The organism is Enterocloster citroniae, from assembly GCF_040545455.1.
Lineage (GTDB): Bacteria > Bacillota > Clostridia > Lachnospirales > Lachnospiraceae > Enterocloster > Enterocloster citroniae.
The window spans coordinates 57672-115342 of the sequence record NZ_JBEPLZ010000008.1 but is presented as its reverse complement, the minus strand read 5'-3'; the positions used below and the strand labels follow the sequence as shown (position 1 = coordinate 115342).

Below are 57671 nucleotides of genomic sequence, written 5' to 3'. Positions count from 1 at the left end.
ATCCGGCAGGTTCTTGCCCATTACGGGATCGATATCAAGGATGCGGCCGCCATTGGGGACGGTAACAATGACGTGTCCATGCTCTCCTATGCGGGGATCGGCATTGCCATGGGCAATGGGACAGCCAAGGCCAGGGCGGCGGCGGACTATGTGACCGGGGATGTGGCCCGGGACGGACTGATGCAGGCCGTGGACTACCTGCTGTCCCGTACCTCCTAGCGCGTGTATGGACCATGTTCTCCGAAACACTTTTACGGAAGCGGTTTCCTCTTATGAAACAGGAGCAAAAGCCCCATGTAGCAGATACTTAAGAATACAATGTGGACCGAGGTTTCAATAAACAGGGGAAGGCGGTCCAGGGATGTCATCACATGGGAGAATGCCAGGTATATGCCGATGGAGATGAGAAGCAGTACAACAGGCTTTATGATCATGTTGGCAGTATCCCACTGAAAGGGCACCTGCCTTTTCACGGCCAGAAAACACATGACAGCAAGGGCCAGCTCGCTGGCCAGCATACCCCACAGATACCCCAGGATCCCAAAACGGGGAATGGCAAAGAGCACAAAGGCCAGCCGTATGACCATGGCCCACACGTTTTGGAAAAATGTGACAGAGGTCTTTCCCAGCCCGTTCAGGATGCTGCCCATGGTGGTGGCCAGGTACATAAAAGGACACAGCCAGGACAGGATGGTGATGAACGTGCCTGCGTTCTGGTCATGGAACACGCTGACGCCCAGCTGGTTGCCGAAGATGGTAAAGATGCCGATGCACAGGATCCCCATATAACAGCTGTAGCGCAGGGACATGGATATCATGGAGGAGATCCGGGCTTCATTGCCGTCCGCCTGGGCTTCAGCCACGGTGGGGAGGAGGAGCACGGCCATGGAATTGGTGATGGCTGACGGAAATAGGATAAAGGGCAGGGCCATACTGGTGAGCACACCGTAGATGGACAGGGCCTCGGAGTTGGTGAGGCCGGAACTCATCAGCCTATTGGGAATCCATATGGCTTCTGCGCTTCCCAGTACATTAAGGATCAGCCGGTTGCCCATAAGGGGCAGTGCCAGAGCCATGAGGGGAGCTGCCGATGCACCAAAGGAGAGAGGGATGACCTTGCGTATGTTCCTCTCTTCTTTGCGTCCCGAGGGAGGAAAAAAGCCTAGGCAGAACAGGGTAAATGCCGCTGAGGCCATTTCCCCGATCAGATGCCCGTACACAGCCAGGCTCACCGTGATCTCACGTCCGGAATCCAGCCAGATACCGGCGATCAGGAACACGGCGCCCATGCGGATGACCTGCTCAGCCACCTGGGAAAATGCAGGCACTCTGGCTTTCTGCATTCCGTAATAATAACCGTTAATGCAGGCGTGGAGGGCTGCAAAGGGAACAGATACGGCCATAACAGGAAGATAGGGCGCGCATCTGGGTTCCAGCAAAAGCTTTTCAGCCAGGAAATGGTTGTTGGTGTAAATGACCCAGGCAAGAATAAAAGACATGCCCATGGCAATCACAAGGCCTGTCTTGAACACGGCCTTGCCCCGGGCCTGGTTGGCGGCCACATACTGGGACAGGGCGGTTTGGATGGAACCTGCACAGACGGCAAAACAGATGCTGAATATGGGATGGACCATATTGTAAATGCCCAGGCCCTCGGCTCCGATGGTCCTGGACATGTAAATACGGTAGAAAAAGCCCAGGATCCTGCATATGAACCCTGTGGAGGTAAGGAGCAGCGTACCTGTTATAAACGCCATTTTCCGTGGGGAAAGGCGTTTGGAAATGGATGAAGATGCGATGATTGACTCCTTCATGGATACTCCGGGAAATGGGAATTATTACAAGTATATTGGATGGAGGAGGATTTTATGACTGGGGAGGGGGATGGGAGGCATGATATAAAGAAAACATAAATGAAATGCTGCATTTGCGTTAAAAAGTTGTTAAAATTAGCCTGTTAAGATTTCTTAACAGGCTATATTTTTGTGCATAAGTTATAAAAAAGTTAAAAAAATACTAAAATTCGCAAAAACTTACCGTATTCCTGGACACCCGAATCCTTTATAATATCTTTATAGTGACCAAGTCAGTCAGAGCTCGCTGCGGTCAGGTCTCTTAATGCCATTCATAATAGAAGGGAGAGTACCATGTCATCTCTGTTTCAAACAATTGACAAGATCAAACCTGTGTATGATAAGACCTATGAGTTTGTTTTGTTCCTGTGCAAAATGCTGCTGACGGTGGATATATTGATTACCTGTATGGCGGTGGCTGGCCGTTATGTGCCCTTTATTCCGGATCCGGCCTGGAGCGAGGAGGTTGTCCTGACCTGTATGGCCTATATGGCAGTGCTTTCAGCCGCCCTGGCGATCCGCAGGAACGCCCATATCCGAATGACAGCCTTTGACATCTATCTGCCAAAGACAGTGGTGAGGGCGCTTGACATCCTGTCCGATGTGGCGGTCCTTGCCCTTGCAGTCATCATGATCACCGTGGGCTGGAAATATGCCAATGGCATTGGCTCCAAGGGGACCTATGTGAGCATGCCCTGGCTTTCACGGTTCTGGATGTATTTTCCGGTTCCCCTTGCCGGGGTGGCGATGGTGATCTTTGAACTGGAAGCGCTGTACAATCACGTAAAAGCAATCTGTATGGGAGAGGAGGAGTGAGTATATGAGCGGAGAAAACGCTGCGATCCTGATTTTGCTGGCCAGTTTTTTTGCTATGATTATTTTAAGGTTTCCCATTGCGTACGCAGTGGCCCTGTCCTCTGTATTCTGTCTGCTGTATCAGGGGCTTCCCCTGGCCACCATCTGCCAGCAGATGGTAAAGGGCATCAGCACCTTCAGCCTGATGGCCGTGCCTTTCTTCATTGTCATGGGCTGCCTGATGGGCTCCGGAGGAATATCGGAAAAGCTGATTGCACTGGCCAATGCCTGCGTGGGATGGATGCGGGGCGGCATGGCCATGGTCAATATTGTGGCATCCTATTTTTTCGGAGGGATCTCCGGTTCCGCTGCTGCGGACACGGCCTCCATCGGCTCCATTTTGATCCCAATGATGGTGGAACAGGGCTATGATGACGATTTTTCAACCGCGGTAACCATCACCTCCTCCTGTGAAGGCCTGTTGGTCCCGCCAAGCCACAACATGGTGATCTATGCCACCACGGCGGGAGGCATTTCCGTGGGAAGTCTGTTCCTGGCCGGCTATATACCGGGGGCCCTGCTGGCAGTATCGCTGATGGTGGGCTCCTATATCATCTCTGTGAAGCGCAACTATCCGAAGGGCGATAAGTTCAGCATTGCCAACCTGTTAAAGCAGCTTAGCGTATCATTCTGGGCCCTGGCAGCGGTGCTGATCGTGGTTGTGGGCGTTGTGGGCGGTGCATTTACAGCAACGGAGTCAGCGGCCATTGCGGTCATCTACAGCCTGATCGTCAGCGTGTTCATCTACAAAGGCCTTGACTGGAAAGGCGTGTGGAGAGTTATGGGGGAATGTGTGGAGACCCTGTCCATTGTATTGATCCTCATTTCCACTTCCAGCATATTCGGTTACTGCCTGACCCGCCTGCATGTGCCTATAATGGCAGCCAACGCCATCACAGGTCTGACAAACAATCCCGTCATCCTGGCGCTGCTGTTGAACCTGATCCTTCTGGTACTGGGCTGTATCATGGATATGGCGCCCATTATCCTGATCGCCACCCCCATTCTGATGCCCATTGCAACATCCATTGGGATCGACCCCATTCAGTTCGGCATCATGGTGGTGTTAAACTGCGGCATCGGCCTTTTGACTCCTCCGGTGGGAGCGGTGCTTTTTATAGGATCCGCTGTTTCCAAGGTTCCCATAGAGCGGGTAGTCAAGGCGACCCTGCCGTTTTACCTGTGCATGATCATTACGCTTCTGCTGATCACCTTTATTCCTGCCATCAGCCTCTGGCTTCCCCAGGTTTTATCATAAGTCAGGACCGGACGCCCTGGAAGCCCTGAATATCGCGGACTTCCTGGGGCTCCTGGGGAAAACTCTGAAAGATCCCGTGTATAATAAAGGCCGTGAGTACCAGGGTACATACATCGGCAATGGGCTGGGCGGCCTGGATTCCCAGAAGTCCAAGGAAATGGGCGGCCAGCAGCAGGATCGGTATAAGGAAGAGCCCCTGCCGGGAAATGGACAGCAGGGTGGCTCTGAAACCGTATCCAATGGACTGGGACATCATGTTGCTCATGGTGAGGAACCCATTGAACCACATGGTGATGAGCTGAAGCCGCAGGGCCAGGGTGCCGATGGCAATGACCGCCGGGTCATCCCTGCGGAACAGGCTGATGACATGTCCCGAGATAAGAAAGACTCCGGCGCAGATTACGATCAGGATACAGGTGGTAAATTTAACACAGAATATATATGCCTGGCGGACCCGGGCATATTTTTTTGCCCCATAGGAAAAAGCGCATACGGGCTGGAAGCCCTGGCCAAACCCGATCACGGCTGAATTGATGAAATAGACCAGGCGGTTTACAATGGCCATGGCGGCAATGGCAGCGTCCCCAAAGGGATGGGCCGTGGTGTTAAGGACAATGGTGGCAATGCTTGCCATGCCCTGGCGGGTCAGGGAAGGCATCCCGCCGTAGATGATCTTTCCGTACAGGGAAAGGGAAGGGCGGAAATTCCGGAGCCGTATGGGAATGCATCCTTTCCTCCTGTTGCACTGGGCCAGCAGGATGCAGAAGCTTATGAACTGGGAGAGCCCGGTGGCAATGGCAGCGCCTGAGGTCCCCAGGTTCAGGCCGAATATGAACAGGGGGTCCAGGGCAATGTTCAGGATCCCTCCCGCGGTGATGCCGATCATGGCAAATGCGGCCAGGCCCTGGAGGCGCAGAAGATTGTTCATGATAAAGGAGCACATCATAAACGGGGTGGCTATAAAGATATAGCGCGCATACTCCACCGCATAGGGCTTGATGGTCTCGGTGGCCCCTAAAAGCATGACGATCTGGTCAATGTGCAGCAGGCACACAAAGCCCAGGCAGGTGCCCAGTATCATGCCCGTAAAAAAGGCTACGGACACAGCTGTCTCACCTTCCTTTGTCCTGCCGGCGCCCAGACAGCGCGCCATGTGGTTGCCGGTGCCCATGCCGATGGTAAAGGACAGAGCCTGGATAATGGCCATGGCGGAAAAGATGATCCCCACTGCTCCCGATGCGCTTGTGCCCAGCTGGCTTACAAAAAATGTGTCCGCCATATTATAAATGGAACTGACCATCATGCTTATGATGGTGGGCACGGCAAGCCTTGGCACCACCTTTCTGATATCCCCGTTTACCAGCATGTCGTACCGTTCATTTTCCCCTTCATTCATCCCCATAGTATCTTCCTTCTTTCTATATCGTTAACTTCCATTATAATGACGAAGGGGCGGAAATGTCAATGCAGTGCATGATTCTAATAGGGCCGGATGCAAAAGACAGAGCCTGGAGGGCGGGGGATCCCTGTGAACTGAGGGGTGTGGATGACATATAATAAAGTATCAGCCTTCATGTTTGCTTTGGACAAAATACAAGTATTCCTATTGAAATTGTAGGAATACTATGGTATAGTAAGAGGCGTAGATGAAGCTTTTAACTTTAGGACTACAGAAAGGCGGATTTTTAGTATGAAACAGTTGATTTATCTTGATAATGCGGCCACCACCAAGACGAGGCCGGAGGTAGTGGAAGCCATGCTTCCATATTTTACGGAATTTTATGGAAATCCATCATCCGTATATGATTTTTCCACCAACAGCAAAAAAGCAGTCAGCCATGCAAGGGAAACCATTGCTCAGTCATTGGGGGCCAAGACCAATGAAATATATTTCACGGCAGGAGGCAGCGAGTCTGATAACTGGGCTCTGGTTGCAACCGCGGAAGCCTATGCCGGGAAGGGAAAACATATCATTACCAGCAAGATTGAGCACCATGCCATCCTTCACACCTGCCAGTATCTGGAAAAGAGAGGATACGATGTCACCTATCTGGATGTGGATGAGAACGGCGTGGTCAAGCTGGACGAACTGAAAAAGGCGATCAGGCCGGACACCATCCTGATCTCCGTCATGTTTGCAAACAATGAGATCGGAACCATTGAACCCATAAAGGAGATCGGCGCAATTGCAAAAGAACACGGTATCCTGTTCCACACAGACGCGGTACAGGCCTACGCCCACGTGCCCATCAATGTGGATGATTACAACATCGACATGCTCAGCTCCAGCGGGCATAAGCTGAACGGGCCAAAGGGGATCGGTTTCCTCTATATCCGTACAGGCGTTAAGATCCGTTCCTTTATCCATGGGGGAGCCCAGGAGCGCAAACGCCGTGCAGGCACGGAAAATGTTCCCGGCATTGTGGGCTACGGCAAGGCAGTGGAGATTGCCATGGCCAACATGAAAGAGCGCACACAGAAAGAGACGGAGCTTCGTGATTACCTGATGGAGCGGGTGGTCAGCGAGGTGCCCTTTACCAGGATCAACGGTTCCCGTTCCAGCCGCCTTCCCAACAATGCGAACTTTGCTTTCCAGTTCATTGAAGGGGAATCCCTTCTCATCAAACTGGACATGGCAGGGATCTGCGGTTCCAGCGGCTCCGCCTGTACCTCCGGATCCCTGGACCCATCCCATGTGCTCCTGGCCATCGGGCTGCCCCATGAGATCGCCCATGGTTCCCTGCGTCTGACGCTCAGCGAGGAGAACACCAGGGAAGAGATCGACTACGTGGTAGAGCAGATCAAGGAAGTGGTGGCTTACCTGCGCAGCATGTCACCGTTATACGAAGATTATATGAAGCACAACAAACAGTAAAAGCGGAGCGCCTGTGGTTTGGCGCCCATGACCAGGAGGAATATAGATGTACACCGAGAAAGTAATGGACCATTTTGAGCACCCAAGAAATGTGGGTGAAATAGAGAACCCCAGCGGCCTGGGAACCGTGGGAAATCCCAAATGCGGCGATATCATGAGGATCTATCTGGATATTGACGATAACCAGATCATAAGGGATGTGAAGTTTAAAACCTTTGGCTGCGGCGCGGCCGTGGCTACCAGCAGCATGGCTACCGAACTGGTAAAAGGAAAATCCGTCCAGGAGGCCATGAAAATCACCAACAAAGCTGTCATGGAAGCTCTTGACGGATTGCCCCCGGTTAAGGTACACTGTTCATTGTTAGCAGAGGAAGCCATTCACGCCGCCCTCTGGGATTATGCACAGAAACAGGGTATTACCATTGAAGGGTTGGAAAAACCCAAGGATAATATCGAAGAAGAGGAAGAGGAAGAAGACTATTGAGCAGGAAAGTTGTAGTAGGCATGTCAGGAGGAGTTGACTCCTCCGTGGCTGCCTGGCTGTTAAAGCAGCAGGGTTATGACGTTATCGGCGTCACCATGCAGATATGGCAGGATGAGGATACGGATGTCCAGGAGGCAGAAGGGGGATGCTGCGGCTTAAGCGCCGTGGATGATGCCCGCAGGGTTGCCATGGATCTCGGTATCCCTTATTATGTCATGAATTTCAGGGAAGAGTTCCGGAAAAACGTAATGGACTATTTTGTGGGCGAGTATGTGGAGGGGAAAACACCTAACCCCTGTATTGCCTGCAACCGCTATGTGAAGTGGGAGTCCCTTTTAAGGCGCAGCATGGCGATCGGGGCGGATTATATTGCCACCGGCCATTATGCACAGATCGAGCAGCTGCCAAACGGCAGATATGCCCTCAAAACCTCGGTTACAGTGGAGAAGGACCAGACCTATGCCCTTTACAACCTGACCCAGGATCAGCTGGCCCATACCCTGATGCCTGTGGGCAGCTTTTGTAAGGATGAGATACGCAGGATGGCCCGGGACATCGGACTTCAGGTGGCCCATAAGCCTGACAGCCAGGAGATCTGTTTTATACCGGACCATGATTATGCCAATTTTATTGAAGAGTACACAGGAAAGCAGATGCCAAAGGGCAATTTTGTGGATCTGCAGGGAAATGTCCTGGGCAGGCACGAAGGAATCTCCCATTATACCATTGGCCAGCGCAAGGGCCTGAACCTTTCAATGGGGCGTCCCGTGTTTGTGGTAGAGATACGTCCCGAGACCAATGAGGTGGTGATCGGAGAGGGCAAGGATGTATTTACAAATGTCCTTTGCTGCAGCAAGTTGAACTGGATGGCGGTGGACGGCCTTCATGGACAGGCGATGGAGGTCATTGCCAAGATCAGATACAGCCACAGGGGCGCGCCCTGCACCATACGGGAGATTGGTCCGGACCTGGTGGAGTGCGTGTTCCACGAGCCGGTACGGGCGGCTACGCCGGGCCAGGCCGTTGTGTTCTACCAGGGGGATCATGTGGCAGGCGGAGGTACTATTGTATGAAAATGAAGGCGTGGGAAAGACAGGGATCAAAGGTTTCTTTTGTGCTGGCAGGAATACTGGCCTGCAGCCTTGGAGCTGCGGGCTGCAGCCAGTATGCCACCAGTGAGGAACTTAAGTCCCAGGCAGAGGTATCCCAGGCAGAGGCGGCCATGGATGGTCTGGGAGGAAAAGGCGGTTCTGCTTCTGAAGGCCAGAATGGCAAGGATGATCAGGGCCGGGATAACCAGGGCCGGGATGATCAAAGCCAGGGAGACATCCGGATCAGCGCCACTGCGGAAACCACCCGTCTGGAGACAGAGCTGACCACAGCGCCCTTGCCGGTATTTGAGAGTGTGGACGATTCGGTTTATGTAAAGACCTCTGACGGAGGCAGTGTGCGTATCCGGTCATCCTGTGACACGGGAAGCGATTCCAACATAGTCACCTATGCAAGCCATGGGACAAAACTGAAACGCACGGGTAAGAGCAGCGAGTGGACCAGGATCGATTACAACGGTACATCCTGCTATCTCTCATCCGCTTATGTAACCACCGATGTTGTAGAGACAAGTGGGGCAGCCGGGGTGTCCGGGGCATCATGCGCGGACAGCGGGGAGGTTACCCTGAACCCTTCCTGGAAGTATGCTGATTTTTCAAAGATCAACTCCGGTTCTGCCGTGCTTTACCGTTCGGATGCATCCGGCAGGAAAAATATCACGGTCTGCGTCAATGCGGGACACGGCACAAAAGGCGGTTCTTCGGTGAAGACCCTGTGCCATCCGGATGGTACGCCCAAGGTCACCGGGGGCACAACCGGCGCGGGCGCAACCTCGGCCGTGGCTGTTTCAGGCGGGATGACATTTGCGGACGGTACGGCGGAGAGTAAGGTGACCCTTGCCATGGCAAAGATCCTAAAGGATAAACTTCTGGCATCCGGGTATGATGTGCTGATGATAAGGGAAAGTGATGATGTGCAGTTGGATAATATAGCCAGGACAGTGATCGCCAACAATACCAGCGACTGCCATATTGCGCTCCACTGGGATTCCACCACCAACAACAAGGGGGCGTTTTATATGAGTGTGCCCAATGTGGATTCCTATCGGAACATGGAGCCGGTGAGAAGCCACTGGCAGTCCCACAATGCTCTTGGAGAGAGTCTGGTGGCAGGCCTGAAAGGCGTTGGGGTAAAGATATTCTCCAATGGAGCCATGGCCATGGACCTGACCCAGACCTCCTTTTCCACCATACCTTCCGTGGACATAGAGTTGGGTGACAAGGCATCAGACCACTCCCAGGCAACTCTGAATACATTGGCTGACGGCCTTCTGGCAGGGATCAACCAATATTTTGGCCGGTGATTATTAACATTTTCTTACAGTACCCTTCTTGAGATAGACAAAAACTGAAAACTGTTTTACAATAAGCATAACAGTTTGATTTTTGTCAAAACAAGGAGGGACTTTTTATGAAACTTATGAAACGCCTGCTGGCCATCGCCCTTGGAGCCGCCCTGCTGTGCCCCATGACCGCATATGCCGGACAGACAGAGGAAGCTTTGGCGCTGTATAACCAGGTACAGGAGAAGAGCAGATCCATTACGGACATGAATGCCTACTATGATTTTAAGATAAAAGTGGGCGGCACCATGCTGCAGAATGAAGGCCTGTCCCCCATGGACATGCGGCTTGAGATGAACATAAAGATGAACCATCTCACAGACCCCGGCCAGATGCGTTATATGGCTTACAGCCGTATGACGGGACCGGACAATGAGCAGATTACATTTTCCATGTATTATCTGGACGGATACTGCTACATGGATATGCTGGGTCAGAAAGTCAAGTACCCCATGGCAATGGCCGACATGATGGAGCAGTCCATGGCATCCGCCAATGCCTTTGATGTTTCCACAGACATTATGCGGGACCTGAACCTGTGGGATGAGGGTGAGAATAAGGTGATCGGTTTTACCATTGATGATACTAAGATGAATGAGTACCTTCAGACTGTTTTAAGTTCTACGGGCCTCACCGGCATGATGGATGGAACCGGCATGAACCTTCGCAACATGAGAGGTGAATATGTTGTAAATCCAAACGGTGACATGATCAAGATGCGTCTTAAGATGGATATGGATATGACCATGGAAGGCCAGACCGTTACCGTAAATCTGGACGGAGATGTGGGAATCGCAGATCCGGGCCAGCCTGTGGATGTTCCTGTTCCCAATGTTGCCGAGTATACGGATATGACGGCAGCTGCAGCTGCTAATTAAGGCTTGGCAGCGGTATCAGGCTAAGATTTGACAGCATGGATATAAGACAACAGAATTGAAAGTAAAAAAATTAATGCCAACTACTACACAAAACACGAAATTTAGTGTATAATGCAGTAGTTGGTATTTTCTTGGAGGAGTACCCAAGCGGCTGAAGGGTCTGGCTTCGAACACCAGTAGGTCGGTAGCACCGGCGCGAGGGTTCAAATCCCTCCTCCTCCGTTTCATAGGCTGTCAGCGATATTGCTGGCGGCTTTTTTGTGATGAATGGGTTTGTTAAATGTACCGGCAGCCGGATGGTCTGTATATGGGGAATGAAGAAGCAGGAATATGGAGGGGCCTGTCCCCGTGGGTTAGACGTATAAAGCCATTATAAGAACAGAATATACATGCTATAGTGAGGCGAATTGTTCAAAGACTCTGTTAACATCCAGTTCTCCATATCCCCAAATGTTATTAGGAAATAAAATTTCCGGATCATGTCTCGCTCCCCGTGTTAATAGCCTGCTGATATCATTTCCTGTAATCGAGGTATAGTTCCCACGGGAAACACACCATTCTAAAATGATCGCGATGGCTCCGCCGGCAAAAGCGGCAGCAGCTCCGCTGCCGGAGGCATTACCGTAACGGTTTTGGGGCAAGGCGCAGGGAATCTGATAACCTGGTGCTGCCAGATCCGGTTTTATGTGTCCGTTTCGGGTAAATCCTCTTCCTGACTCTTGGATTATCCGGTTATCAAGCTGATTGTAGGCGGTCACTGTCAGCGGATGGTAGCTGTTGCCTGGAGAAGTGATGGTTGTATCGGGATCCGGCCGTATAAAATATGTGTTATCCGACAGAATCGATTCGGTTGGCAGCCAGGCATGGAAAGTAAATGCCTCATTTTCTAAATTGCGTATTCGGATCGTCCATGTACCGGGAAGCGCGTTATGAAAACGGACAAGGATTAATTGGTCCCCTGTATCCTGCTCAAACATCATATTATTGACCCATAAAATGCAATCATGAAAAATAAACTGAAATCTTCTGCAGTCAAACAGGGAAGGGAAGACCTGCTGTGTGGTTTCACGATTGGGTGCAAAAATCTCCACGGATAATCTTGAATAGGAGGACCATATCTCAAATGAAAATTCATGATCGCCATCTCCAACCAACAGCTCAAAATCATTTTGGAATGGCGCTGTCATTGTGGTATGAAAATAATGTCTTCCCGCTACGCCTTCATTTCCGGCCGATATGGATATTCCTATCCATGGGAGCTGGGAAAGATAATCCAAATAGCTGCTGAGAGCACCGTTTCCGTCATGCCCTCCTTGATTGCTGCCCAATGCAAGGCATATAACAATAGGGCGCCTCAGGGCTTGTGAAACAGTGTATAAATATCTGACTCCAAGCATGATGTCCGATTCCATATAGCAAGTAACATCATTGGGGACACAAAATATATCTTTGATATTTTTCTTTGCTTCCTTTAACTTTACAATGACCAACTCAGATTTTGGTGCGACACCGGAAAAGTTAACCGTATCGTTTGGGCTGCCGGCAATGATACTGGCAAGGGATGTACCGTGTCCGGTGGGATCAGATACAGGTACTATAGAATGAGGGATATCTGAGGATAAAGCATGATTGATCTCCTCGGTCTGATATTCCGTGCCGAAGGTAAATCGTTCCGGCGGCGTACCATTTTGATTGGTCTGGTCCCAAATAGAGATGATTCGGGAAGTACTGTCAGGATTGCGGAATGCAGGATGGGTGTAATCAATTCCGGTGTCAATAATACCGACCAGTACCCCCAGGCCCTGTAAATCCAGATGGGGATTCTCCTGTATGGAGATAATTCCGGAGGCTCCCAGGCTGATAGGAGAAGTAGCTTCAAATAAGCTAGGGAATATGTGATATGGCATTGTGCCGAGAGAACAGATATTATCAGCGGCAGGAAGATGGATCAAGGCATGCCGTTCATTAATATAAGTAATGTTATCATCGTTTGCATAAATCGGAGCTATTGCATTATTTATTATTAAGTCATAATAATTCTCATCTAATATTTTCATCCAGCGCATTCCTAAGTTTCCAATTTATTTCAATATATGAGAGTGGACCTTGAAATAGTCATTCATGGGCATAAGGTTAAAAATATGTTAAACTTACTTCCACCCTCTTGTGTTATTACATTTAAACCCATATAATAAGCCATAAACAGATCACACAAAAGGAGAAAACCGTTTTTATGGAGGACGCTGATCGTAATGCTGCCCTGAACTATAATTTTACACAGAAATCAGAACAATGAGGCATGTCCTGCGCCCTTTTTGGCGTTGGCCGTGCCATTTTATTTTATGCTTTCCGGCTGAGGAAGGAAACAGAAAGGAACCGATGTGATGAAAACAGAAGAAAGAAAGGTATTTATAATCAATTGCATGTATTTTGCCATCCTGTTGGCGGCCGCTTTTGCTATTTTAAAATACGGCCTGCCCATGGTAACCCCTTTTGTCACGGCATTTGTGATCGCATACCTGTTAAAGGGACCCATTTGCTTTTTGTCAGGAAGGCTTCATCTGAACCAAAAGGTCACGGCCATTCTGCTGGTACTCCTGTTTTACAGCACAGCGGGGCTTTTGATAGCCCTGCTCTGTATTAAGATGTTTTCCCAGGGAAAAGCGCTCATAGTAAATCTGCCGGCAATCTATACTAACCGGGCGGAACCGGTACTTGCAGGGATATTCAGCAGCATTGAGCAGTCCATTCTGCGCATGGACCCATCCCTTGTGGGTGCTCTGGAGGAACTGGAGGGACATTTTGTACAGTCGGCAGGCCAGATGGTTTCCGGGCTTTCCATAAGCGCCATGGGGTGGATATCCGGTTTTGCCTCCTCCCTTCCCGGCCTTTTTATCAATCTGCTGCTTATGGTCATAGCCACCTTTTTCACAGCAATGGATTATGACCGGCTCACAAGCTTCTGCCTGCTTCAGATGGGGGAAAAGTCAAGGGGGATCTTTCTGAAGATCCAGGCTTATGTGGTAGGCACGCTGTTTGTATGCATCCGTTCCTATGCCCTTATCATGTCCATAACCTTTGTGGAACTTGCCCTGGGACTTACACTGATCGGCGTGGAGCACTCCCTTCTGATCGCATTTTTGATCGCTGTTTTTGATATCCTTCCTGTGCTGGGAACAGGGGGCATTATGATACCGTGGACGATCATCACAGCCATTACGGGAGATCACAAACTGGCTCTGGGACTTCTGATCGTTTATCTGGCCATCACGGTCATCCGCAATATCATAGAGCCCAAGATCGTAGGCAGCCAGATCGGCCTTCACCCCGTGGTGACGCTGGTCAGCATGTTTGTGGGGGCGCAGCTTTTTGGGGTGCTTGGACTTTTCGGTTTTCCCATCGGTCTCTCGCTGCTGCGCCATCTCAATGACACAGGCACGGTCAGGCTGTTCAGAACAGCGTAATGGCAGAAAACTATTAGGGGTGCGGGGATGAAACGGACATTAAAGATATATTATACTTCTGATACCCATGGACATATATTTCCAGTGGATTATCTGGCAGGTGTACCTGAAACATGCGGTATCCTGAACTTGGCCGCACAGATGAAAAAGGATGAAAACACCCTGATCCTGGACGGCGGAGATACGCTTCAGGGCACGCCTTTTTCCCAGTATTATCTGGAACATCCGGATAAAGCGCCATGCCATCCCATGGCTGCGGCGTTTAACGCGGCAGGATACGACTATATCACTCTTGGAAACCATGATTTTAATTTTGGGTACAAGGCCCTGAGGGATTACCTCCAGGCGCTGGATGCACAGTGCCTGTGTGCCAATGTGCAGGATCTGAGGGGAGAATTGGGAATCCTGCCGGAGGTCGTGCATACCCTGGAAAACGGGCTTAGGATTGGGATTTCGGGAATTGTAACAGATTATGTAAATGTGTGGGAACAGCCTGAAACATTGGCAGGACTGCGGATTACAGATGCCTTTACCGCAGCATCCCATGCATATGAGCGCCTCCGGCCGCAGTGTGATATCTGTATCTGTATTTACCATGGAGGATTTGAGCGTGATCTGCAGGACGGCAGGATCTTATCCTACACAGGAGAAAATATTGGCTGGAAGCTTTGCGAAGAATTGGGTTATGACCTGGTACTGACCGGTCACCAGCATGCGGCAATAGAAGGAACAGATATAAATAAAACTTATGCGGTCCAATGTCCTGGGGGAGCAGAGCGGTATGTTTTTCTGGAGGTTGAGGAGGAAGACAAAAAGGTGGACATAGGATCCCGGATCCTGCCTGTGGAAAAAGAGCACGAGAGGGAACCCTATGACACGCTGCTGCCCTTTGAATGCATGGTGGAGCAATGGCTGAACCAGCCTGTGGGATGGATGGCGAATGATATATTGCCTGAGGAAAAATTGAAGGCGGCCCTGGGGGGCAGCCGTATGGCTGCCTTGTTTAATCAGGTACAGCTTGCAGTAACCGGTGCGGAATTATCCTGTACCAGTTTGGGAAATACTCCTGTGGGCCTGTACAGCCCTGTGACCATGAAAGGGATATATAGGGCATATCCCTTTGACAACACGCTAGTGGTCCTGGAGGCAGATGAGACAGTGCTCAGGGCCTCCCTGGAGCGGTGCGCAGCTTACTTTACGCTAAAGGATGGAAAACCGGCAATATCGGAAGTGTTCCTGGAACCAAAGCTGGGACATTTTAATTACGATTTTTATGCAGGAATCTCCTATGTCTTTGACATAGGACGTCCTGTGGGACAAAGAGTAACCAAGCTGACCAGGACAGACGGCACTCCTCTGGGAAAGGGAAAATTGCGGCTGTGTACCAGCAATTACCGCGCCACGGGCATAGGGGGATATGAGCTGTTGGGCCGCTGCCCTGTATTGTGGAAAGGCACTGTGCAGGTGCCGGAGCTGATCGCCCGTTATATCCGCTCCAACAGTCCCGTAAAACTGCCGAATAGGGAAAGCTGCCAGGTGATCTGGCAGCCTCAGACGTGATACGGTCTAATATGTAGGTATTCCGGGATCTGAACATATTTGGACAAAGCTGCTCTCTGTACGGGAACGTCCGAGGGGGCAGGCCCCCCGGACTGTTTTAATTCCGTTTCCATGCTGGGTCCTGACCGGTCAGGATCAGGACTCCATGCCTCTTCCCGGGCATTCCTCCGGGATGGAAGGGGTGGCGTCAGCGGTTCCGGGCAGGTCGATCTCCGGAATGTCGCCATCGCCGTAAGTGCTGCTGTTTCTTCCCGGAAGCTCCAAGGGCTCCATGGGTGTCTGTCCGGCATTCATGGCCATCATCCTTTCGTAAACATGTTTTCTACATAGTTGCGCATTTCCTGTCTGCTCTCAATGGTTCTGGCGCCATTGACGATTTGTTCCTGTTCCGGTTTGGAAAGCCCTGCAAAGCGGTTTAAGGCATCGGAATGCATGGCCAGCTCCATAGTAAACCCAATGGGCAGTTCATCATTATCTATCATGTTCATCACCTCATGGTTAGTATGGAGGATAAGGCGGGAAAATATGCGTTTTTTCAAGTATAAAAAAGTGGATGTACAGGGAGTCTGCTGCACATCCACGGGATAGGAAGGAAATTGAATCCTAAAAGGTTCCGGTAACAGAAGCGGGGATGGTAAATTCCACTGCTCCCATATAACCAGGTGCCACATCATATTCATTAAAAGCAATTACAAGTTCACCGTTCTGATTAAAATAGTAACTTTCATCCCCGGTCAGTCCCTTAAAGTCCTCCTCAGGCATCTCGGAATGATAGAAATAGATAATATTCTCGTCCGCGGCCATCTGAGCTTCCATCTGCTGCTTGATCTGATCGCTGACAGCTTCCAGGGCTGCCGGTTTGTTTTTCAGAAGTTCTGCCAGGGTTATGACATTTCCTGTTGTCTTGTCAATGGTAAAGATCTTAACAAACTGAGTGCCGCTGGCCATGGTAAGGGTGGTGTCGATCCGGATGGACAGGTATTTGTCAGTGTCAGTCACCACCTTGTATCGGGAATCCACTCCATAATGGCCTTCACCATTGTTTGCGGCCAGTTCTTTTTCGTAGTCGGCAATGAATTCATTGGCATATTCCTCAATGGATTTATTGGCAGGGACCTGGGTTTCTCCACTGTTCTCCAAAGTTACCTGGGGAACCTGGATATCTGCTTCAAAATTGCCCTTTTTATCTTCAAAGGTACGGAAGGTAACTACTTTGGCAATGGATCCGATCACGGGTATCTGCTCCATTGCATTGGCTGTGGTAGGATTTAAGTTAGCCAGCAGGGTAATGGTCAGCATGGCTGCTGCTGCGACCCCGCCTGTATGTTTTGCAAATTTCATAATGATCACGCCTTTCTGTTCTCTTTTTGCCTGGGCAATGCCCGTCTGCATGCGCGTCTTAGCTTCTTTTGGCACAGGAATGTGGTCATATTCCTGCTTTAACATGTCCATCTGTTTTTTTTCATCCTGTTTCATGAGCATTACTCCTTTCTAAAATTTATCTGCAACATCTTTATAATGTTCGGCCTCCAGGTTTAGTCTTAGCTTTTTCAGGGACCTGTACAGCCTGGCTTTTACCGTGTTCAGGTTATCACCCAGGATATCTGCAATGTCCTCCAGCTTCAGGTCCTCAAAATACCTGAGGATAATAATTGATTTGCTTTTGTGGTCCAGCTGGTTCAGTATGGTCCGCAGTTCCGTTTCCTGATACTGATCCTCCACCGGGATCTCCGGCAGTTCCTCGGTCAGTGTCTCCTTCTTTTTCTTCCGTAACAGATCCAGGGCAGTGTTGACTACGATCCTGTAAATCCATGTGGACAGGTAGTCTTTATTCTTAACCTTGCCGCAGTCCCTGATCGCCCGATAGGCGCTTTCCTGGACTACATCCAAAGCATCGTCTTCATTGCGCATATAGCTATATGCCAGGCGGTAATATTTCTCATAATTGTCCGTGAGAATCCGTTCGGTGTCCGCCGTATTTTTTTGAAAGCCCATGTATTGTATCCTCCTTTCGTATCCTTCTGTGTGTTAGACGTTTGAGGATTCCATAAAGTTGCACTCATTCCTACATTTTATCGTAAGAATTGTGAAATGCAACATCCATTGTGTTTTAAATCAAAAAATGTTATATTGATAATACCCTTAGTGGACAATCGCATACGCTCAAACCGCTGTTTTTTTGAGGCTGGCCGCGTTAACGCCAGTGGGCGCACGTCCGGCGGTAATATCGCGGGATTACTGATCTGTTGTGTGAAAACATGTGTCCCCTTGTCCGCTGAGGGTATGGTTTTATAAAAAGATAAATCGGAAACAATATGAAAGGTATACGTCAGATGAGGGAAGATTATACAAAGGACATGGAGATAGGGGATGACATCCGCCACGTTCCCCTGGAGCCCGGGAAAAGTCGGGGAACCAGGCAGAACAGGCCTGTGGGTGCTTCACATATGGGAGGAACCAGGCAGGATAACGGCGCTGAGGGGGCGTTAGTTCCGGGCCGTTCCAGGGCAAAAGGAGCCGGACGTTCACGTTCCAGGGAGGAAGCGGCCTTAAGAAAGCGGGCTGGTTCAGGGAACGCGTCCGCAGCGGGAGAGGATCACAGCGCGGGGGGAGGCCACCGCACAGGGGAAAGTCTTCGCACAGGGGAAGGCCACCGCACAGGGGAAGGCCACCACACAGGGGAAGACCACCGCACAGGGGAAGGCCACCACGCGGAGAAGGGGCACATAGCACAGATCCGCGCGGATGCAGGCAGCCGCAGTTCCCGTGGAGCAGGCAGCCGCCTGGCCCGAAGCGGCTCACGGGATGAAACCCAAAGCAATTCACAAGGCGAAACCCGAAGCGGCTCACACGGCGAAACCAGAAACAGGTCCCAGCGCGAAGGGAAGAATGATTCGCGGGGGAGCGGCAAAAGGCGGGGAGTACCGGTGCTCGCCCTTTTACTTGCATTTGTGCTGGGCATAGGCGCAGGATTTGGCGGAGGTTATTATCTCTGGGGGTGGGAACGGCCCTATACGGTGGACCTGAAAGCGGCGGAAGTGCCTGAATGGGTAAAACAGGATTTTATAAGGAAGAATATATTTTCAAGACCGGATGTCAGCAGGCAGAGGGTTAATAATATCGTGATCCATTATGTGGCAAATCCGGGGTCCACGGCAGAAAACAACAGGAATTATTTTGACAGCCTGGCGGATCAGGATCCACAAAAGGGCGGAACCTCCACCAGCAGCCACTTTGTGGTGGGTCTGGAGGGGGAGGTGATCCAGTGCATCCCCATTACTGAAATTGCTTACGCAAATGCCCCCCGCAATGACGACACCATAGCCATAGAGGTCTGCCATCCTGATGAGACCGGGAAATTCAACGATGCAACCTATGAGTCGGTGGTAAACCTGACCGCAGCTCTGTGCAAGGAACTGAAACTGACATCCAAAGACGTGGTCCGCCATTACGATATCAACGGAAAAGTTTGTCCCAAGTACTTTGTAGATCATGAAGATGCATGGGAGCAGTTAAAAAAGGACGTGGATGCTGCCATGAAAGGCAGCAAATGACAGGCGGTTACAGCAGGTGAAATTCCGGCACCCTTTCATGGTATACCGCATAATGGCGGAAGCCGCATTCTAACAGGATACGGCGGCATTCCTCAAAGGCATTGCCCAGGAATTCCGGAGAGTGGGCATCCGACCCAATGGTGATGATCTCACCGCCAAGTTCCCTGTAGCGCTTTAAAATCCTGCTGCAGGGATTGGGCTGTCCCAGACCGTATTTAAAGCCGCCCGTATTGCACTCCAGTCCCTTGCCGTGCCGGATCAGTTCTATGAGAAGGGGTTCGATCCATTGTTCATAGCGCTGGTAGGTATAGCAGGAATTCTGATGAGGGGCGTAACGCACAATATAATCCAGATGACCAAAGGAATCAAAGGTGTCATAAAGGTTGCGCACACGGCTTAAAGATACTTTAAAAAACTGCTCCAGACCATCCTCCTCACCGTAGGTTTCCCAGTAATCGGAATCATAGGGATCCATTCCCATCACAAAATGGCTGGACCCGATAATGAAGTCAAAGCAGGAGCCGTATTCCTTTTCAAGATTGTGAAGATATCGTTTCAGGTGGTTCTGAAGGCCCAGTTCCACCCCTATATTGATACGTATCCTTTCCTTATATTCATTCCTAAGGCTTTGAAGGACAGTGAGATAGGACGGTATATCCAGGTTAAAGTTGGTGTCGCAGAAGCTGGTATCATAGTCATGATGGTCAGTGATGCACATTTCCATCATGCCAAGCCGGATGGCTCGTTCAATCTGCCGGCGCACGGGGGTATCGGAATCACCGGAAAATTCAGTATGCAGATGACAGTCGTAAATCATGGAAGGTTCTCCTTGTAGTTATTACTAAATAGGCATTATTATATGAAATAAAATTTGCCGGAGCGTGTGGACATTTAGTTCCACCCAGGCACGCTCTAGGTTCATTATAGCAGAAAGTTCCCGAAAGAAAAGATTTTATTTTATCAACAAATGAATAAGAGTGCTCCAAGGCGTGGCATAATGGATAGTGGGAAATTCAGGGGACTTTAGGCCCGTACAGGGGCAGGGGATGAAAGGAATTTCCAGAAAAAGCCAGTCCTGCGAAAAAATGAAAAAAGGACTTGCCATTTGCTGAGAAATTGATTACAATGTAATAAGGTTGATTATTATTTAACAATAATATAATTTTTAACAAACTAGGAGGAATTGAATCATGGCAGTAAAAGTAGCAATTAATGGTTTTGGACGTATTGGACGTCTGGCTTTCCGTCAGATGTTCGGAGCAGAAGGTTACGATGTAGTAGCAATCAATGACTTAACCGATCCTAAGATGTTAGCTCATCTCTTAAAGTACGATACAGCACAGGGCGGATATGCCGGAGTCTATGGCCAGGGTCTGCACACTGTAGAGGCTGGAGAGGATTCCATTACTGTTGATGGCAAGAAGATTACCATCTACAAGGAACCAAAGGCTGCTGATCTTCCATGGGGCGAAATCGGTGTTGACGTAGTTCTGGAGTGTACAGGTTTCTACTGCTCTAAGGACAAGGCTCAGGCACACATCGAGGCCGGCGCTAAGAAAGTTGTTATTTCTGCTCCGGCAGGCAATGACCTTCCTACTATCGTATACAGTGTTAACGAGAATGTTCTGACAGCTGATGACAAGATCATCTCTGCAGCTTCCTGTACAACAAACTGCTTAGCTCCTATGGCTAAGGCTCTGAATGATTACGCTCCGATCCAAAGCGGTATCATGTCCACCATCCACGCTTACACAGGCGATCAGATGATCCTGGACGGACCGCACAGAAAGGGCGACTTAAGAAGAGCAAGAGCTGGCGCAGCCAACATCGTTCCTAACTCTACCGGCGCAGCTAAGGCAATCGGTCTGGTTATCCCGGAACTGAACGGCAAGCTGATCGGTTCCGCACAGCGTGTTCCGGTACCGACCGGTTCCACCACTATCCTTACAGCTGTTGTTAAGAAGGCTGGCGTTACCAAGGAAGACATCAATGCCGCAATGAAGGCTGCTGCTTGTGAGTCCTTCGGATACAATGAGGATGCAATTGTTTCCTCTGACGTGATCGGTATGAGATTCGGCTCCCTGTTTGATGCAACTCAGACCATGGTAGCTCAGATCGCTGATGATCTGTATGAGGTTCAGGTTGTTTCATGGTATGACAATGAGAATTCTTACACAAGCCAGATGGTAAGAACCATTAAGTACTTTGCTGAGTTAGGCTAATCTGAATTAAGCATTAAGTAGACTCATGAAGGGTCCGGTCGTTTGGACCGGATCCTTTTTATCCCATTGGATATGGCGAGTAAAAAATCTCATGACACTGAAAGGGGAACATAACCATGTTAAATAAGAAAACTGTGGATGATTTAAAAGATTTAAAGGGCAAGAAAGTACTGGTACGCTGTGATTTCAACGTACCGTTAAAAGAAGGGGTGATTCAGAACTATAACCGTATTGACGGTGCCATCCCAACCATTAAGAAGCTGCTTGACCAGGGCGCTAAGGTGATCCTCTGCTCCCATCTGGGCAAGCCCAAGGGTGAACCTGTGCCGGAGATGAGCCTTGCACCGGTTGCTCCCGCGCTGAGCGAGAGACTGGGCGTAGAAGTGAAGTTCGTGGATGATGCCAAGGTTACAGGACCGGAGACACAGAAAGTTGCCGCTGAGTTAAAGGACGGTGAAGTACTTCTGTTGCAGAACACACGTTACAGGATCGAAGAGACAAAATTTAAAGACGGCGATGCCGCTACCGAGGCATATGCTAAGGAACTGGCTGATCTGTGCGATGGTATCTTTGTAAATGACGCGTTTGGTACCGCACACAGGGCTCACTGCTCCAACGTGGGCGTTACAAGATATACCAAGGAGAACGTGGTTGGTTATCTGATGGAAAAGGAGATCAAATTCTTAGGCCAGGCTGTTGAGAATCCGGTCCGCCCCTTTGTTGCTATACTGGGAGGAGCTAAGGTTTCCGATAAGATCAATGTGATCAATAACCTGCTGGATAAGGTTGACACCCTGATCATTGGCGGCGGCATGGCTTACACCTTTGCCAAGGCACAGGGGCAGGAGATCGGCAATTCCTTATGTGAGGAAGATAAGCTGGATTACGCTCTGGAGATGGTTAAAAAGGCGGAGGAGAAGGGCGTTAAGCTGCTGCTTCCCGTTGACCATGTAGAGGGTAAGGAATTTTCCAATGAGACAGAGCATAAGGTAGTGGATGTGATCGATGCCGGCTGGTCTGGCTTTGATATCGGGCCAAAGACAATTGCTCTTTATAAGGATGCGTTAAAGGGCGCAAAGACGGTTGTCTGGAACGGACCCATGGGCGTATTCGAGTTCTCCAACTTTGCTGAGGGAACACTGGAAGTATGCCGCGCAGTGGCAGATCTGGCGGATGCTACCACAGTGATTGGCGGCGGTGATTCCGTGAATGCTGTCAAGAGACTTGGTTTTGCTGACAAGATGACACACATCTCCACAGGAGGAGGCGCTTCCCTGGAATTCTTAGAGGGCAAGGAACTGCCGGGTGTGGCTGCAGCTGACAACAAGGACTGATCACGTCCGATCAAAGAGAGGGGATTTGACATGGCAAGAAAGAAAATTATCGCAGGCAACTGGAAGATGAACATGACGCCATCTGAGGCAGTTGCTCTGGTTAACGAGTTAAAACCACTGGTAGCAAATGACGATGTGGACGTAGTATTCTGCGTTCCGGCCATTGACATCATACCGGCCATGGAAGCTGCCAAGGGAAGCAACATCTGTATCGGCGCTGAGAACATGTATTATGAGGAAAAAGGCGCTTACACAGGCGAGATCGCTCCTAACATGCTCACAGATGCCGGAGTTAAATATGTGATCATCGGCCATTCTGAGAGGCGTGAGTATTTTGCCGAGACAGATGAGACCGTGAACAAAAAGGTGCTTAAGGCATTTGAGCATGGGATCACCCCCATTGTCTGCTGTGGTGAGTCACTGACCCAGAGGGAACAGGGGATTACCATTGACTGGATCCGTCAGCAGATCAAGATCGCATTTCTCAATGTGACCGCTGACCAGGCCAAGACGGCTGTGATCGCCTATGAGCCGATCTGGGCCATTGGCACTGGTAAAGTTGCAACCACGGAGCAGGCCGAGGAAGTATGTGCGGCAATCCGTGCATGTATTGGCGAGATTTATGATGAGGCAACAGCAGAGGCCATCCGTATCCAGTACGGCGGCTCCGTATCAGCTTCCTCCGCTCCTGAGCTTTTTACCCAGGCTGACATTGACGGCGGACTGGTTGGCGGCGCATCCCTGAAGCCTGATTTTGGAAAGATCGTCAACTACAATAAGTAATAAATGATATGATTGCCCTGCGGCCGGGTCAGACGGGCTGCAGGGTTTAATTCTTTCCAGGAGAGCTGCTCTTTCCAGGAGAATGAAAGTAGAAGGAGATATGAACTATGAGCAAGAGACCAACAGTATTAATGATACTTGACGGCTACGGCCTTAACAACAACTGTGACCATAATGCGGTGTGTGAGGGAAAGACACCGGTCATGGACCAGCTTATGAGCCAGTGCCCTTTTGTAAAGGGTGAGGCAAGCGGAATGGCAGTGGGACTTCCTGAAGGACAGATGGGAAACTCTGAGGTTGGACATCTCAATATGGGCGCCGGCCGCATTGTTTATCAGGAATTGACAAGGATCACAAAATCCATTCAGGATGGCGACTTTTTCCAGGTCCCGGAATTCCTTGCGGCTGTGGAAAACTGCAAAAAAAATAATTCCGCACTTCATATGTTCGGCCTTGTGTCCGATGGCGGAGTGCACAGCCACAACACGCACATCTACGGCCTTTTGGATCTGGCTAAGAGAAACGGCCTGGAAAAGGTATATGTCCATTGCTTTCTGGACGGACGTGATACGCCTCCGGAGTCAGGCAAGGGATATGTGGCTGCGCTGGAAGCCAAGATGAAGGAGATCGGCGTGGGAGAGGTTGCATCCGTTATGGGGCGCTACTACGCCATGGACCGTGACAAGAGATGGGACCGTGTGGAACTTGCTTACAATGCACTGACAAAGGGGCGGGGAAATACTGCTTCCAGCGCGACTGAAGGCATCCAGGCATCCTATGACGCAGGCAAAGCGGATGAGTTCGTGGTTCCCTTTGTAGTGGAAAAAGACGGAAAGCCAACAGCCGTGATCGGGGATGGGGATTCCGTGATTTTCTACAACTTCCGTCCGGACCGTGCAAGAGAGATCACCCGTGCGTTCTGTGATAATGATTTTGATGGCTTTGCAAGAGACAAAAAACTGGATCTTGTGTTTGTCTGCTTTACTGATTATGATGAGACCATTGAGAATAAGCTGGTTGCATTTAAGAAGGAAGGAATCACCAACACATTCGGTGAGTTCCTGGCCGCTCACGGCAAGACCCAGGTAAGGATTGCCGAGACTGAGAAATACGCCCATGTTACATTCTTCTTTAACGGCGGCGTAGAGGAGCCGAATCCCGGAGAGGACCGCATCCTGGTGCCGTCTCCCAAGGAGGTTGCCACCTACGACCTGAAGCCGGAGATGAGTGCCCTGGGCGTATGCGACAAGCTGGTGGAAGCCATCAAGTCCGGCAAATATGATGTGATCATTATCAACTTTGCAAACCCGGATATGGTTGGACATACCGGTGTGGAGGAAGCTGCCATCAAGGCAATTGAAACCGTGGATGTATGCGTGGGCCGTGCGGTGGAAGCCATTAAGGAAGTGGATGGCGTTATGTTCATCTGCGCTGACCATGGAAATGCAGAGCAGCTGGTGGATTATGAGACAGGCGAGCCATTTACAGCCCACACCACCAACCCGGTGCCCTTTATCCTGGTCAATGCAGATCCTTCCTACAAACTGCGCGAAGGCGGAGCACTGTGTGACATCATCCCTACCCTGATCCAACTTATGGGCATGGAGCAGCCGGGGGAGATGACCGGAACGTCACTCCTGGTAAAATAATCACGAAATTTACTCCTATCTGACATGAAACACAAAGCCAGCCGGAAATAAAGCCGCATCCACCAATTAATTTTGGCCAGCAGCATTATTTCCGGCTGTTTCATTATTATGATCCGTCCTTCACCCATGCAGGCCAGTCCCGCGGCTTTATTCCAATCCCTCAAACCACCACATGCCTTGCCTGCGCAGAAACAGTCTCCTCCATTTCACCTCCATCCCCCTTCTTCTCTTTTTTTGTACATTTTTCCTTATCCGGTATACTTCCGGACAGTTTTATGGCTATCTTGGAGCAAGCAGGTCCGACCATCTCATAGAGCAGTCCGCTGGACAGGATGATGGTGGACAGCATGAGCCCGCTTTCAGCGGGAAGCATTCTCTGGCCGAGAACCGCCAGGCCAATGGATACACCTGCCTGGGGAATCAGGGCCAGGCCAAAGTAGCGGCGGATCTCCGGTGATGCATGGATAACGGCTGCCCCTACGGTGGAACCAGCGTACTTGCCTGCAATGCGCACCAGGAAGTAGATGACGCCAATGGTGCCTGCGGCAGCCAGACTGGGGATGGAAAGCCGCATTCCGGACAGTACAAAGAACATTACCAAAAGGGGCGGTGTAAACTGGTTCAGCTGCTTAAACAGATGCTTGTTGCCGCTGGCATTGATGTAGGCTGTGCCGGATGCCATACAGGCCAAAAGGGGCGAAACATTCATGGATGAGCAGACACCTGCCACGCCCATGATGGTAACGCAGGCCAGGACCAGACTGTGATCCTTGCTGCGGCGTTTGTTGATCATCCGGCTGAGTACGATCCCGGAAACAGCGCCCATGACAAGTGCGGCTATGTTGAGCAGCACGGGAATGACTACCTGGGAAATGGACACGGCTCCGGTACCTGAACTTGCCTGAACAAATGCAGCGCAGACACTGAAGGCCACCAGCGCTACCGCGTCATCCAGTGCTACCACCTGAAGAATGGTGTCAATAAATGGGCCTTTGGCCTTGTACTGACGGATGGTCATAATGGTGGAGGCCGGTGCTGTGGCGCAGCCAATGGCGCCCAGAAGAAGGCTGAAGGACAGGGACAATCCTAAAAGCAGCATGGAAACCGTAATGAACACGCCGGCCATCAGCGACTCAAACAGCGTGAGGATAACCATGTTTTTTCCATTTGCCTTCAGAGCGGAGAGCTTAAAATATCTTCCCACCCCAAACGCGATAAACGCAAGAGCTAAATCCGTGACAAAGTCCATCTGTTCTATATATTGTGAGGGAACCAGATTCAGGCACCAGGGCCCGATGATGACTCCCGCAATAATATAACCGGTAACATTAGGAAGGTGAAGCCTCTTTGTGATACGAGTCAGCAGAAAGCCGGATGCCAGCATGATTGCGATGCTTAATATGATTCCTGCTGCCCCCAGATTTGATAAATACAGTGCCATATGGAACACTCCTTTCTGCGGACAGGGCGTATATTTTTACCCTGTTCCTTTTTGTTTTGCTTGATTATAGTAGTATTTGGTGATAAAATCAAATGATATTAATTAATTGGTACATAAAAAATATTTATATTTATGAGGGGGACGGGACTGTGTTTGATGTAAAAGTAAAAACATTGCTGGCGGTGATCGAGACTGGAAGTTATACCAAGGCTGCTCAGAAGCTGAATCTGACACAGCCGGCCGTAAGCCACCAGATACGTATGCTGGAAAATGAGTTCGACATTAAAATATTTTATAGAGACAAAAACAAACTAAAACTGACACCCCAGGGTAAGATCCTGGTCCAGTACGCCCGCAGGGCAGCCGCTGTGTACAGCAATGCGTGGCAGGCTATTGAGGACAGCAAGACTGAGACCAGCCACCTGAATGTGGGCATCACGCCAACCGCAGGCGAGACCATCATTCCCCAGGTACTGGCCACCCTTTGCAATGAGAATCCCGGCATACATATAAATATTGGTGTTAATACCATTCAAAAAATTTATACCCGCTTAAAGGCGTATGAGCTTGATTTTGCAGTGGTGGAAGGCGCAGTGCCGGATGACGCCCTGGTCACCACCACGTTGGACACGGATTACCTGTGTCTGGCTGTATCCCCCATCCACCGGCTGGCCAGGGCCAAGACCGTATCCCTGCGGGAAATCCGCCATGAGAAGCTGATATTAAGGAGCCAGAGTGCAGGCACAAGGCAGCTGTTTGAAAAGCACCTGGGTGCCAGGGATATGAGCCTCTCTGAATTTAATGTTATGATGGAACTGGATAATGTGTCCATGATCAAGGAGCTGGTAAGCATGGATCTGGGGATAACGATCATCGCAAAAAGCGCGTGCCGCGAGGAACTTGCCAGCGGACGGCTGGCGATCATCCCCATTGAGAATTCCACCATGGTGCGCCAGATCGACATGGTTTATCAGAAGGATTTCATCCATCCGGAGCTGATTGACAATATACGGTTGATTTATGAACATCTGAAGGCAAAATAGCCCTTCCATTTTTCTGGGAAATAGGATAGAATGAAAGATAGTGCTTTATATCACAGGCAATGTTAAATGGCACGGGCGGAACAAAACAGGAGTCGGTTGATGTGAGTGAAAAGAGGGGTATGAGGACAAGAAGGCTTCTAAATCGTTTTTTGCCTTACTACGGCAAATATAAAGGGATTTTATTGTTCGATCTATTCTGCGCTGCCCTGACCACATTAGGGGAGCTGGTGTTTCCGCTTATGCTGCGCTATATTACAAATCAGGGAATGCAGGACCTTGCCGCGATCACGGTGGGCGTTGTGGTGAGGATCGGCGGTCTGTATCTGGTGCTTCGGATCATCGATTCCTTTGCAGCCTACTATATGGCTTACACCGGCCATGTGATGGGGGTATACATTGAGACAGACATGCGCCAGGACGCATTTGAGCATCTTCAGCGCTTGTCTGACAGTTATTACAGCAGCACCAAGGTGGGACAGATCATGTCCCGTATTACAAGTGATCTTTTTGATGTGACAGAGTTTGCCCATCACTGTCCCGAGGAGTTTTTTATTGCCGCCCTTAAGACAGTGGTTTCGTTTATCATCCTTTCAGGAATCGATCTGGAACTGACCCTGCTGATCTTTGTGCTGATCCCCGTTATGGTGGTGTCTTGCATCTGGTTTAACATGAAAGTAAAGGAAGCCTTCCGCAGACAGCGCAACCAGATCGGAGAACTCAATGCCCAGATTGAGGACGCTCTTCTTGGAAACAGGGTTGTAAGGGCTTTTGCCAATGAGCCGGTGGAGATTGCCAAGTTTGGAAAAGGCAATCAGGCTTTTATGGATATTAAAAAATATACGTACCGTTATATGGCTGCATTTCAGATCACCACCAGATCCTTTGACGGTCTGATGTATGTGGTGGTTATTGTGGCCGGAGGCATTTTTATGATACAGGGGAAGATAGAGGCCGGAGATCTTGTGGCCTATACGCTGTACGTAACCACGCTTCTCACCACGATCCGAAGGATCATTGAGTTTGCCGAGCAGTTTCAGCGCGGTATGACGGGAATTGAACGTTTTCAGGAGATCATGGATGTTGTGCCTGATATAAGGGACTGCAGGAATGCGAAGATGCTGGAACACGTGAAGGGGAAAATTGTCTTTAACCATGTGAGTTTTTCCTACCCGGGCGATCATGCGCCTGTATTGCAGGATATTGATTTAACAGTAGAGCCGGGGGAGAGGATTGCCCTGGTGGGACCTTCAGGAGGGGGTAAGACCACTCTGTGCAACCTGCTGCCCAGGTTTTATGATGCTGCTTCAGGAAGTATTACCATTGACGGCCAGGATATCAGGGGGGTGACCCTGCGCAGCCTGCGGTCCAACATTGGTGTGGTTCAGCAGGATGTGTATCTGTTTTCAGGTTCTGTCTATGAGAATATCAGCTACGGATGTCCCGGGGCGTCCAGAGAGAAAGTGATTGAGGCAGCCAGGATGGCGGGAGCCCATGAGTTTATCAGCGAGCTCCAGGATGGATATGATACGTATGTGGGAGAGAGGGGCGTAAAGCTGTCCGGCGGACAGAAGCAGCGGATCAGCATTGCCAGAGTGTTCCTAAAGAATCCTGCTATCCTGATCCTGGACGAGGCCACCTCTGCTCTTGACAATGAGAGTGAATTCCTTGTATCCCAATCCCTGGAAAAGCTGGCAAAAGGGCGTACCACATTCACCATCGCCCACCGCCTTACCACCATACAGGGGGCGGACAGGATCCTTGTGCTGTCCGGCAGCAGGATCGTGGAGGAAGGAAACCATGAGGCCCTTCTTCAAAAAAAAGGAATGTATTATCAGCTGTACAACACAGCGAACCGATTAAATCAGGGAATTGCATAAAGGAGATTTTATAGTATGAGTATTGCTATTGTTGCGGACAGCAACAGCGGAGTTACGCAGAATGAAGCAAGGGAGCTGGGAATCCATGTGCTTCCCATGCCTTTTATGATTAATGGGGAAGTGTATTATGAGGGCATTGACCTGACCCATCAGGAGTTTTATAAACGGATGGAGGAGGGGGCGGACATTACCACGTCCCAGCCGTCTCCCAAGGATGTTCTGGAGTTGTGGGACAACCTGTTAAAAGAATATGATGAGATTGTATATATTCCCATGTCCAGCGGGTTAAGCGGTTCCTGCCAGACAGCCATGATGCTGGCTGATGAGTATGACGGCAGGGTGCAGGTGGTGAATAACCAGCGCATTTCCGTGACCCAGAGGCAGTCGGCTCTGGATGCCAGGGATCTGGCGGCAAAAGGTTACAGGGCCGGGGAAATTAAGAATATATTGGAAGAAACCAAATTTAACAGTATTATTTATATTACGGTAGATACGCTGAAGTATCTGAGAAAGGGTGGTAGGATTACCCCTGCCGCCGCGGCTCTTGGAACCCTGTTAAAGATCAAGCCCGTGCTCACCATTGAGGGCGAAAAGCTGGATGCATTTTCCAAGGCCAGGACCATGAAGCAGGCCAGGACTACTATGCTGACGGCCCTTGCCCATGATCTGGAGGAACGGCTGGGGGATAAGAACGCATTCCATACTTACCTGCAGATCGCTCATACATGCAATGAAGAGGCGGCGGAAGAACTGAAGGAAACGGTCAGGGAATTGTATCCGTCAGCCCCTGTATTTGTGGCCCCTCTTTCACTGAGCATTGGCTGCCATATAGGGCCGGGGGCTCTGGCTGTTGCGTGTACCGGAATGTTAAAGGAGCTGGATTAAGTGCCCAAAGTGAAATTTATGGATAAGGTCCGTACCTATGGCATGAGCATGAAAGTGCCCCTGGCGATCATTATGATCGCTGCGGCGCTGATCCCACTGTTTCTTCAGGCAGTGGTGATGCTGGGGTCATTTAATCAGGGACAGCTGGATGCAAGAACCATTGAGATCCAGAACCAGTGTGTGATCCTGAGCAACAAGATGACCCGCTCAGGCTATATGACGGCGGAGAAAAAGAACAATACTGCACTGGACAGCCAGATGCAGGCGATTTCCGATGTGTATAATGGAAGGATCGTGATCGTAAACTCCAATTTCCGTGTGATCACAGACACCTTCAACCTTTCAACAGGAAAGTTCTATATTTCGGAAGAAGTCATCAAATGTTTTAAAGGTGAGAACAGCAGCCACTATAATAAGGACATGCAGTACCTGGCACAGACGATTCCCGTGTATGATCCGGCCAATGAGAAGAACATTTACGGGGTTATCGTGGTTACTGCATCAACAGAGAATATCCTTTCCCTCACCGATAAGGTGATGGGTAAATCCAACTTATTCCTTGTGTTTATCTGTCTTGCCATGGGAGTTCTGGCAGTGGTGGCCGTACATATTCTGATGCGGCCCTTTAAGAAGCTTCAGCTGTCCTTTGACCGGGTGGCCCAGGGGGACTTGGATGCGGATATTACGGAGAACACCTACAGGGAGACGACACAGCTGTCCCAGGCTGTCCAGAAATCGCTGAGCAAGCTGAAAGCAGTGGACCAGTCACGGCAGGAATTTGTGTCCAATGTATCACATGAACTGAAAACACCCATTACCTCCATCCGCGTACTGGCGGATTCCTTGATGGGAATGGAGGAGGTGCCGGTGGAACTGTACCGGGAGTTTATGACAGATATCTCAGATGAGATTGACCGGGAGAATCAGATCATTGAGGATCTGCTCACCCTGGTTAAGATGGATAAATCAGCGGAAAGCCAGATGAACATTGAACAGGTGAATATCAATGGGGAACTGGAATTGATCCTCAAGCGCCTCCGTCCCATTGCAAAGCGGGGAAATGTGGAGCTGGTCCTGGAAAGTATCCGGGAAGTGACAGCAGATGTGGATCGTGTGAAGATATCCCTGGCCATCACCAACCTGGTGGAAAATGCGATTAAATATAACAGGGATTCCGGCAATGTACGGGTTACCCTGGACGCGGATCACAAGTATTTCTATGTAAAGGTGACGGATACTGGGATCGGCATTCCTGAGGATGCCCTGGAGCATATTTTCGAGCGCTTTTTCCGGGTGGATAAAGCGCGTTCCAGGGAAGTAGGAGGCACAGGCCTGGGCCTTGCCATTGCGAAAAACGTGATACAGATGCATCATGGCATCATTGACGTGGAGAGCACGCCGGGAGAGGGGACTACGTTCAGTATGAGGATTCCCCTTACCTATGTGCTGCGGCAGGAGGTGAAGTCATGAGTGGAGCCGGAATAAAGAAAATACTGTTTTTGTCTGTGATATTGTCCGGCCTTCTGGCGGGATGCAGTCAAAAGGAGATGCCAAGACCGACCCCGGAGGAAGGCAAATACCTGATCTATTATCTGAATACAGCCACAACCAAGCTGGTTCCCAGGGAGTATGAGGCAGAGGCAACGGATAAGGAGGCGCTGGTGGATGAACTGATGGAACAATTCCTCCATGTTCCCAAGGAGCTGGACTGCCAGGCCGCGCTCATAGACAAGGTGGCCTATCAGGGCAGCCGTCAGGAGGAACAGGTTCTGTACCTGTATTTTGATGTGAACTATACGGGTATGAAGCCGGAACGGGAGATCCTGTGCCGGGCAGCCCTGACCAGGACGCTGACCCAGATCCCGGGGGTGGATTATATCAATATTTACTGTGGTGACCAGCCCCTTATGGACCGCCAGGGAAACCCTGTGGGTATGCTGGCATCCACTGATTTCATTATGAATACCAGCAATGTGAACGCATATGAGAAGACGGAGCTGACCCTGTATTTTGCAGATGAAACAGGGAATAAGCTGCTGGAGGAAAAGAGGGAAGTGGTGCACAATATCAACACATCCCTGGAACAGCTGGTGGTGGAACAGCTTATAGCAGGACCGGGCCAGGAAGGCCGTCATCCCACCCTGCCCTCTGACTGCAAGATCTTAAGCTTGTCCGTCACTGACAATGTGTGTTATATTAATTTTGATTCCGCATTTCTGAACACCTCATTGCCGGTAAGCGAGTATGTGCCCATTTATTCCATTGTGGATTCATTGTCCGAGATGACCACAGTGACCAAGGTACAGATCATGGTTAACGGCTCCCAGAACGTGATGTTCCGGGATGTGATATCCCTGAACACCCCCTTTGAGAAAAGCCAGGATTATATAGAGGGGGCGCAGTAAAAACATCAGGGTGAGGAAATAAAGTGTTATGGAGTTGGGGATCCAAGAGAGAAAAGGGAAAACAGAAAATCAAAGGAAGGATCAATAGGAAAACAGAATATGAAAAGACCGCTTATTGTATTAGCAGTTGGTTTCGTACTTGGAGAGGTGCTGGCCCTGCAGGATCATGAAGCGGTATTCCGGGCAGCTCTGTGGTGGACTTGTGCCGCTGCGGGGGTGGCGGGAGTGTGGATGTACGGGATTTTAAGAAAAAATCCCTGTGACAATGATCCGGGTAATAATATGCAGGGCAGGAGTGCTGGTAAAAGGGCGCTTCTGCTCTGTTTGGTTTTACTGTTTTTAGGGGGAACAGCTGGATTTGGACGGGGAAAATGGGAGCGGAGCCGCCTTGATCAGGAGGCTGCTGCGGCCGGAGAATTAGCAGGGGTGAGGCTTACCCTTCGCGGACGTATCATATGGATGGAACACGGGGATGGAACGGTTACCATGATGATGGAAGACGTACGGGCGAGAGCGGGAAACAGGGCGGAGGAATTGGACCGGGTGATTGTTTATATGGATGAGGCAGGGCTGGGGATTTCCAAGGAGGACTCCGGAATACATGCGTCATCGGGAACGCAGCCGGAACTGGAAACGCAGCCGGAACTGGAAACGCAGCCGCTTCCCGGCATGACAGTGGAACTTAAGGGAAAGCTGGATGTTATGGAGAAGCCCAGGAATCCAGGGGAATTTGATTTTCAATCCTATTACCGCTCCAAAGGAACTGTGTGCAGAATGTTTGGAGAAAAGCTGGAAGTAATAGAGGCGGATTTTGTGCCTTACCAGGTATTTCTTTTGAAGTTTAAGACTAGATGTGCCAATATTTTGGATACAATCTGCACTCCCGAGGACAGTGCCATATTTAAAGCTGTTCTGCTGGGGGATACATCGGGGATGGAGCCGGAGGTCAGGACCATGTATCAGCGCCATGGCATCTCTCACCTGCTGGCGGTCAGCGGCCAGCATCTTGCAATTATTGGGGGCGGGATCTATCTTCTGATACGGAGGATTGGCCTGGGGTTTGGAAAGGCCGGAGCCCTATCCGCTGTCCTGGTCATAAGTTATGGTATATTGACAGGAAGTTCAGGCTCTGCTGTAAGGGCTGTTATTATGATCCTGTGTCTGTGGCTGGCCGCAAAGGAAGGGAGAAGCTATGACACCCTGTCCGCACTGGGACTTGCAGCATTGCTGCTGCTTTGGAAATCACCTTATCTCCTGTACCAAAGCGGATTCCAACTGTCTTTTGGCGCGGTGCTGTCCATTGGCGGCCTTGGAAATTGTCTAAAAACAGGATTTGATGTAAAACAGGGATATGAGAATACGATACTGATCAGTCTGTGTGTACAGATCGTACTTACGCCTGTGGTATTATATCACTATTATCAGCATCCGCTATATGGTATTTTTCTGAATCTTTTGGTGATACCTCTCATTGCGGTGCTTATGTATTCCGGCCTGTTGGGAATTATGCTGGGGAGTGTCTGGCTGACTGGGGGGATGGCGGCAGTGGGAGCAGGCCATTATGTGCTCAGCCTGTATGAATGGTTATGCAGGCAGGTGGAACAACTTCCGGGATATTGTCTGGTAATGGGGAGGCCCTCCTGGGGCCAGCTTGGGCTTTACAGTACAGGCATGGCGGTGGGGTTACATGTGCTAATCGTATGGAAACAGCGGAACATGAGGGCCATGCGGCAAAAAAAGGGAGAAAAGTATCCAAAAGAGAGGGGAGAGCAACAAAAAGGGAGAGTAGAGCAGCAAAGGGCCATGTGGTCAAAAGAAAAACGAGTTAAAGATGAGCATATTTTTGTGAACAGGATATGGTCAGCGCCCTGGTTCTTTCTGGTTATGTCCGGCGGTCTGTATGGGCTGTGTTTTTTGCTTTTATTCCCACGTCATGTGAAGGGGCTGGAAGTGACTGTGATGGATGTGGGACAGGGGGATGGGATACTGATGCGAACTGGAAATTACACAGTTCTCATAGACGGAGGAAGCAGCAGTGATAAAAGTCTGGGGAACAGGACCATGGAACCCTGTCTGAAAAGCATGGGGGTTACAATGATTGATTTTGCAGTGGTAAGCCATGGGGACAATGACCATATAAGCGGGATTTTATACCTATTGGAGGAATCCCGGGATATCAAGGTGAGAAATCTGATCCTGCCGTCCCCGGGAAAGGGACAGGAGGTGTATGAACGGCTGGAGCAGGCAGCTGAGTTGGGAGGAGGAAGAGTCCATTATATGGGGCCGGGAGAACAGATACAGGCCGGGAATCTGAGGATGACCTGCCTGTATGCAGGAGGGAAGTATGTAAAGGCGGATGACCGCAACGCCCATTCATTGGTTGTCTGCGCTGACTATGGGGATTTCCACATGTTGTTTACCGGGGATATGGGAACGGAGCAGGAGCGAGGGCTTTTGGAGGCGGCACGAGTGGGCGGAAGCCTGCAGCAGGAACATTTAAGTCATGTTCAGGTGCTGAAAACCGCCCACCATGGTTCCGGCACATCCACGGGAGAGGAGTTTTTAGAGTATCTCAGCCCGGGGCTTGCTGTTATCTCATATGGCAGGGGTAATTCCTATGGACATCCTTCAAAGGAAGTGATTGACCGCATGAAAAACCGCCGTATTCCTGTTATGGAAACAGGAATCGGCGGCGCGGTCATATTATGGACAGATGGAAAAGAACTGATTTGCAGTTATTTTCCATAGCAGCAGGCCGCGGCATTACCTGGTGCGTCCAATCAGCTCTAGCAGAGCGTTGCATCCGGCGGTGATGTCCTGCCATGTGGTTTCAAAGTCACCTGTGTACCAAGGATCAGCCACATCCCTGTCATTTCCGGTAAATCCCATAAGTTTATAAATCTTGTGGTCCGGGTCCCCGCCGGTGATGCGGTTCATATTGCGGATATTCCAGTCATCCATGCCTATAAGATAGTCGTAAGTTTCATAATCCTGGCGTGTCATCTGCTTGGCGTGATGGCCCTGGCAGCTGATACCGGCCTGTCGGAGTTTCTCACGGGTACCATGATGGACTCCGTTGCCAATCTCCTCAGTGGATGTGGCTGCGGAGTCAAGATAGAACATATCCTCCAGTCCTTTCTTGCGGACCAGGTCTTTGAAATAGTACAGAGCCATGGGGCTTCTGCAGATACTGCCGTGGCAGACGAAAAGTATCTTAATGTTATTATTAAATTGCTTAGCCATATACTATATCTCCGTTACTTTTTGATAGCTAAAGTCTACTATAAGTTCATGCTTTGAACAAGTATTTCTTTTTTATTCTTCTATTTACAGCCTGTTTCCCATCTTGTATAATTGGTACAGGCAGTTCCTACTGCTGGGTGACTTCCATCTCCGAAAGGGGGTGGTATAACATGAGTACATATGAGACACTTTCTTTGATGATTGCGTTTGGGGTACTTATCGTTATGATTATAGGTACAAAAAAATAGTCACCCGCCTACCAGAGCAAATGTGACTATTTTTTAGTTATTATACTTTGGAAGCCACTCACTGGAGTGAACTGCCTTTTTTGTACCTTAATTATAAGCCGATTTCAGCTCATCTGTCAATCATGATTTTTTAGTGCTTCTATTGCATTTTCTTTTCATATACATTCAACCCTATTGGAACGCCTCGGAGCATATTGCCGTGGCAAACGAAAAGGATATTGATAATGCCTTTGTTTTGGTTAGTCATTCTTGTATCTCCATTTAAATTTGATAGGTAAAGTTTACTATAAAATCAAAGAATGGACAAGGGCGAGATTTTTCTTAAAACACCCTTTACATCCGGTTTATCATTTAATATACTTTATGTAGGCAGTTCCTACTGCTGGGTGACTTCCATCTCCGAAAGGGGGTGGTATAGCATGAGTACATATGAGACACTTTCTTTAATGATTGCGTTTGGAGTACTTGTTGTTATGATTATAGGTACAAAAAAATAGTCACCCGCCTACCAAGCCTAGTGACTATTTTTAATTAGATTATAAACTTGGAAGCCACTCACTGGAGTGAACTGCCTTTTTTGTACCTTTATTATAAGCCATTTTCGGTTCGCCTGTCAATCATAATTTTTCAGTGTTTCTCTTGCATTTTTCCTTGCATATATTCAACTATTTAATCTTATTGGAATGCCTCGGAGCATATTGCCGTGGCAAACGAAAAGGATATTGATGGTGCCTTTGTTTTGGTTAGTCATTCTTATATCTCCATCTAAATTTAATAGGTAAAGTTTACTATAAAATCAAAGAATGGACAAGGGAGAGATTTTTCTTAAAACACCTTTTACATCCGGTTTACCATTTTATATACTTTATATAGGCAGTTCCTACTGCCGGGTGGCTTCCATCTCCGAAAGGGGGTGGTATGACATGAGCACATAAGAGACACTTTTGCTAATGATTGCGTTTGGATCCCTCCCGTCCCCTAACCCTGTTACATACTGGCAGATTCCATGCCCTGCAGTGTCCTGCCACTTTCCGTGCGGCCAGTCCTTAAGCTTTGTTTCCGGGTGCTTAGTGACAAAATTACCCGTCCATGTTATACTTAATACAGAATATGGAAGGACGACCCGCATATGCAGACATTGAACCAGGACATAAAGGATCATAGTTTTAAACCGGTGTATCTTTTGTTCGGCGAAGAAGCATTTTTAAAAAAGAGTTTTAAAAACCGTTTAAAGGATGCCATCACGGACGGGGATACCATGAATTATAACTATTATGAGGGAAAGGGCATGAATGTGAATGAGATCATCAGCCTTTCCGATACCATGCCGTTTTTTGCAGAAAAGCGTCTGATCCTCATGGAGGACAGCGGATTCTTCAAAGGCGGGCAGGGAGCTGAGGACATGACTCAATATATGGAGCGGATCCCTGAAAGCACATGTCTCATTTTTGTGGAATCAGAAGTAGATAAGCGGAGCAAACTATATAAGGCAGTGAAAAAGCACGGCTATGCCGCTGAACTATCCCATCAGGATGCAGGACAGCTGGCAAGATGGGCAGCCGGTATTTTGTCTAAGAACGGAAAAAAGATCACTGGTCGGACCATGGAATTTTTCCTCAGTAAGACAGGGGATGACATGGAGAACATAAGTTCAGAACTGGAAAAGCTGATCAGCTATACGCTGGGCAGGGATGTGATCACGGATGAGGATGTGGAGATCATCTGCACAACCCAGGTGACTAACAAGATATTTGATATGATCACAGCCATAGCGGGCAGGCAGACCAGGAAGGCCATGGATCTGTACGAGGATCTGTTGACCCTGAAGGAGCCGCCTATGCGCATACTTTTTCTTATTGCAAGGCAGTTTAATCAGATCCTGCAGGTGAAGGAACTGATGGGGAAGGGTTTGGAGAAGGGCGCCATAGCGTCAAAGCTTAAACTGCAGCCCTTTGTGGCCGGGAAGATCATGATGCAGGCCAAGACATTTTCACGGGAACAGATCTTATCCTATGTGAACCTCTGCGTGGACGCGGAGGAAGGGGTAAAGACAGGTAAGCTTCAGGACAGGCTTGCCGTGGAGCTTTTAATAACAAATCAATATTAATATAAAAAGGAATGAAGGCGATGGATGTGATGGAATCAATTGAGTTGGAGGACATTAAGAATCAGGTAAAGCAGGTGCTGGGGGAACTTCTTGAGGTGGCTCGCTTAAAGCCAGGACAGATTCTGGTGGTGGGATGCTCATCCAGTGAGATAGACAGCTTTAAAATTGGCTCCCACTCTAACGGTGATATTGGAATGGCTGTTTTTTCAGCGTTGAATGAGGAACTTAAGCCCCTTGGAATATTCCTGGCAGCCCAGTGCTGTGAACACCTCAACCGTGCACTGATCCTGGAGGAGGAAGCAGCGGAGCACTACGGATATGAAACGGTGAACGTGGTGCCCCAGCTGAAGGCAGGCGGCTCCTTTGCGACAGCAGCATACGCGGTATTGGAGCATCCCGTGGCAGTGGAGCATATTAAGGCACATGCGGGGATTGATATAGGAGACACTCTTATTGGGATGCATTTGAGGGATGTGGCCGTGCCTGTGCGCATCCAGACAAAGGAGATCGGCAGTGCCCATGTAGTGTGTGCCAGGACCAGGCCTAAGTTTATTGGCGGTGTCAGGGCGCATTATGATGAGGAACATATGTAGCACCAACTAATAAAGCAGGAGGAGGTACTGTTTATGAACAGAGCAATTACGATCAGCCGCCAATATGGCAGCGGGGGACGTGAGCTGGGGGAAAAGCTGGCAATGAAGCTGGGGATTCCCTTCTATGACAAGGAATTGATCGCCATGATCGCCAAAGAGGGCAACATTGAACCATCTATATTGGAGGCAAATGATGAGGTGGAGCCGGATTTGGACAATTATTCCACCCGCCTTATTGAGCCGGAATACCAGATCGCCATGACCCAGCGCATTTATGCGGTACAGGAAACAGTCATTAAATCACTGGCGGAAAAGGGCTCCTGTGTAATCGTTGGACGCTGCGCTGACGCCATACTGCCACATGCTGTGAACATTTTCGTGTTTGCAGATATGGAGAGCAGGATCAAGAGGATCATGTCACTGAACCCGGAACTTTCCAGAGATGAGGCCAGAGGCGGAATCAATATTGTGGACAGAAGGCGTAAGGCTTACCACGAGTATTATTCCCCCATTGAATGGGGAAAGATGGAGGCATATGATATCTGCCTTAACAGCGGGCTGATCGGAGTGGACGGATGCCTGGATGCAGCTCTGGCATACATAAATCATGTTAAATAAAATGTTTAAGAATCCCGGATCATCTGCGATCCGGGATTCTTTTGCACATATGAAGTTCTGTTATGGCAGAGAATATCATCCAATGCCATAATGGCGGCCACCGGAGGTTTGCGTAGGTTCCGGAACCGTTCCGCCGAATCCGCCGGCTGCATTTCTGGTCAGACCCAGCGTGGCGAGAAAACGATACAGGAAACTTTCAAAATGGGAAGGCCGTACGACTGTCAGCTCTTTTGGCATATTGTTATCACCGACCTGATAGATCCGGATTCCGCTCTTCTGATAGCGCAGGAGTATGTGGGCCAGATCATTTTGTATCTTATTGGCTCGGACATAGATGGAGCCGATACCGTGGGATGCCAGAAAATCAGCCGAGGGCGCATCCTGGGGGAAGACACACCAGCGGTTATCATATCTGCCCGGCTGACGGGCAGGACCCTTGTCCCGTGCCGCTCTATAACGGCGTTTACGGCGCAGGCGAAGGGACCATGGCCGTGGATGTAACACCGGTGGCAAAAGCCCTGTACCAAGGCGCGGATTACCTCCGCGGTCTGCGTATCCGTGAGGATGCTCCTCCCGTGTTTCTTTTGGACGCAGCCAGGATGAAGGACCCATCCGTGCCAGGGCAAGCCCTTCCAGTACGCTTCTTTTTCCCGGCAGATCCACAAACAGAGCAGTTCTGCCGTCCGAATAGGGGGCCCATTTAACACCGGGGATGGTCAGTTCCTGGGGACTTCCATGCATAGCCTGGGAGAACAGCACCGGTTTGGCCCATTGGGTCCACAGGGCATTGTCCGGCGCCCAGATCCGGTATGTACTGTAATTGTCATTCATTGGTTCGATCCTCCTTTTCCACCAGAAGGGGAATGTCCTTTGCCCTGGCGTCAATGCGGGGATAGGAGCTGATGCGCCCATAGAAACCCGCTGCTTTTCCATCCACTGTAAACACTCCCACACAGAGATGGAAACTTTCTCCATCCTCTCCTGCAACCGGTTTGCTTTGAAACCGCTTTTGCATGACCCAGTCTTTGGGGTGCCGGCGCACATCCCTTTGGATCTGCCGGTATTCTTTTGGCGTCAATGCCTCCCGGATGGAGATACCTTCCCCCACACGGCCCAGAGCCGGCTTATAGATCCAGTCGTCCCCCGGGTCCCCGGACCCGGGAATGCGGATTTCAGGAGCACGGGTTTCAGGAAGCAACGACTTCCAGGCGGGCAGCTTAATCCCCAGTTCATCCCATATAAGAGGCAGCCGCTTGGACTGGGCAAAAATAGCGATGGGATGATTGCAGGACGGTGTCTGAGTACGGTAATAACCGCTCCAGTCCGTCCCTCTGGAAAGATTGGGAAGCCATTCCAGCGGATAGAAGCGTACTATCCCGCCCACAGGTCCTTCCTTACCCTGAATCAGACTCATGGCACGATCCTCCTTCCAGACCAGATGGTCGGGAGCGGCATATAGGGAGCGGTATCCATTTTGTTCAAAATAATCTCCTAAAAACTGCATGACCTGACGGTCATCCGCGTAGGAGGTGGCATGGACAAAGGCAATCCTTGCTCCTGGCTGGGTCCTTTTTTGAAATGCCTCCAGCAGGCTGTGGGCCACATGACCGCGGGGTTCATGTCGGGGAAAATACTGCTGTGCGATCCGCGGAAGCACAGACGCTTCCGCTAATCCTCCAGGAACATCGCTGTTGACTTCTGACACCGACCAGCCCTCAGTGGTGGGATGAAAGTCAAAACGCATCAGCCGTATATGTTTTTCCCGGGAATAGTTGTCTATTTTGGGAATAGCCTTTTTTATTTTTGAGGGAAATCCCAGTTTTTTCACTAAATCGGTCCGGCCAGCCATGGCCTGCTCCATCGCCATGGTCTCTGCGGACAGCTGTTCCGCCCAATGTTCCAGCCGGCCGGCCGTCTGCTTGTCAAGTAGGACCACATGTTCGGCCACTGTGTTGTGGTCTTCCACCTGAGGATCCCATTTGTATGCCCGGAAAATTGCCTCGTAGCGGTAATCCGAATACTGCTCCGAAGGGATACGGGCCAACACCGCTCCGCGCACAGGAATGCCCGCTCCGTTCACAGGAATGCCCGCCCCGCGCACAGGAACACCCGCCCCGCTCACAGGAACACCCGGCCGGATACACGTTCAGATATCCGGTGAAAAAATAAAAGCACAATTGATGCATAAGACAGGTAAACACATCCCAATAGAATGGACGGAAGCAGATCCACCCGCGGGCCGTCATCCACAAGGGAATGGGAAGGCTGTATGTAAAACCATTCTGCCAGAAGAAAAAACAGCATGAGGGGGAGGACCGGCCATCCAATGGTGAATTCCAGGAGCGTAGCTTGGACGGAGGTCCAGTCTCCTCCGGACGCATAGGCCAGTATCATGCTGCTGGCGGTCAGATACGCCCCGAAACGGATGCCGCTTCCCATATCACGGTCCACGCTGACACGCTCAGATATACGGACTGAGACATTAATCAGCAGTGCCAGTCCAAGCCAGGCTACTAACCCCAGACCTGCAGCAAACAGAACAACCCACCAGCCGGGGCCATCACCTGTGTTGGCTCCCGCATAGATAAGGGTTATGCCCACAAATCCTCCGGCTGCCGGGAAGACCGCCGCCTTGTTATCCAGGTAGACCGCATCAAAGGGCCAGGACAGATCCAGGCACTCCAGCATATAAACTCCGCCTCTGAGCCACGCATACCCCATTACAATATAAAACACAACCCAAATTCCAACCACATCATAGGAGGCCATGGTAAGAAGAACAAAGAGAATGATCACAAAGGAGATTGGGGGCAGACAGCCCAAAATCCAGCGTCCCGTCTTCCCGCGTTCAGGCGGCCAGGACTCCACCAGAGGTATATACCACTTATATAAAAAACTGCACATAACGTATACACAGCCAAAAAACAAAAATACCTCTGTTTCATACCAATAGGATGCGGCTGCGGCAATCCCAAAGACCAGTATATCCATAACAGAACCTCCTGATAAATGTGATGCAATAATAGCCCATGTCTATAGAAATAACTGTAATAATATTACACTAGATTGCTGCGGACTGCAATAAGATGTGGATATAATTAACAAAGCAATATTTTTTAATAAAATATACTCCATGTATTGACACGAGTCAACACTTGGGCTATACTGTGCTTATAATAAACGGAACAAAAGTATGGGATGGGAGAATAGGATGGCATCAAGAAAAGACGTGGCAAGAGAGGCCGGAGTATCGGCGGCAAGCGTCTCTTATTATATTAATAACAATGGGTATGTCAGTGCGGAGGCCAGAAAGCGCATCCAGGAGGCTATAGAAAAGCTGAATTACAGTCCGAACCAGATTGCACGAAGCTTAAAGATCAAAGACAGCAAGCAGTTTGTGTTTCTGTGTAATGAGATACGAAATCCTTTCTATGCACAGCTGGTTTATCGCGCAACCAATGCTGCCTATGAAAAGGGATATTTTATCTTATTCAGCAATGTAATTGATGATGATGAGTATTTAAAACGGATCTGCAGTTATCAGATCAGCGGTCTGTTTGCATCCAACAATAAAATTAAGAAAGAGAATCTGGAGGCAATTGTAAAGCAGGGGATTCCGGTTGTGGTTTTGCGTGATGTGGCGTGGAGTGATCTGGACCAGCGTATTATGCAGATTAAGATTGATTACAGCAATATTTTTCATGAAATTGCAGTCCATTTGGAAAAGGGCGGCTATAGGAATGTCCACTACATATCAGGTGCAAAATCAGGAAAACCTGATGAGGTGGATGAAAAGACCAGAAACTACCGGAATGCGGTGGGCAGGGAGCGAAGCGGAGACATAACCTATAATATTACAGACACGAAAGAAGCGTTCCAGTTCGTGGCAGATACCTATTCCAAGGAGGATTGCCCTGACGCCTTTGTGTGTTCCAATGACGCGGTTGCCATTGGTGTTGTGAAAGGCGTTACACAGCTGGGGCTTCGCATCCCGGAGGATGTGGGAGTGGTTGGATTTGATAATACATTTCAATCACGCTTTTGTGTCCCTGGATTGACATCCGCGGAGATTTCCGCAGAGAAGATTGGTGATATAGCCATATCCATGTTAATCGAAAAGTCAAAAGGACAGAAAGTTGAGGATTATCAGATCGTCCCGAAGCTGATTATTCGGGAGTCCAGCAGCAGGAATGATTTATGAGGGAAATGCCGGGAAAGAAAGGAGGGGATTTGATGTGTGCTGCTCTATGGACAGAGATGGGAACATCTGTGGCAGTGAAATAAAAAAGAGCAGCATTGTGCCCGGTATTGACTCGTGTCAACAAAACATGGGGTTATAGATAGAGCAAAAATAAAAATGAAAAACTTTTTAAATTACTTATGTATAGGAGGGAATCATGATAAGACGTATTTTGAAGAAAACGGCAGCAGTTGCAGTGGTATCAATGATGGTTTGTTCCATGTTTACAGGATGCGGCAAAAATGGGGAGACAAAAGATACGGGGGTGAAAACCGTTCGGGCAGGAGCGATGCCTTACTATTTGAGCGTGCCGTTACAGGTTATCAAGGATGAGAAGCTGGATCAGAAATACGGGTATCAGCTTGAAATTATCGACTTCCCGTCAGGGGGACCCATGGCGGAGGCGTTGGGCGCAGGAGAGTGGGACATTGGCCCCATCGGTGCAGGAGGAATGATCGCAATTCCCAATTACAACGCCAAGCTGATCGCTGATGTGGAGTATGAGATGGATGGAGCCTGGATATTTGCACGTTCGGACAGCGAGATCGCAAAGGCAGGAAAGAACCTGACCGACTATCCGGAGTTGATAGGGAGTGCGGATTCCATAGGCGGTGCTACCATACTGGGAACCGTGGGAAATATATCACATTACATGGCCATTGATTATGTATCTAAATACGGCTTGAGCATAGATGATGTAAATTTCCTAAATATGGAAACCAGTAATGTCTATACTGCCTTTGTTTCCGGACAGGGAGATCTGGCATGTATGGGATCACCCTCTGCAGGGCTGAAGCTTATGGAGGAAGGATATGTTCTGGTTGGCGGATTAAGGCAGCAGGGGAATCCGCAGCAGGATTCCATACTGGTAAGCGAGGATTTCTATAAAGACAATTACGATACCTGTGTGAATTTTATGGCATCCTGGCTGGAAGCAGCAGCCAAGTTAAACTCGGATCAGGAGTATGAGGAGACAATGGTTACAAAGTTTTATACAGAGCATGGGCGCAGTGATTTCTCTGAAAAGGATGTCAAGGATGAGTGCGGATGGAATACATACATGGATGCATCCAATATCAAGGACAAAGAAACCGGCGCATGGATGCAGGGACTGATCCAGTGTTATGTTGAGGCAGGGGCAATGGAAGAAAATGTACTGGACGCCCTGAAGCAGAACACGACCGCAGATGTTGTTGAGGATGCATTAAAAAAGCTGGAGAAGTAGGATGAGAGAGAAAAATACTAAATGGAAATATTATGTAATATCGGGTGTGTCCATTCTCGTCTTTTTGCTGGTATGGTATCTGATTTCAGATGTTTTTCATGTATTCCGCCACAATATGCTGCCAGGGCCGGGCAAAATCGTCCAGTCATTTTTTGTAAAGCTGACCTCTAAGGTTCCGGATGGCAATACCCTTTTGGGGCATATAAAGGCCAGCCTGATCGTAGTGGTGATCGGCTACCTGATTGGGGTGGCGGCCGGACTGCCCACAGGGATTTTTATGGCATGGTATAAGCCGGTGGACTATGTGGTCAGGCCCATCTTTGATTTTTTAAGGACCATCCCCGGGGTTGCGTGGATCCCTGTGGTTACGGTCTGGCTGGGGATTGGATTAAAGGCAAAGGCGGCAATTATATTTGTCAATGTGTTTGTGGGAACTGTGGTCAATGTTTACTCTGGAATCAAGCAGACAAACGAAGTCCATATATGGGTGGCCCAGATCTTTGGAGCGGGAAAAAGTGAAATTCTGTGGAAGGTTGCCATACCATCTGCACTGCCCTATATTTTTACCGGATTGAAAGTTTCCCTGAGCATGGCATGGCTGGGAATTGTGGCAGCTGAGCTTCTGGCATCCCAGAGCGGACTTGGTTATATGATCCAAGTGGCGAGAAGCCTGGGCAGACCTGACCTTGTAATTGTGGGAATGCTGACCATCGGCCTGATCGGTGCGCTTCTCACAGTTGCCTTGGAGCTGTTGGAAAAGATATTGGTTAAAGGTAAAAAGCGATGAAGAATAGAGAAAGTGTTCAAAAATTAGTCTGGGGCACAGGAAGCCTGGCCGCCCTGTTTGGTCTGTGGTATGTCCTATCATGTACAGCGTCCTTTGGCAGGCTGATGCCAAGCCCTGTGGAAGTGATACAGTTCATCGGTCAGGGCCTGGTGACTCCCATTGGGAGGCAGGCATTGGGACAGCATATCCTTTGGAGCCTGTCAAGGGTTATGGTAGGATATGTGGCAGCGGCTGTCTGCGGAATCCTGCTTGGTTTCTGTGCTTCCTGGTTTAAAGTGGGGGAGGCTGTTATCAAGCCGTTCTACCTCTTACTGCGCTCCATTCCTTCGATTGCATGGATTCCCCTGGCGATCCTTTGGCTGGGGATCGGGGAGAGATCCAAGTACTTTATTATTTTTATCACAGCAGTGATGATCATTATGACAAACGTCATGGATGGCGTAAAAGCTGTAGACCCGGACCTTTTGGGTGCGGCAAGGATGCTGGGCACAAAAGAGAATCAGCTGTTTATCCATATTGTCCTTCCCAGCGCGGTTCCCCAGATCTTTAATGGGCTCCAGGTCGCACTGGGGTCCGCATGGGCAGCCGTGCTGGCAGCGGAGATGGTGCGCTCCTCCGAGGGGGTGGGGTGGATCATCCTAGCCGGACAGAGTTCCATGAACATGGTGCAGATATTTGCCGGTATTGTGGTGATTGGTCTGATCGGCCTGTTTCTGGCCTCTGTCATGCGTTTTGCCGAGTCTAAGCTATGTGCCTGGAATGTGAGGGGGAAGTAGATGGGAACGCTTATAGAAGTGAAGAATCTAACAAAAACATTCCATCAGACCAAGGAGGGAGAGGGAAACCAGGTCCTGAAGGATGTGAACTTCAGTGTGGATGAAAACGAATTTGTTGTAGTCTTCGGGCCGGGGCAATGTGGGAAGACCACATTGCTGAATATTATAGCAGGTTTAGAGGAAGCTTCCTCGGGGGAGGTATACATCCGGGGAAAAAAGGCCGAAAAACCGGGACCGGACCGTGCCATGGTATTTCAGAACATCCTGTTGTTTCCCTGGCTGACCGTGATGGGAAATGTGGAATACAGCATGAAGGTGCGCGGTGCGGATAAAAAGGAACGGCGGGCAGAAGCGCAGAAATATATCGATCTGGTAGGGTTGAATGGATTTGAGACCGTATACCCGGTCAGAATATCAGGCGGGATGAAACAACGTGTGGGGATTGCCAGGGCATACTGTACCAAACCGGATGTGATGCTGATGGATGAACCTTTTGGCGCCCTTGATGCACAGACCAGATATTTGATGCAGGATGAGGTAATACGGATCAGGAATACGGAAAAGCGGACTGTGATCTTTGTTACAAATAATATTGAAGAGGCTCTGTATCTGGCGGATCGGATCATTGTAATGACAACCTGTCCTTCTACTGTATTGGCAGATATAAGAATCCAGCTGCCAAGGCCCAGAAATTATGTGGACCCTGAGTTTTTAAAGCTGAGAAAAGAGATCAGCGCAATGGTAAACAGGAAGAGGTAGGATATGGGGAAAGAAAATATAAAGGTGCAGGCTAGGAACCTGACCAAATGTTTTGGCGACCTGAAAGTATTGGACCATATATCGTTCGATGTCAGGCAAGGGGAATTCTTGTGTATTGTGGGGCCGACTGGATGCGGAAAGACCACGTTCCTAAACTGCCTGACTAAAATTTATGATATAACGGACGGAGAGATTCTGGTAGATGGAGCGCCTATTGATTGCAGGAAGAACAACATTTCTTATATTTTACAGGAAAGCTCGGCTATGGAATGGCTTACGGTTGAGGAGAATATCCGGTTTGGCCTGCAGATCAAACGGGTGCCGCAAACGCTTTTGAAGGAGCGGGTGGAAGAAATGCTGGAAATAGTAGGACTTACGGAATACCGGCATTACTATCCAAGACAGCTGTCCATCAGCATGCTCCAGCGCACGGTTATTGCCCGGGCATTTGCGACTTATCCGGAACTGCTGTTGATGGATGAGCCCTATGGGCAGCTGGACCTGGACCTGCGCTTTAAGCTGGAAGATGAATTGCTGAAGCTTTGGCAGAAAACAAAAACAACTGTAATTTTTATTACCCATAATGTGGAGGAAGCGGTTTATCTGGGGGAACGCATCATGGTTCTCACCAATAAGCCAACCGGGGTCAAGCAGATTTTGGACTGTCATCTGGAGAGGCCAAGAGATGTGGCAGACCGGGAATTTGTAAAAATCCGAAATGAAGTAACAGATTTAATACGTTGGTGGTGAAAAAGTGAAAGAAAGACCAAATATCATTGTATTTATGACGGATCAGCAGAATGCGGATACCATAAAGAAAGAACATCAGGCCATAACACCGAATATAGAGGCATTTTGCGAAAAGGCAGTGGTGTTTGAGGAGGCATTTTGTGTGTCGCCCCATTGCTGTCCCTCAAGAGCTTCCTTTTTTTCCGGGTTATATCCCTCACAACATGGGGTTTGGAATAATGTAGAGATTGACAATGCCTTATCCCGCGGACTATATGATGGGGTAGAACTGTTTCCGGAGGTGCTGTGCAGGGCCGGATACCGTACTTATTTTTCGGGGAAATGGCATGTCAGCGCCTATGAGGGCCCCAAGGACCGGGGCTTTGAACATGTTTTAAATGAGTATGTTTCCAATTACGGAAGGTTCCGGCCGGAAAACAGACCAAGAAGCAATGACTGGGAGCGTGTTTACCAATCAGTACAAAACATTGATCTGTCAGGAAAAAAAGAGGGTTTTGGACAGATCAGCCGGGAGGGGTATCCCATATATTATCAATTTGGAGAAGACCAGGACCCCTTTGGGGACCGGATCACGGTGCAAAAGGCTTGTGATGTCATACGCGACTATGACAAAGCCGATCCCTTTTTCATGTACGTGGGAGTTACAGGACCCCATGATCCCTATTGTCCGCCAAAGGAGTACATCCAACTGTATGAGGGGGTTGATATGAAACTTCCGGAAAGCTTTGACGATCCCATGGAGGATAAGCCGGCGCTCTATCGAAGGACGCGCCGGCGGTTTGATCTGACCCTGGAGGAAGAAAAGGAAAGTATGCGCCGGTATCTTGCATTTGTCAGCTTTGAGGATGCCATGTTCGGCCGTTTGCTCCAGGCAGTGGAGGAAAAAGGAATTTTTCAGGATACGTATATCATATATCTGACTGACCATGGGGATTATCTGGGAGCCCACGGATTGTGGGCAAAAGGCCTCCCATGTTTCAGGGAAGCATACCACATCTGTGCAGCGATCGGAGGCGGAGGCATGTTGGGCCATAAAAGCGTGAAGGAGCTGGTATCCATTACAGATTTCGCCCCCACCATCCTGGAACTGGCAGGCGTGAAGGAGGCGCTTCCAACAGCAGGCCGGTCGCTGTGCCCCTTCCTGAACGAGGAAATCCCCGGGGAGTGGAGGAGAGAGATCTACACCCAGACAAACGGAAACGAACTATACGGGATACAGCGGGCTGTGTGGGATCAGAAATGGAAATATGTATTTAACGGATTTGACGAGGATGAACTGTATGATCTGGAGCAGGATCCATGGGAACTGCATAATGTGATCAATGAGAAAGAGCATCAGGGCATTGTAAAGAGCATGTGCAGGAAAATGTGGCAGTTTGCCAGAACCACGAAGGACGCCTGTACATGTCCCTATATTATGGTAAGCCTGGCCCCATACGGACCGGGAATCATCTGGGAAGACGGCGAACCAAAAGCGGAAAAGAGCCGTGAAAGGCAGGTGCAGGAAAAATAGCGCCCAAAAGACAGAACTAAAACAAGCCGAACAAAGAAAAACATAACCAAGAAAATCTGGATCCAGAAAACAGGACCGGCTCCCCAGGGGGATATCCGGTCCTGTTTTTTCCGTGGATTTAATTACCTCCAGGACCATCCCGTCTTGGCCGGGATGATTCAGGGAGCGGCTCCACATAGGAGCAGCCGTCTTTTTTTACCTTGTCCGTATCATGGGAGCAATCCCTGTCTGTCTTGTTGGTCAAATGTTCTGTTTTGTCCATCATGCCACCTCCTGTTGATGTACGCGCCGGCCAACTGCCTGTCTGCAAAAAGCAGTCAGAAAGCAATTACAGGCGCGTTTTAAGAGCCGCCTTCTTTCACGATCGTTTCCAGAACCTGGATCAGATCCTGCAGCGTTTCCAGATGCACATTGCGCTCCAAGATATCATTTTTCAGGTCCACGGAAAGGGTTTCAAATTTCTCCCGAATCTTCGGGGACACATAAGATGCCATTCCAATCACCTCGCTATGAGCACTTAGGGACCGTCTTTTGGTCCCTTACGTGCGATGCATGTTAACTTCCTTAATATTATGCAACGCGCCCTTAATCTTTATGCATCTGATTCCTGTACTGCTTTGGCGAAATCCCATGGATCCTTTTGAATATTTTAATAAAATAATTTACGTCCGTATACCCGCATCCATTGGCCACCACATGGATGGGCAGTGTGGTGGAGTTGAGAAGCTGCAGGGAATGGCGTATTCGGTCAGATTAGATCCGGTTTCCTTTTTGAACAGGCTGGACAGATAGGATTTGGTCACATGGCACATGTCTGCGAAAAAGGCCAGGGTCAGTGGTTCAGCATAGTGGAAATCCGTGTATGTAATGCAGCGTTGCACGATCTGGGAATAGTTCTTCATGGAATGGTTCCTCACCAGCAGGCAGTATTTGTGCACCATATCATTGTCAATGGAATCCAGTTCGCTCATGGAGCGCGCCTGGTTGATGCGGATGGCAAAGCGGGTGGACAGGTCGTCAATGTAGACCGGGTGTACGTGGCCTTTTTGCACGGATTTCCGGCACAGGGTGTTAAAAATGATCATCATGTTCTTGCGGTTGATCAGTGCGTTTTCCGTGCGCGGGGTGATACGGTAGGTTTTAAACAGGCTGTAATACCGCCCCGCTTTATCCTGATCCCCGCAGGTGATGGCATCTAACATGGTTTCCTCCACCTCATAGCGCTCTTCGATGCTGCTCATGGCAATGGAAGGGCGCTCATTCAGCGTCAGGGAACCCGGGGAGGTCTCAAAGGAAAGCCCGCCCTCCTCCGGAATGAGCCGCAGGATGTGGTTTCTGGCGAAGAGATTGTCCGCAATGGTCAGCAGCGTGGACTCCAGGGCCTTCAGGTCTGAGGGCACAGGGACATTGTTGTAAAATGCCTGCAGTTCCCGCAGCAGGTTCTCCGGCAGCTTCTTGTCCGCCATGATACGCCGGATATCCGTAAGGGAGGGCGGCGTCTCCATAACAGGTCCCATGAGCATGATCACATCCTGAAGGACAGGGGAAATGGATGCCTGGCCAATGCGCAGGATGTAAATGGTCAGGGAAAAATCATCCACCATCTTAACGATCTCTGCCTCACGGCAGTTCTGCTGGATAAAGTATTCCAGACCTCTGTAATCGTAATCCGAGTAAAGCTTACACCGAAGTTCCATGTCAGCCTTGTACAGGTTGGAAAAGTCAGGTTCAACCTGCAGGCAGTTCATGTGATGGGCCTGGATAATCTGGGAAAACAGGGTGAGAACATCCGTATTCATGAAAGATTCCTTTCTTAACATAAGATGAATGTAACAGTCCATATCGGATGTCCTGAACAGTTACAAATTAATACTATAATATTGCGATTATTTAGGAAAATTTTCTACTAATAATTAGTATACCAAAAAATAGTACTATTTTAAAGCAATATCCTCTCTTTTTTCTTTTGTGGTTTTGGGCTAGATTAAAACCATGAAAGGGAAAAGGAGGCAGCATATATGGAATATGTGGAAGACGGTCCATTTACAGGCTTTCAGAAAAAGAAGGATCATCTGGTCTGTATCGATTCGGACGGATGTGCCATGGATACCATGGATATCAAGCATTTCAGGTGCTTTGGTCCGTGCATGGTAAAGGAGTGGGCGCTGGAAAAACGGGAAAGGGAAGTTCTGGACCTGTGGAATAAGGTCAATCTTTATTCCATGACAAGGGGAACGAACCGGTTTAAAGCCCTGGCCCTGGTTTTGGAGACGGTGGATCATCTGTACTTGGAGATTCCAAAGATTTCGGACCTGACTGCCTGGGCCGGAGAGACAGATGAGCTGTCAAACAGCGCTTTGGAGAGACAGGTACGATCCTCAGGCAGCATTTGCCTGAAAAAGGCACTCCACTGGTCGGAGACAGTGAACCGGGAGATCAAACAGCTTCCCAAAACAGACATGCTTCCCTTTCCCGGAGTCAGGGAAGGGATTGCGCTGATCCACCAGTATGCGGATATTGCCATTGTATCGTCTGCCAATCAGGATGCGGTGAAGGAGGAATGGGGGAGGCACGGGCTGTTGGAGCATGTGGATATTCTGCTGGCCCAGAATGCAGGGTCTAAATCATCCTGTATCAGGAAGCTGCTGGAATACGGGTATAAAAGGGAACATGTGATGATGGTGGGGGATGCGCCGGGGGACCGGCTGGCGGCGGAAGAGAACCGCATACATTTTTATCCGATCCTTGTGGCCCATGAGTATGAGAGCTGGAGGGGCATTGCAGATGCCGTGAAACAGCTGGCGGAGGATGATTTCACGGATCTGTGGCAGGATCAGCTGACAGATGAATTTGAGAAGAACTTACAGGCGTAAAGAGAAGGGAGAATAAAATGGTAGATCTGAGACAGAAACCGTATAATCTGAGTGAGGAACAGGTGCAGTGGGTGGAGGAAACCATCCGCTCCATGAGCCTGGAGGAGAAAATAGGACAATTATTCGTGAACATGGTGGCCAATGAGGAGGAGCGCAGGCCGGAAAATATAAAAAAGGTTTTGGATACATATCACCCGGGGGCTATCCGGTATCATAATGCTTCCAAGGAAGAACTGTGGGAGATGGCAAAGAATCTACAGGATGCCTCCAGGATCCCCCTTCTTATAGCGTCCAATTGCGAGATGGGAGGAAACGGCGGCGTCAATGAGGGGACCATGCTGGCCAATGGGGCTGCTATGGCTGCCATGGACAGCGAGGATGCCGTGTATGAGGTGGCTTCCATCAGTGCAAAGGAGAGCGCGGCCGTGGGATGCAACTGGAACTTTGCTCCCGTGGTGGATCTGACGTATAATTGGAGAAATACCATTGTCCAGCTCCGGGCCTTTAACGACAAGCCGGATGATGTGATACGATACGCCGCCGCCTTTTTCAGGGGCATGAGGACCCAGAACTTTGCCACCTGCATGAAGCATTTCCCCGGGGACGGCACGGAGGAAAATGACCAGCACCTGATCATGGGCATCAATGATATGAGCGTGGAGGAATGGGATAAGAGCTTTGGACGCGTATATAAGGCGCTGATCGATGAGGGATGCATGACCATCATGGCAGGGCACATTGCCCTTCCGGCTTATTCCAGAAAGCTTTGTCCCGGTATCAGGGACGAGGATATCCGTCCGGCCACTTTAGCACCGGAACTGATCACCGGACTGCCAAAGGGACAGCTTGGCTTTAACGGCCTGGTGGTCACGGATGCCTCCCACATGATCGGCATGTTCGGCTCTTCTGTTTCCAGAAGGGAACAGGTTCCCGGGGCCATTGCAGCCGGATGTGACATGTTCCTGTTCTTTAATGACAGGGATGAAGACTTTGGATATATGATGGAAGGGTATAAAAACGGCACCATCACCCAGGAGCGCTTAAACGATGCACTTCACCGGATCCTTGGCGTCAAGGCCGCCCTGAATCTTCATGTGCACAAGAGAGAAGGGACCCTGGTTCCTCCAAGGGAGAACCTTTGGGTGGTGGGGTGTAAGGAACACCATCAGACCGCAGCCGCTTTGGCTGACCGTTATATCACCCTGGTTAAGGACAGGCGCTCCTACCTTCCCATGACAACGGAAAAATACAGACGTCTGAAGCTGGTCTATATCGGCTCTGAGGCCACTGTGATAGCAGGAACCAAATTTAAGAGTAATGACCAGGAGATCATAGGGGATATTGTGAGCCAGCTTGAGTCCCGGGGATTTGAGGTGGACGCTGTGGTGGAGCAGAAAAAGGGCAGGATGGAAGAATTTAAAGCCAGGTATGACGCAGTCCTTCTGGTGCTCAACGTACAGGGGTTTGCCCAGTTCAACACCATGCGCATCAAATGGGATGAGCCGGCCAAACAGCCATGGTACATGTCCGAACTTCCCACCTTTGTACTGTCCCTGAGCCTTACCAACAACCTGATCGATGTGCCCATGGCCCGCTGCTATATTAACGCGTATATGCCAAGCCATGAGGCCTTTGAGGCAGCCCTGTCCAAGATGATGGGAAAGAGCAAATTCATGGGACGATTGAATGACAATGTTTTCTGTAATCGATGGGAAACAAGGTTTTAGAGAGAGGAAGGGACGGAGAAATGATGGACGGGAAACAGGTGAGGCCATTTGGCCTGAGAGATAAGATCGGATACTTATTTGGAGATTTCGGAAACGATTTTACATTTATATTTGCCAGTACCTTTCTCATGGTTTTTTATATGAAGGTGCTGGGAATACCGGGGGCAGCGGTGGGGACCCTGTTCCTGGCGGCCAGGGTAGTTGACGCGTTTAGGGATATCACAATGGGCCGTATTGTGGATGTGTGCAGACCCGGAAAGGACGGAAGGTTCAAGCAGTGGATCCGCCGCATGGCCGGGCCGGTGGCCATTGCCAGCTTCCTCATGTACCAGTCCTCCCTGGCCGGGGCATCCATGACGGTCAAAATCGTATACATGTATGTGACCTACCTGCTGTGGGGCAGCATCTGCTACACTGCCATCAATATCCCTTACGGTTCCATGGCGTCTGCCATCACCGATAAACCGGATGAGCGCACCGGGTTATCCACCTTCCGGGGCATTGGGGCAAACCTGGCACAGCTGGTCATTGGCGTACTGGGACCGGTCATTATCTATGCCACGGATGAGAGCGGGGCGCAGGTCATCCGCAATAACGGCCATATTTTCCCGGTTGTAGCAGCTGCATTTTCCCTGTGTGCCATTGTCTGCTATGTGATCTGTTACAAATGCACCACAGAGCGGGTGAAGATCGACAAAGATCCGGACGCTCCGAAGATCACCCTGGCAAAAACCTTTAAGACCATATTTTCCAGCCGCGCCATGCTGGGGATCATAGGGGCGGCCCTGTTCCTGATGCTGAGCCAGCTTTTGATCAGCGGTCTGAACAACTACCTGTATGCGGATTATTTTGGGGACATTAAAGCATTTTCCAGCTACACTTTTATCAATATCATGCTGTCCCTGATCCTGGCCGCCTTTGTGGGCAGCATCACAAGGCGCATGGGCAAGAAGGAAGCTGCCGTGGCGGCCACTGCGTTTACCGGCGCGGTCTACCTGGTGCTGTTCTTTTTAAAACTGACCAATCCATGGGTGTATATGATCTCTGCGGCCATCGGGTTCCTGGGTGTGAATTTCTTTAATCTGGTGATCTGGGCCAATATTACGGATGTGATCGATGATGCGGAGGTAATGACCGGCAAGCGGGAGGACGGGACCATCTATTCGGTGTATTCCTTTGCAAGAAAGGTGGGGCAGGCACTGGCAGGGGGCTTGAGCGGTTATGCCCTGGAGATGATCGGATACCAGTCGGCCGACAAGGTCCAGAGTCCCCAGGTGTTAAACGGATTGTATACTATTTCCACCCTGGTTCCCGCCCTTTTGTTTTTCTGCGTGACCATCATGCTGCTGGTGGTATATCCTCTTAACAAGAAGAAGGTGGAGGAGAATTCCCTGGTCCTCCGGGAACGCCGGGCAGGAAAGTAAGATGCAGGCAGCTGACCGTTGACAGATATAACAAAAAAACCTTTCCGGTGGGTTGAGCCGGAAAGGTTTTTGTTAACTACTAATTCGTTCGTTGTCTCTATGAATTAAGCGATGGAATTAACAGCCTTGGATAAACGGGATACCTTGCGGGAAGCAGTGTTGCTGTGATATACTCCCTTGGTACAAGCCTTATCAATCTCGGAAGTAGCAGCCAGCAGTGCAGTCTGGGCAGCAGCCTTGTCCCCAGCAGCAACAGCAGCGTCAACCTTCTTGATTGCAGTTTTAACCTTGGATCTGATCGCCTTATTTCTTGCAGCCTTAGTCTCGTTTACTAAGATTCTTTTCTTTGCAGATTTAATGTTAGCCAATGAAATACACCTCCGTTCTTTACATATAATCTTTGTGTTTTCCATCAAAGTCTGGACACGGACAGTTTAATGTAAACATACTATTGTATTCTAGCGAATCCGGGACGGAATGTCAAGACAAAAATGGAGGATTTTTGAAGAAAAACATGGATTAAAGGGGAGAACTATGGAAGTCGAACCGTTCCGGCATCTTTTCCAGCAAAAAATTGAGAAGAATGTCAAAATTATTGTCGCCGGAATAACAGCGCCCGACACATTCCTTTCCAATAAAGAAGTCCATGGAGGTCCCACGGACCCAAAAGCTCACCTCGATCCTGGTAATCTGGGAGTAACGGATTCTCACCGTGTTTCCCCAGCGCTTGTAAAATATAATCCCGCCTGAGCCTGCGATTATCCTGCGGCGTCTGTAACCTGTGATCATAAGTAGTGTGGCGATTGCCAGTACGATGCTGAGCGGCAACAGGTCATCCTGCAGACTCTTGATAGCCATCAGCACAAACATGGTAATCATAATGTATATGTAGGGATCATTGGGCGTTACATGGATTCGGTCCTTCGTACCATTCCTGTTCATGCTCATTCCTCCGTCACAGTCATTGCGCGGTTCATTTACTGTTATTTTAAAGCCGGTGCAGGAAAATGTCAAACGTATCACAGGCTGCCATACATATTTTTTCCTTTCTTTGCCTAAAATAACCGCAGATAGAAACATGATTGCGCAGAATTGCTGTAGAAAAATAAAGCAAGAGGTGAAGGGAAATATGGAGGAAAAGAACGTGTCAGAAAATAACGCGGCAGAAAATAACGCGGCGGAGACGGTTACGGATACAATAAACACAGCGGCTCAGGGCGGATTCGAGGTACGGACGGACCTGGCGTTAGAACAGAAGGAAAGCTTTGAGGGGGACGGCGGTGAGATTTCCGGAGTTAAATTAAAGGAATGGCATCACCAGAAGAGCCAGGTCAAGCTGACAGAGGTGAAGATCCTCAATGAACAGGGGGCAAAAGCCATGGGCAAGCCCAAGGGCACTTATCTGACTTTGGAGGCGGACCGCCTGTCCAAGGCGGATGACGAATACCACAGCGAGATCTCGGAGGAACTGGCAAGGCAAATCAGGAAGCTTATGGGGGAAATGATAGGATGGAAGGAGGAGGACCTGCCCTCTGTTCTGGTGGTGGGGCTGGGCAATAGCTCGGTGACGCCGGACTCCCTTGGCCCAAGGGTTCTGGGAAATCTCCAGGTCACAAGACACCTGGACGGACAGTACGGGGATACCTTTTTAAAGGACCGCAGCCTTCCCGCCATCAGCGGGATCGCACCGGGGGTTATGGCGCAGACCGGAATGGAGACAGCGGAGATCTTAAAGGGGATCATCGGCCAGACCCACCCGGACCTGATTATTGCCATCGATGCTCTGGCGGCCAGAAGCGTACACCGCCTTGGAACCACCATACAGCTGACGGACACGGGTATCCACCCCGGCTCCGGAGTGGGCAACCACCGGCACAGCCTTACAAAGGAGAGCCTTGGAGTGCCTGTGCTGGCCA

The 57671-nt window shown here is 49.7% G+C and carries 55 protein-coding genes, 1 tRNA gene and 1 pseudogene (2 of these 57 cut by a window edge); 38 read left to right on the top strand and 19 right to left on the bottom strand.

All coding sequences use genetic code 11. The annotated features are described in order from the left end of the window. A protein-coding gene (locus ABID13_RS12990; protein WP_007867801.1) for a Cof-type HAD-IIB family hydrolase crosses the window boundary here: on the top strand, nucleotides 1-219 show its final stretch. It extends 579 nt beyond the left edge of the window; only the last 219 of its 798 coding nucleotides appear in the window; its start codon lies beyond the left edge, outside the window; it ends in the stop codon at nucleotides 217-219. A gap of 32 nt (nucleotides 220-251) precedes the next feature. Here ABID13_RS12990 and ABID13_RS12985 read toward each other — a convergent pair whose 3' ends face one another. Beyond that, nucleotides 252-1814, bottom strand: a complete 1563-nt coding sequence (locus ABID13_RS12985) for a putative polysaccharide biosynthesis protein (protein ID WP_007867798.1) — start codon at nucleotides 1812-1814, stop codon at nucleotides 252-254. A gap of 333 nt (nucleotides 1815-2147) precedes the next feature. Between ABID13_RS12985 and ABID13_RS12980 the strand changes: the two genes are divergently transcribed. After that, nucleotides 2148-2669 carry a TRAP transporter small permease gene (locus tag ABID13_RS12980; RefSeq protein ID WP_007867796.1) on the top strand — a complete coding sequence of 174 codons (522 nt, stop codon included), beginning with the start codon at nucleotides 2148-2150 and terminating at the stop codon, nucleotides 2667-2669. Nucleotides 2670-2673: 4 nt separating this feature from the next. After that, nucleotides 2674-3966, top strand: coding sequence for a TRAP transporter large permease (locus tag ABID13_RS12975; RefSeq protein WP_007867794.1), 1293 nt, complete (start codon nucleotides 2674-2676; stop codon nucleotides 3964-3966). Nucleotide 3967: 1 nt separating this feature from the next. On the opposite strand, the gene ABID13_RS12970 is transcribed toward ABID13_RS12975, so the two are convergent. After that, nucleotides 3968-5368 carry an MATE family efflux transporter gene (locus ABID13_RS12970; RefSeq protein WP_048930760.1) on the bottom strand — a complete coding sequence of 467 codons (1401 nt, stop codon included), beginning with the start codon at nucleotides 5366-5368 and terminating at the stop codon, nucleotides 3968-3970. Between the two features lie 288 nt (nucleotides 5369-5656). Here ABID13_RS12970 and nifS point away from each other — a divergent pair, with 288 nt between their 5' ends. From nifS to ABID13_RS12940, 6 genes are all read left to right on the top strand, one after another. Next, complete coding sequence (nifS, locus tag ABID13_RS12965; RefSeq protein ID WP_007867791.1) at nucleotides 5657-6841, top strand: cysteine desulfurase NifS; 1185 nt, start codon at nucleotides 5657-5659, stop codon at nucleotides 6839-6841. Between the two features lie 46 nt (nucleotides 6842-6887). Beyond that, nucleotides 6888-7325 (top strand): Fe-S cluster assembly scaffold protein NifU, encoded by a 438-nt coding sequence (gene nifU, locus ABID13_RS12960; RefSeq protein ID WP_007867790.1) that lies wholly within the window; start codon nucleotides 6888-6890, stop codon nucleotides 7323-7325. Beyond that, nucleotides 7322-8398, top strand: a complete 1077-nt coding sequence (gene mnmA / locus ABID13_RS12955) for a tRNA 2-thiouridine(34) synthase MnmA (RefSeq protein ID WP_156200170.1) — start codon at nucleotides 7322-7324, stop codon at nucleotides 8396-8398. The genes nifU and mnmA overlap by 4 nt, the downstream gene beginning before the upstream one ends. Further along, a complete protein-coding gene (locus ABID13_RS12950; protein WP_156200167.1) occupies nucleotides 8395-9738 on the top strand; it encodes an N-acetylmuramoyl-L-alanine amidase in 1344 nt (447 codons plus the stop codon). Before mnmA ends, ABID13_RS12950 begins: the two co-directional genes overlap by 4 nt. Nucleotides 9739-9845: 107 nt before the next feature. Continuing rightward, nucleotides 9846-10655, top strand: coding sequence for a DUF6612 family protein (locus tag ABID13_RS12945; protein WP_007867786.1), 810 nt, complete (start codon nucleotides 9846-9848; stop codon nucleotides 10653-10655). 133 nt (nucleotides 10656-10788) lie between these two features. Further along, nucleotides 10789-10877, top strand: a tRNA-Ser gene (locus tag ABID13_RS12940). A gap of 170 nt (nucleotides 10878-11047) precedes the next feature. Here the strand turns inward: ABID13_RS12940 and ABID13_RS12935 are convergent. Further along, on the bottom strand, nucleotides 11048-12712 hold the full coding sequence (locus ABID13_RS12935; RefSeq protein ID WP_048930759.1) for a S8 family peptidase: 1665 nt from the start codon (nucleotides 12710-12712) through the stop codon (nucleotides 11048-11050). Nucleotides 12713-13039: 327 nt separating this feature from the next. Here ABID13_RS12935 and ytvI point away from each other — a divergent pair, with 327 nt between their 5' ends. Both ytvI and ABID13_RS12925 read left to right on the top strand, forming a co-directional pair. Beyond that, nucleotides 13040-14119 carry a sporulation integral membrane protein YtvI gene (ytvI, locus tag ABID13_RS12930; RefSeq protein ID WP_048930758.1) on the top strand — a complete coding sequence of 360 codons (1080 nt, stop codon included), beginning with the start codon at nucleotides 13040-13042 and terminating at the stop codon, nucleotides 14117-14119. A gap of 27 nt (nucleotides 14120-14146) precedes the next feature. Continuing rightward, nucleotides 14147-15679 (top strand): bifunctional metallophosphatase/5'-nucleotidase, encoded by a 1533-nt coding sequence (locus ABID13_RS12925; protein ID WP_048930757.1) that lies wholly within the window; start codon nucleotides 14147-14149, stop codon nucleotides 15677-15679. Nucleotides 15680-15814: 135 nt separating this feature from the next. Here ABID13_RS12925 and ABID13_RS12920 read toward each other — a convergent pair whose 3' ends face one another. The 4 genes and pseudogenes from ABID13_RS12920 to ABID13_RS12905 all read right to left on the bottom strand — a co-directional run bounded on the left by ABID13_RS12920 (nucleotide 15815) and on the right by ABID13_RS12905 (nucleotide 17674). Beyond that, nucleotides 15815-15973 carry a hypothetical protein gene (locus ABID13_RS12920; protein WP_007867776.1) on the bottom strand — a complete coding sequence of 53 codons (159 nt, stop codon included), beginning with the start codon at nucleotides 15971-15973 and terminating at the stop codon, nucleotides 15815-15817. 5 nt (nucleotides 15974-15978) lie between these two features. Then, complete coding sequence (locus tag ABID13_RS12915; protein WP_007867773.1) at nucleotides 15979-16161, bottom strand: hypothetical protein; 183 nt, start codon at nucleotides 16159-16161, stop codon at nucleotides 15979-15981. Between the two features lie 121 nt (nucleotides 16162-16282). Further along, nucleotides 16283-17155 (bottom strand): anti-sigma-V factor RsiV, encoded by an 873-nt coding sequence (gene rsiV, locus ABID13_RS12910; RefSeq protein ID WP_045093118.1) that lies wholly within the window; start codon nucleotides 17153-17155, stop codon nucleotides 16283-16285. After that, nucleotides 17142-17674, bottom strand: a pseudogene (locus ABID13_RS12905) (sigma-70 family RNA polymerase sigma factor). Before ABID13_RS12905 ends, rsiV begins: the two are co-directional and overlap by 14 nt. Before the next feature lie 320 nt (nucleotides 17675-17994). Between ABID13_RS12905 and ABID13_RS28650 the strand changes: the two are divergent. After that, nucleotides 17995-19233 carry a peptidoglycan recognition family protein gene (locus ABID13_RS28650; protein ID WP_242849289.1) on the top strand — a complete coding sequence of 413 codons (1239 nt, stop codon included), beginning with the start codon at nucleotides 17995-17997 and terminating at the stop codon, nucleotides 19231-19233. 7 nt (nucleotides 19234-19240) lie between these two features. On the opposite strand, the gene ABID13_RS12895 is transcribed toward ABID13_RS28650, so the two are convergent. Beyond that, entirely contained in the window at nucleotides 19241-20050 is an 810-nt protein-coding gene (locus ABID13_RS12895; RefSeq protein WP_048930755.1) for a histidinol-phosphatase HisJ family protein, read from the bottom strand. Between the two features lie 373 nt (nucleotides 20051-20423). On the opposite strand from ABID13_RS12895, the gene gap reads away from it, so the two are divergent. From gap to gpmI, 4 genes are all read left to right on the top strand, one after another. Continuing rightward, on the top strand, nucleotides 20424-21455 hold the full coding sequence (gene gap, locus ABID13_RS12890; RefSeq protein ID WP_007867757.1) for a type I glyceraldehyde-3-phosphate dehydrogenase: 1032 nt from the start codon (nucleotides 20424-20426) through the stop codon (nucleotides 21453-21455). Between the two features lie 116 nt (nucleotides 21456-21571). Continuing rightward, nucleotides 21572-22789 carry a phosphoglycerate kinase gene (locus ABID13_RS12885; RefSeq protein ID WP_007867743.1) on the top strand — a complete coding sequence of 406 codons (1218 nt, stop codon included), beginning with the start codon at nucleotides 21572-21574 and terminating at the stop codon, nucleotides 22787-22789. A gap of 30 nt (nucleotides 22790-22819) precedes the next feature. After that, a complete protein-coding gene (gene tpiA, locus ABID13_RS12880) occupies nucleotides 22820-23572 on the top strand; it encodes a triose-phosphate isomerase (RefSeq protein WP_007867741.1) in 753 nt (250 codons plus the stop codon). A gap of 107 nt (nucleotides 23573-23679) precedes the next feature. Beyond that, nucleotides 23680-25221, top strand: a complete 1542-nt coding sequence (gene gpmI, locus ABID13_RS12875; protein ID WP_045093116.1) for a 2,3-bisphosphoglycerate-independent phosphoglycerate mutase — start codon at nucleotides 23680-23682, stop codon at nucleotides 25219-25221. A 160-nt stretch (nucleotides 25222-25381) separates the two neighbouring features. On the opposite strand, the gene ABID13_RS12870 is transcribed toward gpmI, so the two are convergent. Then, nucleotides 25382-26662: a cation:proton antiporter gene (locus ABID13_RS12870; protein ID WP_007867736.1), complete on the bottom strand. Its 1281-nt coding sequence runs from the start codon at nucleotides 26660-26662 to the stop codon at nucleotides 25382-25384. Between the two features lie 149 nt (nucleotides 26663-26811). Between ABID13_RS12870 and ABID13_RS12865 the strand changes: the two genes are divergently transcribed. From ABID13_RS12865 to ABID13_RS12840, 6 genes are all read left to right on the top strand, one after another. Then, on the top strand, nucleotides 26812-27705 hold the full coding sequence (locus ABID13_RS12865) for a LysR family transcriptional regulator (RefSeq protein ID WP_048930816.1): 894 nt from the start codon (nucleotides 26812-26814) through the stop codon (nucleotides 27703-27705). A gap of 101 nt (nucleotides 27706-27806) precedes the next feature. Next, complete coding sequence (locus ABID13_RS12860; protein ID WP_048930815.1) at nucleotides 27807-29582, top strand: ABC transporter ATP-binding protein; 1776 nt, start codon at nucleotides 27807-27809, stop codon at nucleotides 29580-29582. Nucleotides 29583-29597: 15 nt separating this feature from the next. Next, entirely contained in the window at nucleotides 29598-30467 is an 870-nt protein-coding gene (locus tag ABID13_RS12855) for a DegV family protein (protein ID WP_007870326.1), read from the top strand. Between the two features lie 18 nt (nucleotides 30468-30485). Beyond that, nucleotides 30486-31937 carry a sensor histidine kinase gene (locus ABID13_RS12850; protein WP_048930814.1) on the top strand — a complete coding sequence of 484 codons (1452 nt, stop codon included), beginning with the start codon at nucleotides 30486-30488 and terminating at the stop codon, nucleotides 31935-31937. After that, entirely contained in the window at nucleotides 31934-32872 is a 939-nt protein-coding gene (locus tag ABID13_RS12845; RefSeq protein WP_007870319.1) for a GerMN domain-containing protein, read from the top strand. Before ABID13_RS12850 ends, ABID13_RS12845 begins: the two co-directional genes overlap by 4 nt. Before the next feature lie 99 nt (nucleotides 32873-32971). Beyond that, on the top strand, nucleotides 32972-35620 hold the full coding sequence (locus tag ABID13_RS12840; RefSeq protein ID WP_048930754.1) for a ComEC/Rec2 family competence protein: 2649 nt from the start codon (nucleotides 32972-32974) through the stop codon (nucleotides 35618-35620). 15 nt (nucleotides 35621-35635) lie between these two features. On the opposite strand, the gene ABID13_RS12835 is transcribed toward ABID13_RS12840, so the two are convergent. Then, a complete protein-coding gene (locus ABID13_RS12835; RefSeq protein WP_048930753.1) occupies nucleotides 35636-36115 on the bottom strand; it encodes a low molecular weight protein-tyrosine-phosphatase in 480 nt (159 codons plus the stop codon). A gap of 170 nt (nucleotides 36116-36285) precedes the next feature. On the opposite strand from ABID13_RS12835, the gene ABID13_RS12830 reads away from it, so the two are divergent. From ABID13_RS12830 to ABID13_RS12810, 5 genes are all read left to right on the top strand, one after another. Continuing rightward, nucleotides 36286-36363 carry a putative holin-like toxin gene (locus ABID13_RS12830; RefSeq protein ID WP_227126363.1) on the top strand — a complete coding sequence of 26 codons (78 nt, stop codon included), beginning with the start codon at nucleotides 36286-36288 and terminating at the stop codon, nucleotides 36361-36363. Between the two features lie 299 nt (nucleotides 36364-36662). After that, nucleotides 36663-36860, top strand: a complete 198-nt coding sequence (locus ABID13_RS12825; RefSeq protein WP_082082632.1) for a putative holin-like toxin — start codon at nucleotides 36663-36665, stop codon at nucleotides 36858-36860. A 632-nt stretch (nucleotides 36861-37492) separates the two neighbouring features. After that, entirely contained in the window at nucleotides 37493-38470 is a 978-nt protein-coding gene (gene holA / locus ABID13_RS12820; protein ID WP_045093112.1) for a DNA polymerase III subunit delta, read from the top strand. 20 nt (nucleotides 38471-38490) lie between these two features. After that, nucleotides 38491-39063, top strand: coding sequence for a TIGR01440 family protein (locus tag ABID13_RS12815; RefSeq protein ID WP_007870273.1), 573 nt, complete (start codon nucleotides 38491-38493; stop codon nucleotides 39061-39063). A gap of 33 nt (nucleotides 39064-39096) precedes the next feature. After that, nucleotides 39097-39681: a cytidylate kinase-like family protein gene (locus tag ABID13_RS12810; protein ID WP_007870270.1), complete on the top strand. Its 585-nt coding sequence runs from the start codon at nucleotides 39097-39099 to the stop codon at nucleotides 39679-39681. Between the two features lie 75 nt (nucleotides 39682-39756). Here ABID13_RS12810 and ABID13_RS12805 read toward each other — a convergent pair whose 3' ends face one another. Genes ABID13_RS12805 through ABID13_RS12795 form a run of 3 tightly spaced genes read right to left on the bottom strand, consistent with a single transcriptional unit; the run spans nucleotide 39757 to nucleotide 42672 of the window. Then, nucleotides 39757-40512 (bottom strand): hypothetical protein, encoded by a 756-nt coding sequence (locus tag ABID13_RS12805; RefSeq protein ID WP_048930752.1) that lies wholly within the window; start codon nucleotides 40510-40512, stop codon nucleotides 39757-39759. Then, nucleotides 40505-41803, bottom strand: coding sequence for a glutathionylspermidine synthase family protein (locus tag ABID13_RS12800; protein WP_242849288.1), 1299 nt, complete (start codon nucleotides 41801-41803; stop codon nucleotides 40505-40507). Before ABID13_RS12800 ends, ABID13_RS12805 begins: the two co-directional genes overlap by 8 nt. After that, nucleotides 41800-42672, bottom strand: coding sequence for a hypothetical protein (locus ABID13_RS12795; protein WP_048930751.1), 873 nt, complete (start codon nucleotides 42670-42672; stop codon nucleotides 41800-41802). Before ABID13_RS12795 ends, ABID13_RS12800 begins: the two co-directional genes overlap by 4 nt. A gap of 220 nt (nucleotides 42673-42892) precedes the next feature. On the opposite strand from ABID13_RS12795, the gene ABID13_RS12790 reads away from it, so the two are divergent. From ABID13_RS12790 to ABID13_RS12760, 7 genes are all read left to right on the top strand, one after another. Continuing rightward, a complete protein-coding gene (locus tag ABID13_RS12790) occupies nucleotides 42893-43882 on the top strand; it encodes a LacI family DNA-binding transcriptional regulator (RefSeq protein WP_007870254.1) in 990 nt (329 codons plus the stop codon). Between the two features lie 196 nt (nucleotides 43883-44078). Continuing rightward, complete coding sequence (locus ABID13_RS12785; protein ID WP_048930750.1) at nucleotides 44079-45146, top strand: ABC transporter substrate-binding protein; 1068 nt, start codon at nucleotides 44079-44081, stop codon at nucleotides 45144-45146. A gap of 1 nt (nucleotide 45147) precedes the next feature. Further along, nucleotides 45148-45933, top strand: coding sequence for an ABC transporter permease (locus tag ABID13_RS12780; RefSeq protein ID WP_007870248.1), 786 nt, complete (start codon nucleotides 45148-45150; stop codon nucleotides 45931-45933). After that, the gene (locus ABID13_RS12775; protein ID WP_007870238.1) at nucleotides 45930-46709 is read left to right on the top strand and encodes an ABC transporter permease; all 780 of its coding nucleotides are present in this window, start codon (nucleotides 45930-45932) and stop codon (nucleotides 46707-46709) included. Before ABID13_RS12780 ends, ABID13_RS12775 begins: the two co-directional genes overlap by 4 nt. Next, the gene (locus ABID13_RS12770; RefSeq protein WP_048930749.1) at nucleotides 46710-47468 is read left to right on the top strand and encodes an ABC transporter ATP-binding protein; all 759 of its coding nucleotides are present in this window, start codon (nucleotides 46710-46712) and stop codon (nucleotides 47466-47468) included. A 3-nt stretch (nucleotides 47469-47471) separates the two neighbouring features. Next, nucleotides 47472-48218: an ABC transporter ATP-binding protein gene (locus ABID13_RS12765; RefSeq protein ID WP_007870231.1), complete on the top strand. Its 747-nt coding sequence runs from the start codon at nucleotides 47472-47474 to the stop codon at nucleotides 48216-48218. Between the two features lie 4 nt (nucleotides 48219-48222). Beyond that, nucleotides 48223-49731 carry a sulfatase family protein gene (locus ABID13_RS12760; protein WP_007870220.1) on the top strand — a complete coding sequence of 503 codons (1509 nt, stop codon included), beginning with the start codon at nucleotides 48223-48225 and terminating at the stop codon, nucleotides 49729-49731. Nucleotides 49732-49849: 118 nt separating this feature from the next. On the opposite strand, the gene ABID13_RS12755 is transcribed toward ABID13_RS12760, so the two are convergent. From ABID13_RS12755 to ABID13_RS12740, 4 genes are all read right to left on the bottom strand, one after another. Further along, nucleotides 49850-49996: a hypothetical protein gene (locus tag ABID13_RS12755; protein WP_156200164.1), complete on the bottom strand. Its 147-nt coding sequence runs from the start codon at nucleotides 49994-49996 to the stop codon at nucleotides 49850-49852. Nucleotides 49997-50072: 76 nt separating this feature from the next. Continuing rightward, nucleotides 50073-50225 carry a hypothetical protein gene (locus tag ABID13_RS12750; RefSeq protein ID WP_007870218.1) on the bottom strand — a complete coding sequence of 51 codons (153 nt, stop codon included), beginning with the start codon at nucleotides 50223-50225 and terminating at the stop codon, nucleotides 50073-50075. Nucleotides 50226-50316: 91 nt separating this feature from the next. Then, nucleotides 50317-50424: a helix-turn-helix domain-containing protein gene (locus tag ABID13_RS12745; RefSeq protein ID WP_242849294.1), complete on the bottom strand. Its 108-nt coding sequence runs from the start codon at nucleotides 50422-50424 to the stop codon at nucleotides 50317-50319. Further along, a complete protein-coding gene (locus tag ABID13_RS12740) occupies nucleotides 50394-51530 on the bottom strand; it encodes a helix-turn-helix transcriptional regulator (protein ID WP_242849287.1) in 1137 nt (378 codons plus the stop codon). Before ABID13_RS12740 ends, ABID13_RS12745 begins: the two co-directional genes overlap by 31 nt. Nucleotides 51531-51749: 219 nt before the next feature. Here ABID13_RS12740 and ABID13_RS12735 point away from each other — a divergent pair, with 219 nt between their 5' ends. From ABID13_RS12735 to ABID13_RS12725, 3 genes are read left to right on the top strand one after another with little or no spacing between them, the layout of a single operon-like run. After that, the gene (locus tag ABID13_RS12735; protein ID WP_048930748.1) at nucleotides 51750-52604 is read left to right on the top strand and encodes an HAD family hydrolase; all 855 of its coding nucleotides are present in this window, start codon (nucleotides 51750-51752) and stop codon (nucleotides 52602-52604) included. Nucleotides 52605-52621: 17 nt separating this feature from the next. Further along, nucleotides 52622-54331, top strand: a complete 1710-nt coding sequence (locus tag ABID13_RS12730) for a glycoside hydrolase family 3 protein (RefSeq protein WP_048930747.1) — start codon at nucleotides 52622-52624, stop codon at nucleotides 54329-54331. Nucleotides 54332-54354: 23 nt separating this feature from the next. Beyond that, nucleotides 54355-55755 carry an MFS transporter gene (locus ABID13_RS12725; protein ID WP_048930812.1) on the top strand — a complete coding sequence of 467 codons (1401 nt, stop codon included), beginning with the start codon at nucleotides 54355-54357 and terminating at the stop codon, nucleotides 55753-55755. A gap of 104 nt (nucleotides 55756-55859) precedes the next feature. On the opposite strand, the gene rpsT is transcribed toward ABID13_RS12725, so the two are convergent. After that, complete coding sequence (gene rpsT / locus ABID13_RS12720) at nucleotides 55860-56123, bottom strand: 30S ribosomal protein S20 (RefSeq protein WP_007870206.1); 264 nt, start codon at nucleotides 56121-56123, stop codon at nucleotides 55860-55862. A 151-nt stretch (nucleotides 56124-56274) separates the two neighbouring features. Next, entirely contained in the window at nucleotides 56275-56697 is a 423-nt protein-coding gene (locus tag ABID13_RS12715) for a hypothetical protein (RefSeq protein WP_007870203.1), read from the bottom strand. A 187-nt stretch (nucleotides 56698-56884) separates the two neighbouring features. On the opposite strand from ABID13_RS12715, the gene gpr reads away from it, so the two are divergent. Beyond that, nucleotides 56885-57671 carry the 5' portion of a GPR endopeptidase gene (gene gpr, locus ABID13_RS12710; RefSeq protein WP_082173968.1) on the top strand. The gene runs 266 nt beyond the window's last position, so only the first 787 of its 1053 coding nucleotides appear in the window; the start codon lies at nucleotides 56885-56887; its stop codon lies off the right edge, out of view.

Bases quoted from the DNA above. Each gene is read 5' to 3' on its own strand.
- ABID13_RS12985 (WP_007867798.1), bottom strand. From the start codon at position 1,814: ATGAAGGAGTCAATCATCGCATCTTCATCCATTTCCAAACGCCTTTCC.
- ABID13_RS12980 (WP_007867796.1), top strand. From the start codon at position 2,148: ATGTCATCTCTGTTTCAAACAATTGACAAGATCAAACCTGTGTATGAT.
- ABID13_RS12975 (WP_007867794.1), top strand. From the start codon at position 2,674: ATGAGCGGAGAAAACGCTGCGATCCTGATTTTGCTGGCCAGTTTTTTT.
- ABID13_RS12970 (WP_048930760.1), bottom strand. From the start codon at position 5,368: ATGGGGATGAATGAAGGGGAAAATGAACGGTACGACATGCTGGTAAAC.
- nifS (WP_007867791.1), top strand. From the start codon at position 5,657: ATGAAACAGTTGATTTATCTTGATAATGCGGCCACCACCAAGACGAGG.
- nifU (WP_007867790.1), top strand. From the start codon at position 6,888: ATGTACACCGAGAAAGTAATGGACCATTTTGAGCACCCAAGAAATGTG.
- ABID13_RS12950 (WP_156200167.1), top strand. From the start codon at position 8,395: ATGAAAATGAAGGCGTGGGAAAGACAGGGATCAAAGGTTTCTTTTGTG.
- ABID13_RS12945 (WP_007867786.1), top strand. From the start codon at position 9,846: ATGAAACTTATGAAACGCCTGCTGGCCATCGCCCTTGGAGCCGCCCTG.
- ABID13_RS12935 (WP_048930759.1), bottom strand. From the start codon at position 12,712: ATGAAAATATTAGATGAGAATTATTATGACTTAATAATAAATAATGCA.
- ytvI (WP_048930758.1), top strand. From the start codon at position 13,040: ATGAAAACAGAAGAAAGAAAGGTATTTATAATCAATTGCATGTATTTT.
- ABID13_RS12925 (WP_048930757.1), top strand. From the start codon at position 14,147: ATGAAACGGACATTAAAGATATATTATACTTCTGATACCCATGGACAT.
- ABID13_RS12920 (WP_007867776.1), bottom strand. From the start codon at position 15,973: ATGAATGCCGGACAGACACCCATGGAGCCCTTGGAGCTTCCGGGAAGA.
- ABID13_RS12915 (WP_007867773.1), bottom strand. From the start codon at position 16,161: ATGATAGATAATGATGAACTGCCCATTGGGTTTACTATGGAGCTGGCC.
- rsiV (WP_045093118.1), bottom strand. From the start codon at position 17,155: ATGAAACAGGATGAAAAAAAACAGATGGACATGTTAAAGCAGGAATAT.
- ABID13_RS28650 (WP_242849289.1), top strand. From the start codon at position 17,995: ATGAAAGGTATACGTCAGATGAGGGAAGATTATACAAAGGACATGGAG.
- ABID13_RS12895 (WP_048930755.1), bottom strand. From the start codon at position 20,050: ATGATTTACGACTGTCATCTGCATACTGAATTTTCCGGTGATTCCGAT.
- gap (WP_007867757.1), top strand. From the start codon at position 20,424: ATGGCAGTAAAAGTAGCAATTAATGGTTTTGGACGTATTGGACGTCTG.
- ABID13_RS12885 (WP_007867743.1), top strand. From the start codon at position 21,572: ATGTTAAATAAGAAAACTGTGGATGATTTAAAAGATTTAAAGGGCAAG.
- tpiA (WP_007867741.1), top strand. From the start codon at position 22,820: ATGGCAAGAAAGAAAATTATCGCAGGCAACTGGAAGATGAACATGACG.
- gpmI (WP_045093116.1), top strand. From the start codon at position 23,680: ATGAGCAAGAGACCAACAGTATTAATGATACTTGACGGCTACGGCCTT.
- ABID13_RS12870 (WP_007867736.1), bottom strand. From the start codon at position 26,662: ATGGCACTGTATTTATCAAATCTGGGGGCAGCAGGAATCATATTAAGC.
- ABID13_RS12855 (WP_007870326.1), top strand. From the start codon at position 29,598: ATGAGTATTGCTATTGTTGCGGACAGCAACAGCGGAGTTACGCAGAAT.
- ABID13_RS12850 (WP_048930814.1), top strand. From the start codon at position 30,486: ATGGATAAGGTCCGTACCTATGGCATGAGCATGAAAGTGCCCCTGGCG.
- ABID13_RS12845 (WP_007870319.1), top strand. From the start codon at position 31,934: ATGAGTGGAGCCGGAATAAAGAAAATACTGTTTTTGTCTGTGATATTG.
- ABID13_RS12840 (WP_048930754.1), top strand. From the start codon at position 32,972: ATGAAAAGACCGCTTATTGTATTAGCAGTTGGTTTCGTACTTGGAGAG.
- ABID13_RS12835 (WP_048930753.1), bottom strand. From the start codon at position 36,115: ATGGCTAAGCAATTTAATAATAACATTAAGATACTTTTCGTCTGCCAC.
- ABID13_RS12830 (WP_227126363.1), top strand. From the start codon at position 36,286: ATGAGTACATATGAGACACTTTCTTTGATGATTGCGTTTGGGGTACTT.
- ABID13_RS12825 (WP_082082632.1), top strand. From the start codon at position 36,663: ATGGACAAGGGCGAGATTTTTCTTAAAACACCCTTTACATCCGGTTTA.
- holA (WP_045093112.1), top strand. From the start codon at position 37,493: ATGCAGACATTGAACCAGGACATAAAGGATCATAGTTTTAAACCGGTG.
- ABID13_RS12815 (WP_007870273.1), top strand. From the start codon at position 38,491: ATGGATGTGATGGAATCAATTGAGTTGGAGGACATTAAGAATCAGGTA.
- ABID13_RS12810 (WP_007870270.1), top strand. From the start codon at position 39,097: ATGAACAGAGCAATTACGATCAGCCGCCAATATGGCAGCGGGGGACGT.
- ABID13_RS12805 (WP_048930752.1), bottom strand. From the start codon at position 40,512: ATGAATGACAATTACAGTACATACCGGATCTGGGCGCCGGACAATGCC.
- ABID13_RS12795 (WP_048930751.1), bottom strand. From the start codon at position 42,672: ATGGATATACTGGTCTTTGGGATTGCCGCAGCCGCATCCTATTGGTAT.
- ABID13_RS12790 (WP_007870254.1), top strand. From the start codon at position 42,893: ATGGCATCAAGAAAAGACGTGGCAAGAGAGGCCGGAGTATCGGCGGCA.
- ABID13_RS12785 (WP_048930750.1), top strand. From the start codon at position 44,079: ATGATAAGACGTATTTTGAAGAAAACGGCAGCAGTTGCAGTGGTATCA.
- ABID13_RS12780 (WP_007870248.1), top strand. From the start codon at position 45,148: ATGAGAGAGAAAAATACTAAATGGAAATATTATGTAATATCGGGTGTG.
- ABID13_RS12775 (WP_007870238.1), top strand. From the start codon at position 45,930: ATGAAGAATAGAGAAAGTGTTCAAAAATTAGTCTGGGGCACAGGAAGC.
- ABID13_RS12770 (WP_048930749.1), top strand. From the start codon at position 46,710: ATGGGAACGCTTATAGAAGTGAAGAATCTAACAAAAACATTCCATCAG.
- ABID13_RS12765 (WP_007870231.1), top strand. From the start codon at position 47,472: ATGGGGAAAGAAAATATAAAGGTGCAGGCTAGGAACCTGACCAAATGT.
- ABID13_RS12755 (WP_156200164.1), bottom strand. From the start codon at position 49,996: ATGATGGACAAAACAGAACATTTGACCAACAAGACAGACAGGGATTGC.
- ABID13_RS12750 (WP_007870218.1), bottom strand. From the start codon at position 50,225: ATGGCATCTTATGTGTCCCCGAAGATTCGGGAGAAATTTGAAACCCTT.
- ABID13_RS12740 (WP_242849287.1), bottom strand. From the start codon at position 51,530: ATGAATACGGATGTTCTCACCCTGTTTTCCCAGATTATCCAGGCCCAT.
- ABID13_RS12735 (WP_048930748.1), top strand. From the start codon at position 51,750: ATGGAATATGTGGAAGACGGTCCATTTACAGGCTTTCAGAAAAAGAAG.
- ABID13_RS12730 (WP_048930747.1), top strand. From the start codon at position 52,622: ATGGTAGATCTGAGACAGAAACCGTATAATCTGAGTGAGGAACAGGTG.
- ABID13_RS12725 (WP_048930812.1), top strand. From the start codon at position 54,355: ATGGACGGGAAACAGGTGAGGCCATTTGGCCTGAGAGATAAGATCGGA.
- ABID13_RS12715 (WP_007870203.1), bottom strand. From the start codon at position 56,697: ATGAACAGGAATGGTACGAAGGACCGAATCCATGTAACGCCCAATGAT.